The organism is Kitasatospora sp. NPDC058162, assembly GCF_042884005.1.
Classification (GTDB): Bacteria; Actinomycetota; Actinomycetes; order Streptomycetales; family Streptomycetaceae; genus Kitasatospora.
Window position 1 is genome coordinate 20,258 of sequence record NZ_JBHVUS010000039.1, and the last position, 41,754, is coordinate 62,011.

Here is a 41,754-nt window from a genome sequence, read left to right on the forward strand (position 1 = left end):
TGCCGCTGCAGCGGGGCCTGGGTTTGGGGCCCGGTTTACGTCGGGGGTGGTGGCGAGGGTTGGGGGCCAAAACAATAATTGTCATCACGAGTCGGCCCCGGCGCGGCGCTATCGCGGCGCCGGGGCCCCGGAACAGCACCATCACGAGGATTGTCAGCTGAGGTGCGCGAACCATGTACGAACTCGGAGACTGTTCAACACGCTTGGAAAGCGTGTTGGGGGCAACCCCTCACGAGCTCGAATCTCGTATCCTTCGCCGGCCGAAGGCCCGGACTGCTGAGAAGCAGTCCGGGCCTTTGTCGTTTCCAGTGTCCGGTTCAACCGCTCACGGCAGCGGAGAGGACCGCGAGGCAGAGCAGCATGCAGCTGGCGAAGGCCGCGCCAGCCGTGATGACGGCGCTTTGCCGGTCCGTACCGGCGCTCCGCTTCAGCATGAAGGCCAGCAAGGCGACGATCACGGAGGTGAGCGCGGAGACGAGCAACCACGGAACTCGCGTGACGACGGGCAGGTTACTCATTTGCGGCTTCCTCTGCTGTCTTGTGGTTGATGCGAGGGGCGAGTCCGACGGGCTGGTGAGCGGTCGGCAGTGCCACGGTGCCCATCAAGAGCGTTGATAGGTCGCCTCTGGCGGCATCGGCTGCGGCAGCCGCCTGCTGGTGGGCTGCGATCTGATCGTCGAGCACACGCAGAAGCCCTCCAACCCGCTGTTGCTCCTCATACGGCGGCAGCCATACCGGAAGCTGCCTCATCGCGCTGGTCTTGATCGAGTCCACGGTCGACATCGCCGCTCGGTCCTTGATCCACGCCTGGGCCCCTGGAAGCGAGAGGTACGCCAGGACGAAACGCGGGTCGACGCCGGGTTCGAAGTCGTACAGCCGGAGGAGGTTCCCGCTGTAGAGGCTGCCGGCCTCCTCCGCTCCCACCAGCGCCATGGGTCCGACCGTCCCGGTACGTGTACAGAGGATGTCGTCCTCGCGCAACAGGAACCGTTCGAGCTGCTGTGCCTCGCGTGCCAGGATTCTGGTGTCCTCGCTGCCGTGGATCCGCCGGCTTCGCAGGTGCTTGGGCAGAACCACTCGAACAGTGCCGTCCTCGGAGTACATTCCAGGCTTCAGCAGAGAGGGCGACGGGCCGGGCTGCACCTTGCACAGATCCTGTAGGAGCACGTTTCGTCGGCCGCCAGCATCGGGTTCCGGGCTGCGGCCGGGCACTGCCCGCTCCCAGAGCCACCGCGCCTCCTCGTCCAGGGATCCCGTCAGATCCAAGGCAGCGTCGAGCTTCTGACGGGCGGATTCCACCTGCGCGGGTGTCGCCACCCTGTACGCGCCGAGGCTGACGTAGTCGACGGGGCTGAGCGAGTAGCTACGCTGCTCGATCTCCTCCACAGAGACGGATCGACCGAGCGCGCGCGCTTCGTCGGGCATCGGGGTCCCGTCGCGCAGCGATCGGTGGAGCTGCCCCAGGAGCCGCACATCGTCGGGGCGCAATTCTCGACGGGTCCGAGTGACCAGCTCACCCAACTCACGGGCATTGATGAAGTGCACCTCAGTACGCTGCGACGGCGCCGTCAGGAACCAGATGCAGGCCGACACCGCGGTACCGGTGAAGAGGTGCGGGGGAAGGGCGAGGATGCCGTCGACGACCCCGTCCTCGACCAGGGCTTGCCGGATCGCACGCTCCCTCGGCTGGTCGGATACGGCAGCGTTGTCCGCCATGATCACCGCAGCTCGTCCGCCGGGTCTGAGGGTGGAGAGGATGTGCTGGATCCAGGCGAAGTTGGCGTTGGACGGAGGCGGGGACCCATACCGCCAGCCTTCGGCCACCACCCGGCCCGATTCGGCGTTGAACGGTGGATTCGCCATCACCAGGTCCGCCCACCCCTGCCGTCGCTCCCCCGGCTCGGGCCACGGTGTGACGCCACGGGTGTCCGCCCGTGGCGTCACACCGTGAAGCATCAAGTTCATCGCGGTTCGGCGTAGCGTCGCCTCGTCCGGCTTTCCGGTCGTCACCGTCAACATCGAACCGTCGCCACTGGCCGCCACCATGGCCGACAGCAGTTCACCACCACGGGGATAGGGATCGTGGATCCGGCCCGACACACCCGCCGGGGCAACGAGCTCGCTCAGCAGGGCCACCACCGTTCTGGGCGTGAAAGCGCTACGGCTGTCCATGCGCACGACGTCGGCGTACGCGTCGAGTAGATCCCGGAAGGCATCCCGATCGAGTTCAGCCACCGAGGCCATCAACTGCGGAATGTCAGCGGCGGGTAGGGGCTCAAGACGCTGCAGCGCCAGCCTCATGCCCGGCATGACCCCACAGTTCTTCAGCAACTGATCGCTTCGCTCCCCCACCTCACTCAGGAAGCCCTTGGATGTCACCGCCAGGTGCGCGTCGACCCGGTCCTCCAGGGCCGCCCAGTCCTTGTGTGCTCCCCACCTCAGAAAGATCAGGCACATCGGCAAGGGAAGATAAGCCGTCAGCGACGACGCGCCCCACGCTTCCACCATCTGAGGCTTCAGCAACTCCGCCAGAACCCGCCGGGACCGCGACCGCTGCTGCTCGGCACTCGGTGAAGACAGGGCGATCCCAGCGGCCCGGCCAGCCACGGGCACACCCTCGTACAGCCCGGACGAGGCTCGGACTCTGTCGCCAAAGGTGACTCCTGCGGACTCCTCCTCCCTCCGTGCCGACCTGGGCACCGACCGGGCATCAAGCCATCGCAGGATGTCAGCGAGCCGGAACAGCCGCTTGTGGCCGACCCGCAGCTCCTGCGGAAAGTCCGGATGGCGGTTCTGCCAGTTCGTGACCGCAGGAGCCCCAACGCCGGCCATCTCTGCAATCTCGGCTCGGGAGACGAGCCTCCCGTCACTACTCTTGTCACTCATCGCAGTCACTCTCCCCGTCACCGGTCGGCTGTCCTGTTGGAGTGAAGCTAGATGACAGGCCATCAGGCTCTCAAGTGAGCACTGAAGTGCGCATGCATCTCCACCATGACAGCCTTTGGCGCAGGAGATGGAGCGCCACTCAAGAGGGTGCGCTTGAACTGCACGTTTACTGGCGATCTTTGAGTGCACCGCTGCCGTCAACTGGTGCAAGAGGCGAACTGTGAAGTTCACAGTTGCAGGGAAGGCGCACCACGGCAGACCTACGGGAGTCCCTTGGAAGTCGACACCTCTGAAGGCCCTGAGGAGCGTCGACACGCTCCGTAATGTCAGTCGCGGAGTGGAGGCATCGACCCGGCCGCTCCCGTTCGGCGCAGCCCGGTGACGAGGGGCAACTGCGATTCGCCACCAACGAAGCCGCCGGGAGAATTGGAAAGCGTGTTGGGGGCAATCCCTCACGAGTTCGGAGCTCGTATCCTCCGCCTTTGATTGAAGGCCCGGACCGCTCGATGCGGTCCGGGCCTTCGTCGTGCCTCGGTCTCAGCGGGTCTGCATGGTTTCGGACTCAGCGGACACTGCTGCGAGGCAGTGCGGCCCAGGCTGTCGAGAGTCGGCTGATTAGTTCTGCCGCCGTCTCCGGGGTGAAGGAGTAGGGGAGGCGGATGTAGTTGTCGTGGGTGCCGGTCGGATCCATCGTGGCGCCCGGGATGACCTCTGCGCCGTGGCGCAGGGCCAGTTGCGCGTAGATCCGGGCGTCCGTGCCCGGAGGCAGGCGGATCCACAGCACGGAGCCTCCCTGCGGTTCCTGCCAGTGCCAGTCCGGAAGCTGCCCGGCCAGCAGCCGGGTCGTGGTGGCGAGCCGCTCGCGGAGGATGCGGTCCCGTTCGGGTGCGAGGGCCGGGAGCGCGGGTAGCAGCCGGGCGGCAAGGGCTTGGTCGAGGACCGGACTGCCGAGGTCGTCGAGCGCCTTGAGTCGGGCCAGGCGTGCCACGGTGTCCTGTGGCGCGCGGATCCAGCCGATCCGCAGGCCGCCCCAGACCGCCTTGGCCAGCGAACCCACCGTCAGCACGGTTGCTCCGGCGGGTTCCGCGGCGATCGGCGGTGGAGCCTGTCCGGGCGCGAGGGCCGCCGCGTGGGCGCTGTCCTCGAGGATGGTGACGCCGTGTTCGGCGGCGAGCTCGGCCACTCGGCGGCGGCGTCCGGCGGACATCAGGGTGCCGGTGGGGTTGTGGTAGGTCGGCATGACGTAGAGCAGCGCAGGCCGGTGTCGGGCGAGTGCGTCGGCGAGCCGGTCGATCCGGATGCCGTCCGAGTCCAGTTCGACGCCGACCAGCCGTGAGCCGGCTGCTCGGAGTACGTCCAGGCAGCCGGGCCACCCGGGGGATTCCACGATCGTGGTGGACCCGCGCCCGAGGTACAACTGGGCGCTCAGGGCGACGGCCTGCGTGGCACCGGTGGTCACCACCACCTGGTCGGGTGTGGTCGGCAGGCCGTGCGCGGTGTGGTGGGCGGCGATCGCCGCGCGCAGTGCGGGCAGTCCGGCCGGGTGGTAGCCGGCGTCGAGGAGCAGCCCGGGCAGGTCCTCGCGGACCAGGTCGAGCAGCGCCTCGGCCAGGTCCGGCCCGCCTGCCTCTGCCGCCTGCCCCAGCGAGATGAGGTCCGGCGGCCGCGCCACCAGCCGTTGGATCACCGCGGTGGCCTGGCCGCCGCGCACCCGCCCGTCCACCGGAGCCCGGTGGACGTCGGCTCCGCCCGATACCCGCGTGCCGCTGCCCCGGCGGGTCTCGACCAGGCCGGACCCGCGCAACTCGTCGTAGACGGCGACCACCGTCGCCCGGCTGACCGACAGCGCCTCGGCGAGCCGCCGCTCGGACGGCAGACGGTCACCGATGCGTAGGTCCCCCGCCCGTACGGCCCGGACGAACGCCCCGGTGAGCCGTCGGTACAGCGGCCCCTCGGCCGCACTCCAATCACCCAGCAGGTCGATCAGCCCGGCGGGCTCGGACGTCTCGCGATTCCGTTCCACTTTCCCCTCCATTGGCACGGGAGTACGAGCCGCCGCCGGACGAGGCTAACGGCATGACCTCCACCTCATCCCTTGACCCCCGCCTGGCCGCCATCTGCGGCCTGTCCGTCGTCGCCGCGCGGGACAGCGCGGGACGGCACGAGTACGACGGAGCCGTCCAGGACCTGTCTTCGGGCGGAGTGCGTCGCGGCCTCGCCGCACTCGGCGGCCCGGCAGGGACCGAGCCCTACTCCGACCCGCACGACGAGACGCACGCGGCGGCCGCCGAGGAAGCCCTCCGGGTCCGCTTCGGCGAGCTCGAACTGCACCGGAGCAACCCCCTGTGGCACATCGAGAATCTGGACCTGTCCGGCTACGACCGCCCCTACGCGCCGCGGCCCGAGCGGGACGCCGCCCGGACGGCCCACCTGCGGCACTGGCCCGACGCCGTGGACGCGGCGATCGAGGCCTTGGACCGCGTGCCCGCGCCGCTGGCCGCCGCCACGCTGCCGCTCGCCCGCGGACTGGCCGCTTTCGTCGACCCCCGGGGCGGCCCCGTCCACGGTGCCGCCGGCCGGGCGCACACCCGGTTCCTGACCCACCTGGAGCGGGCGACCATCGAGGGCCCGCCGTCTGCGGCACTCGGCGGGCCCGCGCTCGCCCGCCTCCTCGGCGCGGCCGAGGCCTGCACCGTCGACCTCACCGCGATGTCCGCCAGGGTGGACGCGGAACGGGACCGGCTGCTTGCGCTCCTCGACGACTCGCTGCGTCGCGTCGACCCCGAGGCCGCGCCCGCCGACACCGTACGGGCCCTCCAGGCCGACCACCCCGACGTCGACGGCCTGCTGGACGAGTTCGCCGCGCTCGTCGACGAGACGGTCGCCTGGACCGCCCGGCGGGATCTGGTGCCCGACCATGACGTCGAGGTGGGCGTCCAGCCGATGCCCGACTCCCAACGCCGGGCACTGGCCGGCCTCTTCGCGTCCGCGCCCTACGAGGCCGACGCCCCCGGCAGCTTCCGCGTCACCCTCCCCGACAATGGATGGAACAGGGCGGAACGCGACCAATGGCTGTCGACCGGCTTCAACCGGACCCTGATGCCCAACATGGCGATCCACGAGGTGACCCCCGGGCACGCCAGCCACTTCAGGGCCTTGCGCCGTGCGGCGACCGATGTGCGCCGCACGCTCCACTCCGAGGCCTTCATCGAAGGATGGGCCCACTACTGTGAGGAGTTGGCCCTGGAACAGGGCTTCCGCGACGGCGACCCACGGGTCGCCGTCGCGGTCGCCCAGGACGCGCTTCGCAGGGTCACCCGCTTCGGCTGCGCGATCGGACTGCACACCGGAGCCATGACCCTCGCGGACGCGGCGGCACGGTTCACCGAGGACGTCTCGTTGGCCGGCCCCGCAGCCCTCCACGAGGCCCAGCGTGGGCTGTTCGATCCCACCTACGGCCGGTACACCTGGGGCAAGTTCGCGATCATCGACCTGCGCGAGCAGGCCATGGGGCGTTGGGGCGCCACCTTCTCGCTCCGCCGCTTCCACACCGCGTTGTTCGACCTCGGCGCCCCGCCCCTCGGCCTGCTGCCCACGGCCCTGGACCGCGGATGACCTCGCTCACCGCTTTCGCCCTGGCCTCGCTGCTCCTGGTCGCCGTGCCCGGGCCCAATCTGATCTACATCGTCACGCGCAGCGTGCAGGACGGCCGGCGGGCCGGCGTCGTGTCGGCCCTCGGTGTGGAGACCGGCACGCTCGTCCACGTCATCGCCGCCGTCGGTGGACTTGCGGCACTCATCGCCGACCACCCGCTCGCCTTCGCCCTCCTGCGCTTCGCGGGCGCCGGGTACCTCGCCCACCTGGGCGTACGCGCGCTGCTCCGCCGCCCGTCCGCCGCTGCCGGCGCAGAACGCCCCACCCGACACCGGCTGCTCCGGCTCTATGGCGACGCCGTCCTCGTCAACCTGCTCAACCCCAAGGTCGTCCTCTTCTTCCTGGCCTTCCTCCCACAGTTCCTGCCAACCGGCCTGCCCCCTACGGAAACCCGGACCCGCATGCTCGTCCTCGGTGCGGTCTTCCTGGTCATCGCGCTCGTGCTGGACCTCTGTTATGCCCTCGTCGGCGCCGCACTCACCGGTCGGCTCCGCGGGACACCGCACCGCGCCCGCCGGCTGTCCTGCCTCACCGGCGGCGTCTACCTCGCCCTGGCCGCCCTGGTGTTCATCTGAGGCCCCGCACGGCCGGGGCGGCTTCCAGGGGCCGCGCGCTCATGCCGCGTCTCGGCCGACCGTGGGTGCGGTTCTGGTTGTGCGGTGTTCCGTGACCGCCGTGACCGCCAGGGCGGCGGCGGTCAGCAGGGACAGCAGTGCCCAGGCGGGGGTGAAGCTGCTGGTGCGGTCGATGAGCAGCCCGAGCACGGGCGGCACCGTGACGATCGCGATCTGGTTGACGGACATGGCCAGGCCCAGAGCGAAGCCGGTCCTGCCCGGCGGGGCGGCTTCGGTGACGTAGGCGACCCATGGGCCGTACCAGCCGAAGCCGAAGAAGCCGAGCCAGACGAAGACGCCGGAAGCGACGACCGGTGCCCGCCCGGCGGGCGTCATCAGTACGGAGAGTCCGGCGATCACGGCGACCATGCAGACCAGCACGATGGCATAGCGCCCACGCTTGCTCCGGTCGCTCCAGAACGCCAGACAGATGCGGCCCGCGACGCCCGCACCCTGGGCGGCCACCAGGACCAGGGCCGCTTGCCCGGCACCGAACGACGAGGCCTGGTGGAGGTAGAGCACCGTCAGGATGCTCACGCCGGACTGCACCGAGATCAGGCTGGTCCCGGACAGCATGATCTTCACCATGGACGGTTCACGGAACATGTGCAGCCTGGCGCGGAGTTGTGCCGTGAACGCGTCCGACGGCGCCTTGTCCGCCGGGGCGGGCAGTGCGGGCGGCGGACGGTGGCAGCCCATGAAGAGGGCGGCTCCGATCAGCGCCACGAAGCCGCCGGTCAGCAGCGTCGCCCGCCAGTCGAACTCCGCGGCGACGAGCGGGAGTACGGCCGAGGCGAGCGCCGCCCCCAGCGGCAGCCCGGCCTGCCGGACGCCCATGGCGAAACCCCGCTGGGACGCGTCGAACCAGGACGCCACCGACTTGCTCCCACCTGGCTGGACACTGCTGTATCCCGCGCCCACCACCAACAGCGCGACCAGCAGGGCCGGGTAGCCCGGTGCCTGGCTCCCCACGCCCAGGGCCACCGCGACCACGCCGGCCCCGACTCCGACCACCCAACGCTCGCTGTAGCGGTCCAACAGTTCGCCGGCCACCAACAGCCCGGCCAGCGGGGCGAGTTGGGCTGCCGAGACCAGGAGGCCCAGCTGAACCGTGCTCAGGTTCAGGGCGCGCTGCAGGTCGACGCCGAGCGCTCCGATGCCGCCCACGAAGAAGCCGGACGCGGCCTGGGTGAAGGTGGCGATGCCCAGCACGATCCAGCGGTAGCGCCAGGGGTCGCGGGCCTGGGATCCGGCCCGTCCGGCGGTTTGTTGTGTCATGCCGACCACACTGTTGTAATACCCTTATGCACCTCAACCCTTACGGTGAGGACGCGGTGAACCTGGCCGCGGACCTGGCCAACAACCGGCCCGGGAGCGCGGAGGAGCTGGCAGGCCGCTGCCGCACCGCCGGGCTCACGCTGGAGCGCCCGGTGACGACGGACGACCTCGACCGCGCCCAGGCCGCACTGAACGCCTGGGAGAAGATCGTCGATGCCGCCGGAGAGCAGGAGCGCGCCGATCTGCTGAACCGGATGCTGGCCGAGGCCGCCGCTTACCCCCGGCTGACCTCCCACCCGGGTGCCGGCTGGCACCTGCACTACCGGGACGCGGAACAGCCGCTCGGCTCCGTACTGTTCACGCTGTTCGCGGTCGGCACCGCACTGCATCTGGCGGGCCGTGGCATGCACCGGCTCCGGCGCTGCGAGGTGATCGAGTGCGACACGGCCTTCGCCGACACCTCGCGCACCGGACGGCAGCGCTACTGCTCCCAGCGCTGCGCCAACCGCGATGCCGTTCGCAGGCACCGGGCGCGCTCCGCGGGCGCCTGACCGGTTGACGGGTCCGGGGCTCAGGGGCGGAGGAAGAAGAGGGGCGGGGAAACAACTCCCTCCACTCTTAACCTATAGCGCATGGGGGGTCTTGCGGCAAGGCCCCTGTGGTGGCGGACAATCGCAGGCCTCAGATCGGAGCTGATGCCATGAACCCCCTGACCACCAGCGCTTTCGACCTCCCCGAGCGGCTGTCCGCCAAGGCCGACCCCGCGTTGGTCGCGGCCGACGAGCGGCACTTCGCGGCCATCGCGGAGAGCCTGGAGCGGGCGATCGCCGAACTCTCCGACCAGCTCGACACCGTGCGTCGCGCTCCGGGCGGCGCCGGGCAGGCGGCGATGGACCGCGACATCGAGGTCCACCGGCTGAGCGGCCGGCTGCGCGCCCTGCGCCGCTACGGCCTGGACCTGTGCCTCGGGCGCACCGTGACCGCGGAGGGCGCCGAGCCGCTGTACATCGGCCGGCTCGGGCTCACCGACAGCGAGGGCCGGCGGCTGCTGATCGACTGGCGCTCGCCCGCGGCCGAGCCGTTCTTCGCGGCGACCCACGGCGACCCGATGGGCCTGGTGAGCCGCCGCCGCTACCGCTGGACCCGCGGCCGGATCTCCGACTACTGGGACGAGGTGTTCACCGCCGAGGGCCTGGCGGGGCACGCCGCGCTGGACGACCAGTCCGCGTTCATCGCCAGCCTGGGCGGCAACCGATCGGCCCGGATGCGGGACGTGCTGGCCACCATCCAGGCCGACCAGGACGCGATCATCCGGGCCGGCTCGCGCGGCGCCCTGGTGGTCGACGGCGGCCCCGGCACCGGCAAGACCGTGGTCGCCCTGCACCGCTCCGCCTACCTGCTGTACGCCGACCCCCGCCTCGGCCACCGGCGCGGTGGCGTGCTGTTCGTCGGCCCGCACCAGCCGTACCTGAACTACGTCGCCGACGTCCTGCCCAGCCTGGGCGAGGAGGGTGTGCGCACCTGCACCCTGCGGGACCTGGTGCCCGAGGGGGCGGGCGCGTCGGAGGAGACGGACCCGGAGGTCGCGCGGCTGAAGTCCTCGGCGGAGCTGGTGCGGGCGATCGAGAAGGCCGTCCGGTTCTACGAGGAGCCGCCGACCGAGGGGCTGCTGGTCAGCACCCACTGGGCCGACCTCCGGCTGAGCGCCGGGGACTGGGCCGAGGCCTTCGACGCCCCGGACCCGGGCACCCCGCACAACGAGGCGCGCGAGCAGATCTGGGACGAGCTGGCGGCGATCCTGCTGGACAAGCTGGAGCAGGGCGAGGAGGAGGTGTCGCCCGAGCAGTTCCGCCGCTCGCTGCGGCAGGACCGGGAGCTGGTGGAGACGCTCAACCGGGCCTGGCCGCTGCTCGACGCGACCGACCTGGTCGGCGACCTCTGGTCGGTGCCCGCCTACCTGCGGATGTGCGCGCCGCACCTCGCCCCGGAGGAGGTCCGCGCGCTCCAGCGCAAGCACGCCCCGCAGGCGTGGACGGTCTCCGACCTGCCGCTGCTGGACGCGGCCCGGCAGCGACTCGGGGACCGCGAGGCGTCCCTGCGCCGACAGCGCCAGCGGGCCTCGGCGGCCGCCGAGCGGGAGCGGATGGCGGACGTGATCGGCGACCTGATCCAGGCCGACGACGACGGCGAGGGCGTGGTGACGATGCTGCGCGGCCGGGACCTCCAGGACACCCTGGTCGACGAGGACGCGCTGCCCGCCGCTGACGCCGAGCCGCTGGCGGGCCCGTTCGCCCACATCGTGGTGGACGAGGCGCAGGAACTGACCGACGCCCAGTGGCAGATGCTGCTGCTGCGCTGCCCGTCCCGGAGCTTCACCATCGTCGGGGACCGGGCCCAGGCCCGGCACGGCTTCGCCGAGTCGTGGCAGGAGCGGCTCGACCGGGTCGGCCTCGACCGCACCACCATGGCCTCGCTGAGCATCAACTACCGCACGCCGGCCGAGGTGATGGCGGAGGCCGAGCCGGCCGTCCGGGCGGCGCTGCCGGACGCCAACGTGCCGACCTCGGTGCGCAGCAGCGGCATCCCGGTGCGGCACGGGTCGGTGGCGGAGCTGCCGGCGGTGGTGGACTCCTGGCTCGCCGAGCATGACGAGGGCGTCGCCTGCGTCATCGGCGCTCCGGGCTTCCGGGAGCGGTCGCGGGTCCGTTCGCTCACCCCGGAGCTGGCCAAGGGGCTGGAGTTCGACCTGGTGGTCCTGGTCGACCCGGAGGCGTTCGGCGACGGCGTCGAGGGCGCGGTGGACCGCTACGTCGCGATGACCAGGGCGACCAGCCGGCTCGTCATCCTGCGCAGCAGCTGAGGAACGACCGCCGGTACGCGGAAGGGGCCCGGCGCATCCCGGCGCCGGGCCCCTCGGGAGACCATCGAAGCCCCAGGCCCGTCAAGGCCCCAGGCCCGTCAAGGCCCGTTGCCTGCAAGGCAGTTGTGCGCCCGCAAGGCAGTTGGGCGCCCGCAGGTCAGTTGTGGGCGTGCAGGTCCGCGTTCAGGCCGCCCCAGGAGCCGGAGCGGGCGATGACCTCGACCGTGCCGGTCTGCGAGTTACGGCGGAACAGCAGGTTGTCCTGGCCGGACAGTTCGACGGCCTTGGCCACCGTGCCGTCCGGGGTGGTGACCCGGGTGCCGGCGGTGACGTACAGGCCGGCCTCGACGACGCAGTCGCTGCCGAGCGAGATGCCGATGCCCGCGTTGGCGCCGAGCAGGCAGCGCTCGCCGACGGAGACGACCTGCTTGCCGCCACCGGACAGGGTGCCCATGATCGAGGCGCCACCGCCGATGTCGCTGTGGTCGCCGACCACGACGCCCGCGCTGATCCGGCCCTCGACCATCGAGGTGCCGAGGGTGCCGGCGTTGAAGTTGACGAAGCCCTCGTGCATCACGGTGGTGCCGGGCGCGAGGTGCGCGCCGAGCCGGACGCGGTCGGCGTGGGCGATGCGCACGCCGGTGGGGGCGACGTAGTCGGTCATCCGCGGGAACTTGTCGATCCCGTAGACGGCCAGCTGGCCGCCCTGGGCGCGGACGGCGAGGCGGGCCTGCTCGACCAGGTCGACCGGGACGGGGCCGATGCTGGTCCAGGCGACGTTGGCGAGCAGGCCGAAGATGCCGTCCAGGTTCTGGCCGTGCGGCCGGACCAGGCGGTGGCTGAGCAGGTGCAGGCGCAGGTACACGTCGTGGGTGTCGAGCGGCTTCTCGTCCAGCGAGGCGATGGTGGTGCGCACGGCGACCACCTCGACGCCGCGGCGGGCGTCGCTGCGCAGGGCCGCGCCGGCGCCGGCGCCGAGCTCGGCCTCGGCCTGCTCGGCGGTCAGCCGCACGGTGCCGGCCGGGCCGGGCTCGGCGGCCAGCGCGGGGGCGGGGTACCAGGTGTCGAGGACGGTGCCGTCGGCGGCGATGGTGGCCAGGCCGGTGGCCACGGCGCCGGTCGCCGGGGAGGTGGATTCGAGCGAGGTGGATTCAGCAGTCACACCGTGCACGTTAACCAATGGCGGGCTCCGCTGCCGAACACGCCCATCGTCCGGACGCGCCGGGCGGATCCGCAGGCCGGCGGTGTGCGGGGCGGGAAAACCCGGTGCTCGGACGCCTGGTGCTGGGCAATACTCGGCCGGGTGTTCATGTCGATTTCCACCACAGGCAGCGCCGAGCGCCCGGCGACGGATCTCGGGTTCCTGCTGCACAAGCATCCCGGCAAGGTCCAGCGGTTCACGACGTCGCACGGTGAGGCCCACGTCTTCTACCCCCGGGCGGAGGACGAGGTCTGCACGGCGGCGGTGCTGCTGGACATCGACCCGATCGCGCTGGTCCGCAAGGGCCGGGGCAACGGCAAGGGGCGCGGCGGCTCGCCCGACTTCGCGCTCTCCCAGTACGTCAACGACCGCCCGTACGCCGCGTCCTCGCTGCTCGCGGTGGCGCTGCGGACGGTGTTCCGCTCCGCGATGAAGGGCGACTGCCGGGTGCGCCCGGAGCTGCCGGGGCAGCTCCGCCCGCTGCGGATCGAGCTGCCCGCGGTGCCCGCGAACGGCGCGGGCGAGGCCGGCGGCCCGGCGATGGTGGCCCGGCTGTTCGAGCCGCTGGGCTGGCGGGTGGAGGCGTCGGCGGTCCCGCTGGACGAGGCGTTCCCGGAGTGGGGCGAGTCCCGCTACGTGCGGATCGTGCTCGCCTCGGAGTCGGTGCGGCTGGCCGACGCGCTCCAGCAGCTGTACGTGCTGCTGCCGGTGCTGGACGGTGCGAAGCACTACTGGGTCGCCCCGGACGAGGTGGACAAGCTGCTCGCCGCCGGTGAGGGCTGGCTGGCGGCGCACCCGGAGCGGGCGCTGATCGCCCGGCGCTACCTGTCCCGGCGCTGGTCGCTGACCCGGGCCGCGATGGAGCGCCTGGAGCTGGCCCGGCTGGCCGAGGCGGACGACCGCGAGGTCGAGGAGATCGACAACGCGGTCGACGACCGGCCGGAGGAGGAGAGCCCCGAGCACACCACGGACGGTCCGACCGGTCCGACCGGACAGGCCGGGCAGGCCGGGCAGGACGAGCCGACCGGGCAGGACGGCCAGGACGGCCAGGACGCGCCCAAGCAGCCGTCCCTCGCCGAGCAGCGCCGCACCGCGATCCTCGCCGCCCTGCGCGACACCGGCGCGGCCCGGGTCGCCGATCTCGGCTGCGGCCAGGGCGAGTTGATCGGCGCGCTGCTGAAGGACGCCCGGTTCACCGACATCCTCGGCGTGGACGTGTCGGCGCGGGCCCTGCACGCGGCGAACCGCAAGCTGCGCCTGGACCGCCTGCCCGAGCGGCTGGCGGCGCGGGTGACGCTGGCGCAGGGCGCGCTGACGTACACCGACGCGCGGTTGAAGGGCTACGACGCGGCGGTGCTGTGCGAGGTGATCGAGCACCTGGACCTGCCGCGGCTGCCCGCCCTGGAGTACGCGGTGTTCGGCTCGGCCCGCCCGAAGACGGTGGTCGTCACCACGCCCAACGTCGAGTACAACGTCCGCTGGGAGAGCCTGCCGGCGGGCCGGGTCCGGCACGCGGACCACCGCTTCGAGTGGTCGCGCGCCGAGTTCGCCGCCTGGGCGGGGAAGGTCGCGGCGGCGTACGGCTACACGGTGGAGCTGCGCCCGGTCGGCCCGGAGGACCCGGAGGTCGGCCCGCCGACCCAGCTCGCCCTGTTCCGCGCAGCAACCGAAGCCGCAACCGACACCACCACGCCCGACACCACCACGACGCCCGAAGGAGGCGAGACCCGATGACCGAGGACGCGACCAGCACCGAAGCACCCGCGACCGAGCCGGAGGCCACTGAGGCCACCGAGGCCACCGGGGCCGTCTCCGCCCCCGCCCCCGCCCCCCGCCGCCTCCCCGTCACCGACGTCTCCCTCGTCGTCCTGATCGGCACCAGCGGCGCGGGCAAGTCCAGCTTCGCCCGCCGCCACTTCCTGCCGACCCAGGTGATCTCCTCCGACTTCTGCCGCGGCCTGGTGGCCGACGACGAGAACGACCAGTCGGCGTCCGCCGAGGCCTTCGACGTCCTGCACTACATCGTCGGCAAGCGCCTCGCGGCCGGCCGCCTCACCGTGGTGGACGCCACCAACGTCCAGCAGGAGGCCCGCCGTCAGCTGGTCGCGATCGCCCGGGCGCACGACGTGCTGCCGATCGCGATCGTGCTGGACGTCCCGCCGGGCGTGTGCGCCGAGCGCAACCGTTCCCGTCCGGACCGCCAGCTGCCCGCCCACGTCGTCCCGCGCCAGAACCGCGAGCTGCGCCGCTCGCTGCGCGGCCTGGAGCGCGAGGGCTTCCGCAAGGTGCACATCCTGCGCGGCGAGGCCGAGGTGGAGGCCGCCGAGATCGAGCTGGAGAAGCGCTTCAACGACCTGCGCCACCTCACCGGCCCGTTCGACATCGTCGGCGACATCCACGGCTGCCGCTCCGAGCTGGAGACCCTGCTGACCCGCCTCGGCTACACGGTCGCCCGGGACGCCGAGGGCCGTCCGGTGGACGCCGTCCACCCGCAGGGCCGCACCGCCGTGTTCGTCGGCGACCTGGTCGACCGCGGCCCGGACACCCCGGGCGTGCTGCGCCTGGTGATGGGCATGGTGGCGGCCGGCCACGCGATCTGCGTGCCGGGCAACCACGAGAACAAGCTGGGCCGGGCGATGGACGGCAAGAAGGTCACCGTCTCGCACGGCCTCCAGGAGTCGCTGGACCAGCTGGCCGGGGAGAGCGAGGAGTTCAAGGCCGAGGTGCGGGCCTTCATGCGCGGCCTGGTCAGCCACTACCTGCTGGACGGCGGCGCCCTGGTGGTCTGCCACGCCGGCCTGCCGGAGCGCTACCACGGCCGCGCCTCCGGCCGGGTCCGCTCGCACGCGCTGTACGGAGAGACCACCGGCGAGACCGACGAGTACGGGCTGCCGGTGCGCTACCCGTGGGCGGAGGAGTACCGGGGCCGGGCGCTGGTGGTCTACGGCCACACCCCGGTGCCGAACGCGAGCTTCGTCAACAACACCATCTGCCTGGACACCGGCTGCGTCTTCGGCGGCAGCCTGACCGCGCTGCGCTACCCGGAGCGCGAGCTGGTGAGCGTCGAGGCGGAGCAGGAGTGGTACGCCCCGGTGCGCCCGCTGATCACCGACGCGCCGGGTGCCCGGGAGGGCCGTCCGCTGGACCTCGCCGACGTGGCGGGGCGCCGGACGGTGGAGACCGCTCTGCACGGCCGGGTCGCGGTCCGCGAGGAGAACGCGGCGGCCGCGCTGGAGGTGATGAGCCGCTTCGCGCTGGACCCGCGGCTGCTCGCCTACCTGCCGCCGACCATGGCGCCGAGCCCGACCTCCCGCCGCAAGGGCTACCTGGAGCACCCGGAGGAGGCGTTCTTCGCCTACCGCGCGGACGGGGTCCGGCACCTGGTGTGCGAGGAGAAGCACATGGGCTCGCGCGCGGTGCTGCTGGTCGCCCGGGACGCCGCGGCGCTGGAGCGGCGCTTCGGCGTGGCCGGGCCGGGGGCGATCTGGACCAGGACCGGCCGGGCCTTCCTCGACGACGAGGAGCTGACCGGCGCGGTGCTCGGCAGGGTCCGGGCGGCGGCCGAACGGTCCGGCCTGTTCGAGGAGTCGGGCTCCGACTGGCTGCTGCTGGACGCCGAGCTGATGCCCTGGTCGCTGAAGGCGGTGGAGCTGCTGCGCCGCCAGTACGCGGCGGTCGGCGCGGCGGCCGGTGCCGCCCTGCCGGAGGTGCTGTCGGCCCTGGAGCAGGCGGCCGGGCGCGGGCTGGAGCTCGGTGAGCTGACCGCCCGCCAGCGTCGCCGCGCCGCCGACGCGCAGGCCTTCACCGAGGCGTACCGGCGGTACTGCTGGCCGACCGAGGGTCTGTCGGGCATCCGGCTGGCGCCGTTCCAGCTGCTGGCCGCGGAGGGGGCGAACCTGGCGGTGCGCCCGCACGACCAGCACCTGGCCTGGATCGACCGCCTGGTGGCGGCCGACGACGAGTCGGCGCCGGTGCTGCACCGCACCGGCCGGGTCCTGGTGGACACCGAGGACGAGGCCTCGGTGGCGGCCGCCACCGCCTGGTGGGAGGAGCTGACGGCGGCGGGCGGCGAGGGCATGGTGGTCAAGCCGCTGGCCTCGATGGTGCGGACGGTGCGCGGCGAGGGCCGCTCGGGCGGTCTGGTGCAGCCGGGCATGAAGGTCCGCGGCCGGGAGTACCTGCGGATCATCTACGGCCCGGACTACACCGAGCACCTGGAGCGGCTGCGGGTGCGCTCGCTGGGCCACAAGCGCTCGCTGGCGCTGCGCGAGTACGCGCTGGGCCTGGAGGCGCTGGACCGGCTGGCGGCGGGGGAGCCATTGTGGCGGGTGCACGAGGCGGTGTTCGCGGTGCTCGCCCTGGAGTCCGAGCCGGTCGACCCGCGCCTGTAGGACTGCCGCGCTCGTAGGAACAGGGCAGCGTAGGAACGGGGCAGCGTAGGACGCACAGGAGGGGAAGTCCCACCGGGGCTTCCCCTCCTTCACCGCCAGTCTGTATAGAAATTCCGAGCGTCGTATACACTTGCCACTTTCCCCCAGTCCCGTCACCCCAGGAGCCCGGTATGGCCTTCAACCTCCGGAACAGGCACTTCCTCAAGGAGCTCGATTTCACGCCCCAGGAGTTCCGCTTCCTGGTGGACCTCGCGGCCGGGCTCAAGGCGGCCAAGTATGCGGGCACCGAGCAGCCCCGGCTGCGCGGCAAGAACATCGCGCTGATCTTCGAGAAGACCTCGACCCGCACCCGCTGCGCCTTCGAGGTCGCCGCGCACGACCAGGGCGCCACCACCACCTACCTGGACCCGTCGGGTTCGCAGATGGGCCACAAGGAGTCCGTCAAGGACACCGCCCGGGTGCTCGGCCGGATGTTCGACGGCATCGAGTACCGCGGGCACGGCCAGGAGATCGTCGAGGAGCTGGCCGAGTACGCCGGCGTCCCGGTCTGGAACGGCCTGACCGACGAGTGGCACCCCACCCAGATGCTGGCCGACGTGCTCACCGTCACCGAGCACACCGCCAAGCCGCTCGCCGAGGTCGCCCTGGCCTACCTCGGCGACGCCCGCTCCAACATGGGCAACTCGCTGCTGGTCACCGGCGCCCTGCTCGGCATGGACATCCGGATCGTCGCCCCGCGCGCCCTCTGGCCGGCCGAGGAGGTGCGGAAGGCGGCGCAGGAGTTGGCCGTCGGGACCGGCGCAAGGATCACGCTGACCGAGGACGTGGCCGAGGGCGTGGCCGGCGCCGACTTCCTCTACACCGACGTCTGGGTCTCGATGGGCGAGCCCAAGGAGGTGTGGGCCGAGCGGATCGAGCTGCTCAAGCCGTACCAGGTGTCCATGGACACCGTCCGGGCCACCGGCAACCCGAACGTGAAGTTCCTGCACTGCCTGCCGGCCTTCCACGACCTCGGCACCGTGGTCGGGCGGCAGATGTACGAGGCGACCGGGATGACCGAGCTGGAGTGCACCGACGAGCTCTTCGAGTCGGCGCACTCCATCGTGTTCGACCAGGCCGAGAACCGCCTGCACACCATCAAGGCGGTCCTGGTCGCGACCCTCGGCTCCTGAAGGCGTGACCGCGTGACCGCGTGACCGCGTGAAGGCCTGAAGGCGTGAACGCCTGAAGCGCTGAGGGGCGGAGGGGCTACCGGTCCAGCTTGACGCAGCCCACCCGGTCGCCCGCCGCGTGCGGGCCGGCCGGGGTGCCCGCGTGCAGCACCAGCGACCGCGCCCCGCCGGCCCGCGGCTGCCAGGCCACCTCGGCCGTGGCGGTGCCGTCGCCCCGCTCGTCGGTGCGCACCACCAGCCGCAGCTCGTTGCGGTCGTTGGCGTAGGCCGGGTCGGCGGACGGCTGCACCGGGTCGACCACGTCCTGGTAGTGCGGCCCGGAGGCGGCCGGGTCGGCCCCGCAGGTGCCGGTGTGCAGGTGCACCGGGAACTCGTGCCCGGCCGCGACTCCGGTGAGCGTCACGGTGAGCACCGTCCGCCCGGGCGCCGAGCGGTCGGTGACGACGGTGGCGTGCGAGCCGTACGGGACCAGGTCCTGGGCGTAGCTGATCGCGGCCGGCGGGACGAAGGCCGTCGCCGGGTCGAAGTCCGCCTCCATGACGGAGACCGGCGCGACGGCGGGGGCGAGCAGCGCGAGCGGCAGCAGGGCGGCGGCGAACGGGAGGGGCATCGGCGGGCCTTCCACGGGCAGGGCGACGGTCACCCTGCTAACGCCGCCGGGCGGCCCGGGACACTCTCAGCCGGCCGCGCTCGGGATGCCCCGGATCTCGCAGCGCGGGCCGCTGGCCCGCATCAGCCGCAGGTCGGCGGTGACCAGCGGCGCGCCGTACCGCTCGGCGACGGCGACGTACGCGGCGTCGTCCGGGGTGAGGTTGTCCTTGAGCTCCCAGATCCGGCCGAGCAGCGGCGCCACCTCGACCTTGCGGATCGCCACCGCGGCCAGCTCGCCGGTGAGTTCGGCGACCCGCCCGGCGGTCAGCTCCTTGGCCAGGTGGAGGCCGCGCAAGGACTGCATCACCTCGATGATGACGTGCTCGGGCGCCAACCACTCGCGGTCGGCGGCGAGTTCGGCCCGGGCGCGCTGCCCGCGCGGCCCCTGGTCGGCGAGCGCCAGCACCAGCGCGGACGCGTCCACCACGATCATCCTCGGCCCCTTCCACCCCGTCTTCCACCCCGTCACGACAGCGGCCACCGTACCGGGCCGGGCCTCACCCGGTGGAGTCGGGTTTCGGGGTCGCCGGGGTGCCGGTCGGCTGGTTGAGCTCCGGGCTGCCGTCGTGGAAGGGCCGGATCGTCTGCTCGGCCCGTTGCGCCTCCTCCGGAGTGGTCCACTCCCGCAGGTCGGCGCCCGTCGCGGCGGCCTGCAGCTGGTCGAGGCTGAGCGGCAGCCCGTCCCGGACCGTCTGGACCTTGGCCTGCCCGGCGACCTCCGCCTTGTTGGTGGCGTCGAGCGTCACCCGGGCCCGGTCGGGCCGCAGCACGTCGACCTCGCGCTGGAGGGCGTCGCCGGTGGCCCGTTCGGTGCGCAGCACCCGGGTGCCGTCCGGGAGCACGCTGTCGGAGCAGTAGCGGAGCCGGCCGTCGGCGTTCACCCTGGCGCAGCTGAACAGTTCGTCGAGGCTGGGGTGGGAGTCGGGCGCGCGGTGGTCGCCGAAGCCGCCCTCGAACCAGAGCCGGACGTTGGCCGGGCCGGAGCCGTCGTCGTAGAGCAGGTCGGCGACGGTCGTCACGTGCTCGGGGTCCGTGGTGCGGGTCCTGCTCACCTGCGAGTACCCGGAGTAGTCGGAGGTCCGTTCGGCCGTGGGCAGTGCCTTGGTGAGGGCGGCCAGCGCGGTGCGGCCGGTCATGGCGACCTTGCCGGTGTTGGGGCCGGTGCCCCGTTGGGGCTGTTCCGGGCTGTCGTCGGTGTGCTCCACCGGTTGCGGGTAGCGCCGGCCGGGGGTCGGTGCGGTCGAGGCGGTGGCGGTGGCCGCGGCCGCGACGGTGCCGCCGTCCCGGGGTCCGCCGCCGGTCCGCAGCGCGACGGTGCCGCCGACGGCCAGGGCGGCGACCGCCGTCACGGCGGCGGCGACGGTCAGCCGGCGGCGGCGCCGGATCGAGCGGCCCTGCCGGGTGCTCGCGGCGACCAGCGTGCCGAGATCGGGGCCGACGCCGGCCATGGTGCGCGCGAAGGTGGCGGACAGCTCCCGGCCGTCCGCGTCGGGCTCGTTCACGGTCATGGGGATTCCTTCCGACAGCAGCTGGGGGGAGGGGGCTCAGGAGCGGGTGAGGTGTTCGGCCGCCTCCGGGCCGAGGACGGCGCGCAGCCGCTTGAGGGCGCGCAGCGACTGGGCGCGCACCGCGCCCGCGCTGAGGCCCAGTTCGCCGGCGGTCTCCTCGACGCTGCGGTCCTCCCAGTACCGCAGGACGAGCACCGCCCGGTCCCGGGGCGGGAGTTCGGCGAGGGCGGTGAGCAGGGTGACCCGCAGCGCCGGGTCGTCGCCGGGGGCGGCGCCCTCGGGGAGTTCGCCGATCGCGGGCCGCTCCCCGCTGCGGCGCAGCCGCCGGTGGGAGAGGTAGCTGCGCACCAGGGTGCTGCGGGCGTAGGCGTCCTGGTTGTCGGCCCGGCGGACCTTCGGCCAGGCGGCGTAGAGCTTGGCGAGGGTGACCTGGGCGAGGTCCTCGGCCAGGTGCCAGTCGCCGCACAGCAGCAGCGCGGTGCGGAAGAGTCGCTGCCCCCGGCTGTGCGCGAAGCTCTCGAACTCCGCGCTCTCCTCGGCCCGTCGCTTCTTCCCGATCACCGCTGTCTCCCCGTGCCCCGCGTGCCGGGCGTCTCCGCCCCTGTGCCCGACTGGACGCCCGAGCCCCAGGCCCGCGTTACGGCCCCAGGACCCGGTGGGCTCAGCCGCCGAGCAGCAGTCCGGCCAGCAGGGAGGCGGCGTTGGCGGTGCCGGAGGCGATCCAGGGCAGCGGGTCGCGCGGGCGCAGCCCGGCGAGGGGGCACAGCAGCAGGGCCTCGACCACGCAGACCGCGGCCTCGCTGAGCGCGAAGCTGGTCCAGTACGCTGCGGCGGGCCCGTCGGTCCAGTGCCGGAGGGTCCACCAGAGCAGCGGGTGGGTCACCAGGTTGACGAGCACGCCGGCGGCCGCCGCCCTCCAGGGGCGGACGTGTCCGATCCGGGCGAGGGCGGCGGTGTAGACGGGTGTCTCGGTCAGCAGGGTGAGGGCGAGGGCCACCGGGTAGCGCACGGCGGGGATCGTGCCACGAGGAGGGGGAGCATGGCGAGCACGGGGATCCGGGCAGCCGCCGGGGCGGGGCCGTGGCCCGCTCCCGGTCCGGCGGTCCGGCTGGGCGGGGCGCCGTTCGCGGGGTTCGCGCTGGCCGCGGTGGCGGCTCTGGTGCTGGCGCTGCGGGCGCCGACCGGTCTGGCGGTGCTGGGTCTGGCGGTGTTCGGTCTGCTGCACAACGTGCTGGAGCTGCGGTACGTGGCCGGGCGGTTCGCGGCGGTGCTGGCCGGTCCGCTGCTGCGGCTGCTGCTGGCGCTGGTGACCGGGATCGTGGTGTGCCGGCTGCTGCCGGCGTCGCGGCTGTCCCAGTCGGCGGAGATCCTGTTGGCCTACGGTCTGCTGGCGGCGGCCTGTCGGTACGGGCTGCGCGGCCGGCCGGGGGCGCTGGCGGCGGCGGGGGTGGGGCTGGCGGCCGCGGCTTCGGCTTCGCTGGCCTTCCCGGCGTACCACTTCGTGGTGCTGGCGCACCTGCACAACGTGGTGCCGCTGCTGTTCCTGGCGGAGTGGTCGCGCCGGCTGGCGCGGGGGCGCGCGGCGTTCCTGGTGCTGCAGTCCGGCTGGGTGCTGCTGGTGCCGGCCCTGTTGCTGAGCGGGTGGCTGGACGGCTGGCTGTCCCAGCGCCCGGGCGGTTGGACGGACCGGCTGGCGGCGGTGTACACCCCGCCGGGCTGGCTGACCCCGCAGGTGGGGCTGCGGTTCCTGGCGGTGTTCGCCTTCCTGCAGACGATGCACTACGTGGTCTGGGTGTGGTTCCTGCCGCGGTACGCGCCGGAGGCGGCGGAGCGCTTCGACGCCCGGGTGCCGGGCCTGCGGGGCGGCCGGGCGTGGGCGCTGGGGGTGGGGGCGGGCGGGCTGCTGGCCCTGTTGTTCGCCGTGGATTACGCCCAGGGCCGCTCGGTGTACGCGGCGCTGGCCAGTTACCACGCGTATCTGGAGTTCCCGGTGCTGCTGGCGCTGGTGCTCGGACTCCGCGACGACCGGGACGCCGACGCCGACGCCGACGCTGACGCTGACGCGGACCCGGACCGGGTGCGGACGGACGGAAAGGAGGTGAAGGTATGAGGACGACGACCCTGTTGGCCGACGTCGCTCCCGAGCCGACCGGCGGCTCGGGTGGTGAGCTCGTGGTGGTGCTGTTGCTGGCCGCCGCGATCGTGGCGGGGGCGGTCTGGCTGATCCGGCTGGAGCGCAAGCGCCGTGGCCCGGACGGCCGCTGACCTGCGGCGAAACGCCCCGGGGCATGCCTGCGGTGGTGATGGCGGCGGCATGCACTATGGTTTATCTCGACATCGAGATAACTGCCCCTTACGATATATCTCGACATCAAGATACTTGCCGAGGGGCGCGCCCGGCGATGCGGCGAGGCCAGCCTAAGTAAGGCTGACCTTACCAGCGTGGCGGCCGGATATCGCACGAAGCACCCAGAAGGAGTCAGTCGTGTCCGCGAACAGCTTCGAAGCCCGCAGCTCGCTGCAGGTGGGCGACGAGTCGTACGAGATCTTCAAGCTCTCCGCCGTCGAGGGTTCCGAGCGGCTGCCCTACAGCCTCAAGGTGCTGCTGGAGAACCTGCTCCGCACGGAGGACGGCGCGAACATCACCGCCGACCACATCCGCGCGCTCGGCAACTGGGACGAGAACGCCCAGCCGAGCCAGGAGATCCAGTTCACGCCCGCGCGCGTGATCATGCAGGACTTCACCGGCGTCCCGTGCGTGGTCGACCTGGCCACCATGCGCGAGGCCGTCAAGGAGCTGGGCGGCGACCCGGCCAAGATCAACCCGCTGGCCCCGGCCGAGCTGGTCATCGACCACTCGGTCATCGCCGACAAGTTCGGCACCAAGGACGCGTTCACCCAGAACGTCGAGATCGAGTACGGCCGCAACAAGGAGCGCTACCAGTTCCTGCGCTGGGGCCAGACCGCCTTCGACGAGTTCAAGGTCGTCCCGCCGGGCACCGGCATCGTCCACCAGGTGAACATCGAGCACCTGGCCCGCACCGTCATGGTCCGCGGCGGCCAGGCCTACCCGGACACCTGCGTCGGCACCGACTCGCACACCACCATGGTCAACGGCCTGGGCGTGCTGGGCTGGGGCGTCGGCGGCATCGAGGCCGAGGCCGCGATGCTCGGCCAGCCGGTCTCCATGCTGATCCCGCGCGTCGTCGGCTTCAAGCTGACCGGCGAGCTGCCGGCCGGCACCACCGCCACCGACCTGGTCCTGACCATCACCGAGATGCTGCGCAAGCACGGTGTGGTCGGCAAGTTCGTCGAGTTCTACGGCGACGGCATCGGCGCCATCCCGCTGGCCAACCGCGCCACCATCGGCAACATGTCGCCGGAGTTCGGCTCGACCTGCGCGATCTTCCCGATCGACGCCGAGACCATCAACTACCTGAAGCTCACCGGCCGCGACGCGCAGCAGCTCGCCCTGGTCGAGGCGTACGCCAAGGAGCAGGGCCTCTGGCACAACCCGGCGCACGAGCCGGTCTACTCGGAGTACCTGGAGCTGGACGTCTCCACCGTCGTCCCGTCGATCTCCGGCCCGAAGCGCCCGCAGGACCGCGTGATCCTGGCCGAGGCCGCCGAGAAGTTCGCCGAGGCGCTGCCGACCTACTCCGCCGAGGCCTCGAAGCCGACCGCCGTCACCGCCCCCGACGGCTCGACCTACGAGATCGACAACGGCGCGGTCGTGATCGCCTCGATCACCTCCTGCACCAACACCTCCAACCCCTCCGTCATGCTGGGCGCCGCCCTGCTGGCGAAGAAGGCCGTGGAGAAGGGCCTGCACGTCAAGCCCTGGGTCAAGACCACCCTGGCGCCCGGCTCCAAGGTCGTCATGGACTACTACGAGAAGGCCGGCCTGCTCCCGTACATGGAGAAGCTGGGCTTCAACCTGGTCGGCTACGGCTGCGTCACCTGCATCGGCAACTCGGGCCCGCTGCCCGAGGAGGTCTCGGCCGCCGTCAACGAGGCCGACCTGGCCGTCGTCTCGGTGCTCTCCGGCAACCGCAACTTCGAGGGCCGGATCAACCCCGACGTCAAGATGAACTACCTGGCCTCCCCGCCGCTGGTGGTCGCCTACGCCCTCGCCGGCAACATGAACGTCGACATCACCAAGGACGCCCTGGGTCAGGACGCCGACGGCAACGACGTCTTCCTCGCCGACATCTGGCCGTCGGAGCAGGAGGTCGCCGAGACCGTCGCCGGCTCCATCGACGAGGCCATGTTCGACAAGGGCTACCAGGACGTCTTCGCCGGCGACTACCGCTGGCAGTCGCTCCCGGTCCCGACCGGCAACACCTTCGAGTGGGACGCCGAGTCCACCTACGTCCGCAAGCCCCCGTACTTCGAGGGCATGGCCAAGACCCCGAGCCCGGTGAGCGACATCGCCGGCGCCCGCGTCCTGGCCAAGCTGGGCGACTCGGTCACCACCGACCACATCTCCCCGGCCGGCAACATCAAGCCGGGCACCCCGGCGGCGCAGTACCTGACCGCCAACGGCGTCGAGAAGCGTGACTTCAACTCCTACGGCTCGCGCCGTGGCAACCACGAGGTCATGATCCGCGGCACCTTCGCCAACATCCGCCTGCGCAACCAGATCGCGCCGGGCACCGAGGGCGGCTACACCCGCGACTTCACCCAGGCCGACGCGCCGGTGTCGTTCATCTACGACGCCTCGCAGAACTACCAGGCCGCCGGCGTCCCGCTGGTCGTCCTGGCGGGCAAGGAGTACGGCTCCGGCTCGTCCCGCGACTGGGCCGCCAAGGGCACCGCGCTGCTCGGCGTCAAGGCCGTCATCGCCGAGTCCTACGAGCGCATCCACCGCTCGAACCTGATCGGCATGGGCGTCCTCCCGCTGCAGTTCCCGGAGGGCGAGAACGCCGAGTCCCTCGGCCTGACCGGCGAGGAGACCTTCTCCTTCACCGGCGTGACCGAGCTCAACGAGGGCCGCACCCCGAAGACCGTCAAGGTCAAGGCGGTCGGCGCGGACGGGACCAGCAAGGAGTTCGACGCGGTCGTCCGCATCGACACCCCCGGTGAGGCGGACTACTACCGCAACGGCGGCATCCTGCAGTACGTGCTGCGCTCGCTCATCGGCTGAGCTCCGCGCTAGCGCCTGAAGGGGCCGGACCGCACACCGCGGTCCGGCCCCCTTCTGCATGCTGCGCCGTTTCCCGACGCCCCCTTGTGCGGCCGGCCGTCGATGGACTAAACCTCTGTGCCATCTGGTCCAGACCATTTGACGCCGCCTCAGAGAACGGGTCCGGTATGCCCACTCGCGCCTCAGCGCTGCTCGCCGCCACCACCGTCGCCGCCCTGCTCGTCGCCCCCACCGCCGCGAACGCCGCGGAGAGCGGCCACCACGGGCCCGGGCTGAAGGGCCAGCGGGTCGGCTACTTCACCCAGTGGGGCGCCGACAGCTCCGCCAAGCGGGTCCAGGACTCCGGCCAGGCCGCCAAGCTCACCGTCGTCAACTACGCCTTCGGCAACGTCTCCGCGGACGGCACCTGCTTCGAGAGCAACGACTCCGGCCAGGGCGACGCCCACGACGACTACCAACGCCCCTTCTCCGCCGCCGACTCGGTGGACGGCGTCGCCGACGCCCCGGGCCAGCCGCTCAAGGGCCACTTCAACCAGCTGCGCAAGCTCAAGGCGAAGAACCCGCAGCTGCGCACGGTCATCTCGCTGGGCGGCTGGAGCTGGTCCAAGTACTTCTCGGACGCGGCCGCCACCGACGCCGCCCGCGAGAAGTTCGTCTCCTCCTGCATCGACCTCTACCTCAAGGGCGACCTCCCGGTCCTGGCCGGCTCCCCGGAGGGCGGCGCGGGCGCGGCCGCCGGGGTCTTCGACGGCATCGACATCGACTGGGAGTACCCGGGCGGCGGCGGGGACGCCGGCAACGTCGTCCGCCCCGAGGACGGCCGCAACTACACCCTGCTGATGGCCGAGTTCCGCCGCCAACTCGACGCGCTGAGCGGCCGGAAGGGCAAGCACTACCTGCTCACCGCCGCCGTCGCCGCCAACGAGACGGTCGCCGACCGGCTCGAACTGCCCGAGCTGAGCCGGCCGGTGGACTGGCTCAACCTGATGACCTACGACCTGCACGGCCCCTGGGAGGGCAAGGGCCCGGCGAACCACCAGGCCAACCTCTACTCCGACCCGGCCGACCCGGACGCCCGGCAGCGCTCCGCGGACAGCGCCGTCACCCACTACCAGGACCGCGGCCTGCCCTCCGAGCAGCTCGTCCTCGGCGCCCCGCTCTACGGCCACGGCTGGACCGGCGTCGCCCCCGGCAAGCGCGGCGGCCTCTACCAGAGCGCCGGCGCCGCCGCCCCCGACCACACCTACGCCGAGCTCAACGCGCTGCCCGGCCGGGTGTACGTGGACCGCGACCACGGCGCGTCCTGGAAGTACGACGGCACCACCTTCTACAGCTACGACACCGCCGAGGTGCTCACCGAGAAGGCCCGCTACGCGCGCTGGAACGACCTGGCCGGGGTGATGGTCTGGTCGCTGGACGGCGACGACGCCAGGGGCAGCGCGATCGCCGCCCTGGACCGCGGCCTGCGCCGGGACTGACCCCTGCACCGGGCCGCCGGGCCGCGCCTCCGCTCGGAGGTGCGGCCCGGCGGCCGCCGTAGTACCACGGAACCATGGCGACGACAGCGGGCACCTGGGGGACGATCCACCGCGAGCGGCGCGCCCTGCTCGCCGACGTGGAGGGCCTCACCCCGGGGCAGTGGGAGACCCCCTCGCTGTGCGCCGGGCGCAGCGTGCGGGACACCCTGGCGCACATGACGGCGACGGCCCGGATGACCCCGCCGGGCTTCTTCCGCAAGCTGGCGGGCTCCGGCTTCCGCTTCGAGACGATGACCGCCCGCGAGATCGCCGAGCTGACCGCCGGGACGCCCGCCGACACCCTCACGGCCTTCCGGGCGCAGCTGGAATCGGTCAGCCACCCGCCGGGCCCGCTGGACAGCTGGCTGGGGGAGACGGTGGTGCACGCCGAGGACATCCGGCGTCCGCTCGGCATCGTCCGCGCGTACCCGCCGGAGGCGCTGACCCGGCTCGCCGACTTCTACCGGCGCTCCAACCTGATCGTGGGCGGCAAGCGGCGGGTGGCCGGGTTGAGGCTGCGGGCCACCGACGTGGACTGGTCGGCGGGCACCGGCCCCGAGGTGAGCGGTCCGGTGCTGGCGCTGCTGCTGGCGGTCACCGGCCGTCGCAGCTCCCATGTCGAACTCGGCGGGGAGGGCCTGCCGACGCTGGCGGCGCGCGACTGAAGGCCGCCGCCGTGGACGACGCCGGGGCCCGCCGGAACGGATCCGGCGGGCCCCAGTGCGGTCGCGTCAGGCCTGGTCGCAGGCCTGTGCCCGCAGGGCGCGGGCCAGGTCGTCCCGGCGCTCCAGCACCAGGCGGCGCAGCGCCGGCGCGGCCTGCGGGTGGCCGTCCAGCCAGGCGTCGGCCTCGGCCAGGGTCTGCGCGTCGGTCTGGGCGATCGGGAAGAAGCCGCCGACGATCCGCATCGCGATCTCGATGGTCCGCTCGGCCCAGACCCGCTCCAGCAGCTTGAAGTACGGCGCCGCGTAGAGGGCGGTGAGGTCGCGCTGGGCGGGGATGGCGAAGCCCGCGCTGTTGGCCTCGACCAGGGCGCTGGGCAGCTCGTCCGAGTCGATCACGGCCGACCAGGCGGCGGCCTTGGCCTCCGGGGTGGGCCGGGCGGCCAGGCACTGGGTGTACTGGCGCTTGCCGCCGGCGGTGTTGTCGGCGGCCAGTTCGCCGGCGAGCTCCTCGTCGCCGGCCTGCCCGGCGGCGGCCAGGGCCAGCCACAGCGACCAGCGCAGCTCCTGGTCGACCTCCAGGCCGTCGATCCGGGCGCTGCCGGCGAGCAGGCCGCGGACCAGGCCGAGGTGCTCGGCGCCGCCCGCGGTCTGGGCCAGGAAGCGGGCCCAGGCGAGCTGGTGGTCGCTGCCGGGGACGGCCTCGCGCAGCTCGCGCAGGGCGCCGTCGGCGAGTCGGCGGGCGCCCTCGGCGCGCCACTCGGGGGCGGCGTACAGGTCGACGGCGGTCTTGGACTGGGCGTGCAGCGACTGCAGCACGCCGATGTTGCCCTCCTGGCCGGCGAAGCGCAGCACCAGGGCGACGTAGTCGCGGGCCGGCATCAGGCCGTCCCGGGTGAGGTTCCAGACCGCGGACCAGGCGAGCGCCCGGGCCAGCTCGTCGCGGATGTCGCCGAGGCCGGTGCGCAGGGTCTCCAGCGAGTCGGCGTCGAAGCGGATCTTGCAGTAGGTCAGGTCCTCGTCGTTGAGCAGGACCAGGTCCGGGCGCCGACGGCCGACGGCCTCGGCGACGACGGTGCGGGCGCCGGTGACGTCCAGCTCGATCCGCTCGGTGCGCAGCAGGGCGCCGTCGGAGTCCCGGTCGTACAGGCCGATCGCGATCCGGTGCGGGCGGAGTACGTCGCCGTCCTGGAGGACGGCGAGTTCGGTGATCCGGCCCTCGGCGTCGGTGGTGACCTGCGGGGTGAGCGCGTTGACGCCGGCGGTCTGCAGCCAGGCGGCGGCCCAGCTCTTCAGGTCGCGCCCGCTGGTCTCCTCCAGCACGCCCAGCAGGTCGCCCAGTTCGGTGTTGCCGAAGGCGTGCCGCTTGAAGTAGCGGCGGGCGCCCTCGAAGAAGGCCTCCGAACCGACGTAGGCGACCAGCTGCTTGAGGACGGAGGCGCCCTTGGCGTAGGTGATGCCGTCGAAGTTGAGCTTGGCGTCCTCGAGGTCGCGGATGTCGGCGGTGATCGGGTGGGTGGTGGGGAACTGGTCCTGCCGGTAGGCCCAGGCCTTGCGCTGGTTGGCGAAGGTGACCCAGGCGGAGGAGTACCGGGTGCGGGCGCCGATCAGGGCGTAGGAGCCCATGAAGTCGGCGAAGGACTCCTTCAGCCACAGGTCGTCCCACCAGCGCGGGGTGACCAGGTCGCCGAACCACATGTGGGCCATCTCGTGCAGCACGACGTTGGCGCGGGACTCGTAGGCGGCGTCGGTGACCTTCGAGCGGAAGACGAACTCCTCCTTGAAGGTCACGCAGCCCGGGTTCTCCATCGCGCCGATGTTGTACTCGGGGACGAAGGCCTGGTCGTACTTGCCGAAGGGGTACGGGAAGTCGAACTCCTCGTGGAAGAAGTCGAGTCCGAGCTTGGTGACGCCGAGGATCTCCTCCGCGTCGAAGTGCGGGGCGAGCGAGCGGCGGCAGAGCGCGGAGAGCGGGATCTCCAGGGTGGTGCCGTCGGCGAGTTCGCGGCTGTAGTGGTCGGTGGCGACGTGGTACGGGCCGGCCACGACGGCGGTGAGGTAGGTGGAGATCGGCTTGGTGGGCGCGAACTCCCAGGTGCGGGCGTCGCCTTCGGCGGTCACGTTCTCGTGCACGGCGTTGGAGCGCACGTCCCAGGCGGCCGGGGCGGTCACCGTGAAGGTGAACGGGGCCTTGAGGTCGGGCTGTTCGAAGGTCGCGAACACCCGGCGGGCGTCGGCCGGCTCGTAGTGGGTGTAGAGGTAGGTCTCGCCGTCCGCCGGGTCGACGAAGCGGTGCAGGCCCTCGCCGGTGCGGCTGTAGGCGCAGTCCGCCTCGACGGTGAGGACGTTCTCGGCGGCCAGCCCGTCGACGTGCACCCGGGCGCCGTCGTAGGCGGTGGCCGGGTCCAGGGCGCGGCCGTTGAGGGTGACCGCGTGGACGGCGGTGGCCAGCAGGTCGAGGAAGGTGGCGGCGCCGGGCTGGGTGCAGCGGAAGGCGAGGGTGGTGGTGGAGCGGAAGGTCGCGGCGGCCGGGTCGGGGGCCGAGGTCACGTCCAGCCGGACGTCGTAGCCGTCGACGGCCAGGATGCCGGCTCGCTGCTGTGCTTCCTCGCGGCTCAGGTTCTTGCCCGGCACGGCGGTACTCCTTTGTCCGGCCCGCACGGTGGTGCGTGGGTGGATGCTGTGGCTCCGTGCGCGGACTGTGGGCCGTGCACGCAGGGGCATCCTTTCACGCCCGCCCCGGCCGGTACCATTGCACAGGCCGCCGCGCCGGGGCCGGAATCAGCGGCGGCGGGCGGGTGTTGGGGTTCGGGTGGGGCGATGCCCCGCCGCCTCGGAAACACCTCACGAAGGACGAGACCCAGTGACGACTGCCGCTGAGCGCAAGACCGCCGACTTCTGGTTCGATCCGGCCTGCCCGTGGGCGTGGATGACGTCCCGCTGGCTGATCGAGGTCCAGCAGCTGCGCCCGGTCGACGTGAACTGGCACGTGATGAGCCTGTCGGTGCTGAACGAGCACCGCGACCTGCCGCAGAACTACCGCGAGCTGCTGGACAACGCCTGGGGCGCGGTGCGGGTGTGCATCGCGGCCGCCCAGCAGCACGGCGAGGAGGTGCTGGGCCGGCTCTACACCGAGCTGGGCCTGCGCTTCCACAACCAGGGCCTGCCGCAGAACCGGGAGACGATCCAGGCCGCCCTGGTGGCCGCCGGCCTGCCGGCCGACCTGGCGGACGCGGCGGACACCGACGCGTACGACGAGGCCCTGCGCGCCTCCCACAAGGAGGGCATCACCCTGGTCGGCGAGGACGTCGGCACCCCGGTGATCGCGGTCGAGGGCGCGGACGGCGACCGGGTCGCCTTCTTCGGCCCGGTGGTCACCCCGGCCCCCAAGGGCGAGGCCGCGGCCCGGCTGTGGGACGGCACCCTGCTGGTGGCCTCCACCCCGGGCTTCTACGAGATCAAGCGCACCCGGACGGCGGGCCCGTCCTTCGAGTAGGCCCCGGCACGCCGTAGCCCCCGGCACACGGAAGGCCCGGCACGCGGAAGGGCCCGGTACCGACCATCGGTACCGGGCCCTTCCGCGTCGTGCCTAGGGCGTGTCTGACAATTCCCGCCGGGCGCGCGACGCCGGGGCACGCACCTCGCCGCGTTGTCGTCGGTCGCCGATGCTCCGCATGGACTCCCTCCTCCGCCTTGCGATGCACGCACCCCAACGCCGCGCGCTGATCCGACGCGAATTGTCAGACACGCCCTAACGGGCGGCGGCCGCGTCCCGCCGCTGCTTGAGCAGCCCGGCCGCGATGAGCAGCGCGACCAGCACCCCGGCCGCGTACAGCTGCTGGCGGTTGCCCTCGGTGGTGGTCATCAGCGCGAGGATGCCGGCCACGGCGGCCAGCGCGACCCAGGTCAGGTACGGGTAGCCCCACATCTTGACGGTGAGCAGCTCGGGCGTCTCGCGCTCCAGCCGGCGGCGCATCCGCAGCTGGACGATGCAGATGAACAGCCAGACCACCAGGATCGCGACGCCGGTGGTGTTCATCAGCCAGGTGAACACGGTGTCCGGCCAGAACTTGGCGGCGAGCACGGCGCCGAAGCCGAACAGGCAGGAGACCAGCACGGCCCGGCGGGGCACCCCGCCGGAGACCTTGGCCAGCGCCTTGGGGCCCTGGCCGCGGCCGACCAGCGAGTACGCCATCCGGGAGGCGCCGTAGATGTTGGCGTTCATCGCGGACAGCAGCGCGATCAGCACCACCGCCTCCATGATCGTCCCGGCCCCGGGCACCCCGAGGTGGCGCAGCACGGTGACGTACGGGCCGTCGGCGACGACCGCCGGGTCCTTCCAGGAGACCAGGGTGACCACCAGGGCCATCGAGCCGATGTAGAAGATCGCGATCCGCCACACGGCGGTGCGCACCGCGTTGGCGACGTTCCGCTTGGGGTCGTCGGACTCGGCCGCGGCGATGGTGACCGTCTCCAGGCCGCCGTACGCGAAGACCGAGGCGAGCAGGCCGACGATCAGCCCGCTGACGCCGGTGGGCAGGAAGCCGCCCTGGCCGGTGAGGTTGGTGGCACCGGGGGCGCCGGGGCCGATCACGCCGGCGACGCCGAGTCCGCCGATGACCAGGAAGGCGATGATCGCGGCGACCTTGACGGTGGCGAACCAGAACTCGAACTCGCCGAAGTTCTTCACCGCGGTGAGGTTGCTGGCGCAGAAGAAGACCATGAACAGCGCGACCCAGACCCAGGAGGAGACCCCGGGTATCCAGCCGTTGACGATCTTCCCGGCGGCGGTGGCCTCGGCGGCGACGCCGCAGCAGAGCATCACCCAGTACATCCAGCCGGCCGTGATCCCGGCCCAGGGGCCGATCTCCTTCTCGGCGTGCACCGAGAAGGAGCCGGAGGCCGGGCGGGCGGCGGACATCTCGCCGAGCATCCGCATGATCAGCATGACCAGCAGGCCGGAGAGGGTGAAGGCGAGGATGATCGCCGGCCCGGCGGCCGCGATGCCGGCGCCGGAGCCCACGAACAGGCCCGCGCCGATGACGCCGCCGAGGGCGATCATCGACAGGTGGCGCTGCTTGAGCCCGTGGCTGAGCTGCTGGCCACCGGACGGCGGGGGAGCCTCGGTGGTCCCGGGCGCCGTGGGCGCGGAGGTGGGGGCCATAGGGGTGGATCCAGACTGTGCGGAATGCGGCATGAGCTGTCCAATATCCGAGGCGCCCGCTGCTCATGCCAACGATCTCCGCCGTGGGCCCACCATGCGGACCGGGTGGTGACCGTACGTGGCGGTGGGTTGACGGGCCGTCGCCGGGAGCCGGTTCCGACAAGCTTCACGGGCGGGGCTTTGTCCGAAACCGTGGCATCGGCGCAGTGGATCACCACGTAGGTTCACAGGTGTTCACTCACCTGGACCCCACGGAGGAGCCACCGATGGCCACTGCCACCACCCCGATAGCGCGCCGCGCCGTCCTCGCCGACCTGCTGCCCACCGCCTCGACCCGCCTCGGCGCCCAGGTCCGCGACCTGGCCCTGGTGGTCGGCGGCGCCGCGCTGACCGGCGTGGCCGCCCAGCTGTCGGTCAACGTCCCCGGCTCGCCCGTGCCGGTCACCGGCCAGACCTTCGCCGCCCTGCTGGTCGGCACCGCGCTCGGCGCCCGCCGCGGCGTCGCCTCGCTCGCGCTCTACCTGCTGGCCGGCATGGCCGGCCTGCCCTGGTTCGCCGAGGGCACCTCCGGCTGGGCGATGCCCTCCCTCGGCTACGTGCTGGGCTTCGTCCTCGCCGCCGCCCTGACCGGCGCGCTGGCCCGCCGCGGGGCCGACCGCTCCCCGGTGAACACCGCCGTCACCATGGTCCTCGGCAGCCTCGCCATCTACGCCGTCGGCGTCCCGTACCTGGCGTTCAGCCTGCACGTCCCGCTCGCCCGCGCCGCCGAGCTGGGCCTCTACCCGTACCTGGTCGGCGACGCGCTCAAGGCCGCCTTCGCCGCCGGCGCGCTGCCGCTCGCCTGGAAGCTGCTCGGCCGCCGCTGAGACCCCGGCCCCCCGTTGTCGGGCCCGGGCGCACCCGCATGCCACACTCATGGCATGCGCGTGTACCTGGGCTCCGACCATGCCGGATACGAACTGAAGAACCACCTTGTGGAGTGGCTCAAGGGGGCCGGCCACGAGCCGGTCGACTGCGGGCCGCACATCTACGACGCCGAGGACGACTACCCGCCGTTCTGCCTGCGCGCCGCCGAGCGCACCGCGGCCGACGCGGACGCCCTCGGCATCGTGATCGGCGGCTCGGGCAACGGCGAGGCGATCGCCGCCAACAAGGTCAAGGGCGTCCGTGCGGCGCTGGCCTGGAGCGTGCAGACCGCCGAGCTCGGCCGTCAGCACAACAACGCCAACGTGATCTCCATCGGCGGGCGGATGCACACCGAGGACGAGGCCACCAAGTTCGTCGAGGTCTTCCTCAACACCCCGTACAGCGGCGAGGCCCGGCACACCCGACGGATCGAGATGCTGAGCGAGTACGAGACCACCGGCGAGCTCCCGCCGATCCCGGCCCACCACCCCCAGGGCTGATCCACCCACCCACCCGTTCCTCCGTGCCGACGGCCGGCCGCACCCTCCCGTGCGGTCGGCCGTCGTCGCTCGCGCCGCCCCCGGCACCGGCGGCACCTGTGGCATCGGCCACAGCACCCCGCGCACCCCGTACCCCCGCACGCGGGGCGCACGCGCCACCTGCGGGCTCCGTATGTTCAACCGGCGCACGCCTCCTGACGGCGCGCCCGCCACCGGCCCGATCGGCCGAAACCCGCTGAGCGGTCCGCGCGCCGGGGCCGCCGCCCGCCCCCGGACCGTCGACGCCGGGCCGCACCCGTGGATAGGGTCGGGCCCCATGGCTGGCAGACCGCCGGGCGAACCGCCCCAGACGACTGCGACGAGGCCCGGCGCCGCCCCGGCGTCCGACCCCGTGACGGCCCGGCTGCGCAAGAGGCTCCGCCGGGCCCGCCGAAAGCTGCGCACGGCCGGTGTCGACTACTTCCGCGGCGGCGCCGCCGACTGGCCGGTGCTCTGCGCGCTGGCCCTGCTCGTCCCGCTGATGATCCTGCTCAACATCTGGATCCCGGACTGGGCCCCGCCCACCGCCCTGGTCCTGCCGATCCTGGCCGGCGCCCTGCTGCTGCGCCCCGGCAGCCTGGTGGTGCTCTACGCGCTGGCCGCCCTCGGCCTGTCCGCCGAGTCCGTGATCCACACCGGCCAGCGGGTCGCCAGCGACAACCCGGAGGCCTACGTCTACGGCGTGACCCCCGGCGCGGCCCTGGTGGTCGGCGCCGCCGGGGTGGGCGGCCTGCTGCTGGCCCAGTTCCGGGCCCGGGTCGGCGTCCCCTGGTGGGGCGGCTCCACCATGCTGTTCGACCTGCGCGAGCGGCTGCGGGTGCAGAGCCGGGTGCCCGAGCTGCCGACCGGCTGGCACGCGGACATGGCGCTGCGCCCGGCCGGCGGCCAGTCCTTCTCCGGCGACTTCGTGGTGGCCGCCCGCACCGGCCCCGGCCAGCGGCTGCTGGAGGTCGTCCTCGCGGACGTCTCCGGCAAGGGCATGGACGCGGGCTCGCGGGCGCTGCTGCTGTCCGGCGCCTTCGGCGGCCTGGTCGGCTCGCTGCCCGCGCACGACTTCCTGCCCGCCGCCAACGGCTACCTGCTCCGCCAGTCCTGGGAGGAGGGCTTCGCCACCGCCGTCCACCTGGTGCTGGACCTGGACACCGGCGAGTACGAACTGCTCTCGGCCGGGCACCTGCCCGGCATGCAGCGGCTGGCCGGCGAGGGGCGCTGGGAGGTCAAGGAGGCCGAGGGCCCGCTGCTCGGGATCTACGACGGCGCCAAGTTCGACGGCGTGCGCGGCCGGCTGAACCGGGGCGACGTGCTGATGCTGTGCACCGACGGCATGGTCGAGGCACCCGGCCGGGACCTCGCCGAGGGCATGGACCGGCTGATGGGGGAGGCCGACCGGCTGGTCCCCGGCGGCGCCCGGGGCGGCGGCGCGGGCGCGGCGGCCGCGCTGATCGAGACGGTCGCCCGGGACATCAACGACGACCGCGCCGTCCTGCTCCTCTGGCGCGACTGAGAAGGTCGGCGTCACGTGCCACGGGCGCATGTGCCACCGGCAGTGCCCTCGTGTCAAGCCTGGCAGCTGATCTTCAGCCATATCGGACGCCCCGTCGGCTGAGCGGATCTGCGGCTTCCGTTCCCCGCCCCCGGGCGTTTCCCGGCCGCTCAGCACCGCCCCGCCGACGATTCGTCAGAACGGCTCCGCTATCGTCCCGGTCGGCGGAAACTCGTCTCGCATCGCAGGATGTCGGCGTTGGGCTGACTGTCAGACCTTTACGCAATCGGCACGGTCGACCACACTGAGTCCGGGCGGGACTGTTCAGGATTCGGGGGATTGGGGGCGACACGTGCGGCACACCAGACAGCGGGCCGACGCGTACTCCCTCGCCGGCGCTTCGCCGGACGGTCCGCGATTCCGCCTCGGGACCGTCGGACAAGCCGGGGTCCGGCTTCGCAGGTGCCGCCGGGCGGCGGCACCACGCTATGAAACGAGGAAGTGAGTCCGGGTGGCACTCTCCGTCTCCGCGCTGGTCCTGTTCGCGATCCTGTGCATCATCTTCATCCGGAACAAGCAGCTGAAGATCCCGCACGCGATCGTCGCCGCCCTGTTCGGCTTCATGCTGCACGAGACCACGATGGCAACCTCGATCAACTCCCTGCTGGCCAACCTGGCGCACAGCATCTCGAGCATCACCGGGGGCTGACCCGGCCGGGCCGACGGACGGCTCCCGCCCACCCCTCCGGTTCGGGGCGAGCGGGCGAGTGGCAGCTACCGGCCGGCCCGCCGGGCCTCCCGCCAGCGGGCGAACAGACCCCGGGGGCGCGCCGCCGCCGGGGCCGCGGCACGCACCGGCGCGGGCGCCGGGGCGCCCGTCGGCGCGGCCGTGACCGGTGCGGCCCGCTCCGCCGTCAGCAGTACGAACAGCCGCGCCCAGCACAGCCGTTCGCCGCGCGGCCAGTCCAGCGCGCGCAGCGCCGCGGAGGCCGCCTCCGACACCTCGCCGCCCACCCGGACCTCGGCGACGTCGTCCCCCGCCTTCCCGCCCAGGAAGAGCTTCACCCCGACCGGCCCCGGCCCGGCCAGCTCCCGGCCGAGCGCAGGCGCCAGCGCGGGCAGCACCCGGTGCTCGGCGAGCCAGGCCGCCAGGTGCTCGTTGCCGAAGCCGAACACCGCCGCCGGCCCCTGCACCGCCCGCCAGCCCGGGAGTTCGGGCAGGTCGGGGCGGTCGGCGTGCACCCCGCGCCCGTCCGCCAGTTCGACCAGCACCGAGGCGGTGGTGGTCGCCCACATCTTCACCGCGTTCGCGAGCTTCTCCTCCTCGGTCTTGCCGAGGCCGGGCGCGCAGTCCCACACCACCGGGGCGTCCGCCCGGCCGAGCTGCAGCACGAAGCCGAGGTCCACGTGCCCGGCGCCGCCGTCCTCCCCGGGGTGCTCGCGCACCGCCACCGCGGTGGTCCCGGGGCCGCGCACCACCTCGCCGTCCGGGTGGAAGTCCTGGCCCAGCCGCGCCATCTCCCGGACCACACAGCGCTGTATGACCGCCAGTCGCTCCTGCGGACCCACCGGGACTCCTCCACCTCGGGAGCGCGGCGCCAGGGGTGGCGCTCGAACTGCGCTCGAACGCCGCCGAGGCTATCGGCCAGACCGCCGTGCGGGAAACCGTGCGGACGGCTTCTCCCTGCGGTCGCGGAAATGTCCGTGATGCCCCAGTTTGGTGAGCGGAACCCGCCCGCCGCCCGCCTGGAGAGCCCGCATGGCCCGCACCGCCCCGACGCCCCCCGCGCCGCACCCGACCGTACTCGCGGACCTGCTGGCGGGCCCGGACGGCTCCGGCCTGGTCGCCGAGGTCGAGGCCTACCTCGCCTCGCTGCCCGCCCCCGCTCGCACCCCGGGGCCGTACGTCTGCCGCTACGGGAGCACCCTGCGCCCCTGGCAGGCCGGCCACCCGGAGCCCCGGGCCACCCTGCTCGACCGGGCGCTGCGCCGTCCCGCCCGGCCCGTCCCGGTCACCGCCGCCGACCACCTGCGGCTGGCCTCCCGCTACATCGGCGTGCACGGCTGGCTGCAGGGCGCGATGTGGGACGGCGCCGGGCGGGTCTGCCTGCTCGGCGCCCAGGCCGCCGTCCTGGCGTACGGCTACGGCACCCCGGCGACCGTGCGGGCGGGCCGGGTCCAGCTGATGGAGGTGCTGCACGCCACCGGCCGCCCGGCGCGCTCCCCGGACGAGTACAACGACCGCCCCACCACCCGGGAGGGCGACGTCCACCAGCTGCTCGACCGGGCCGCCGCCCGGGCCGCCCGGCTGGGGCTCTGAGCGGCACGGCCCCGGGAACGCCGACGGCCCCGGTGCGCTGTTGCGCACCGGGGCCGGACCGGAAGAGCGGGCGACGAGAATCGAACTCGCGTGACTAGTTTGGAAGACTAGGGCTCTACCATTGAGCTACGCCCGCGCGACCCCCCAGCCGTTCCCGGCCGGAAGTTCGGGAGACAGCGTACCTGGTCCGGTCGCTCCTGTGCACACCGCATTCCGCGCGCACCCTCTTCCGGGGTACTCCCGTCGCGCCCCGAATAAGTCGACGAGCCGTACAGGCCCGGCGTGTACGCTTCCTCTCGGCACCACGGGGTGTGGCGCAGTTTGGTAGCGCGTCCGCTTTGGGAGCGGAAGGCCGTCGGTTCGAATCCGGTCACCCCGACAGTGCGGCAGGGTCTCGCCCACCGGGGCGGGGCCCTGTTCTGTTCGGGGGTACGGTGGCGTCTGGCGTCCGCCTTTCGTGGTACCGGTAGGATGGGGCGCTGGCGGTAGTCCCTGTGGCGTCAACCCAGGTCAACCGCACGAGGGCGAGGAGTCAAGCTCACCGTCCACCCACACGGGAGATGCAGCTCCAACCGCGCCCATCGCCCGTCTCGTCCGACCCACCCGTACCGGCTCCGGCCGGGCGTGCGGGACGGGCGGAGACAACCTGACCGCAAGCCATAGGAGACCAAACCGTGAAGAGCGCCGTCGAGACTCTGAACCCGACCCGGGTTCGACTCACCGTCGAGGTGCCCTTCGAGGAGCTCAAGCCCAGCCTCGACGCGGCGTACAAGAAGATCAACCAGCAGGTCACGGTTCCGGGCTTCCGCAAGGGCAAGATCCCGGCTCGCGTCATCGACCAGCGCTTCGGCCGTGGTGCCGTGCTGGAGGAGGCCGTCAACGACGCCCTGCCGCGCTTCTACACGCAGGCCGTCGACGAGGGCAAGATCGAGGTCCTCGGCCAGCCCGACATCACCAACATCGAGGGTGTCGAGAAGATCGCCGACGGCGGTGACCTGAAGTTCACCGCCGAGGTGGACATCCGTCCGGAGATCACCCTGCCGGAGTTCTCCTCCATCGAGGTGACCGTCGACCCGATCGCCGTCTCCGACGAGGACATCGACAAGTCCCTGGAGCAGCTGCGCGAGCGCTTCTCCTCGGTCAAGGACGTCGAGCGCGCCGCCGCCGAGGGCGACATCGTGGTCGTCGACCTGATCGCCAAGGTCGACGGTGAGGTGCCGGAGGACGGCACCGCCACCGGCGTCAGCTACGAGATCGGCTCGGGCCGCCTCATCGACGGCATCGACGAGGCCGTGCTCGGCCTGTCGGCCGGCGCGGAGAAGACCTTCGAGACCGAGCTCAAGGGTGGCACCCAGGCGGGCAAGACCTCCGAGGTCACCGTCACCGTCACCGCCGTCCAGGAGAAGGAGCTGCCGGAGCTGGACGACGAGTTCGCCCAGCTGGCCAGCGAGTTCGACACCCTGGAGGAGCTGCGCGCCGACTCCCGCAAGCGCCTGGAGCGCATGAAGGAGTACGACCAGGCCACCCAGGCCCAGGAGAAGGTCCTCGACGCCCTGCTCGCGCTGGTTGAGATCGAGTACCCCGAGAAGCTCCTGAAGGACGAGATCGAGACCCGCAAGCACAACGTCGAGCACCACCAGCTCGAGCCGATGGGCCTCGACATCGCCACCTACCTGGAGACCCAGGGCAAGACCCGCGAGGAGTGGGACGCGGAGATCGAGGAGCAGGCGAAGAAGGGCATCAAGACCCAGTTCGTCCTGGACCAGATCGTCGCGAACGAAGAGCTGGGTGTTAACCAGGAGGAGCTCACCGAGCACCTCATCCGCCGTGCGGCCGGCTCCGGCCTCACCCCGGACCAGTTCGCCCAGCAGGTCGTCCAGGGCGGCCAGGTTCCGCTGCTGGTCGGCGAGGTCGCCCGCGGCAAGGCGCTGGCCACCGTGGTCGAGGCCGCCAAGGTCGTCGACACCGAGGGCAACGAGATCAACTTCGACGACGAGGACGAGACGGCCGAGACCGTCGAGGCCCCCGCCGAGGCTGCCGCCGAGGAGACCACCGAGGCCTGAGTGCCCCGGTAGCCCCCTGAAGCGCTGCAACGGGCCCGGACGCCGTACGGTGTCCGGGCCCGTTGTCGTCCCCGCCGCGCGTTCCGGCCTCCCCCGCGACCCTGCGCTCACAGCGAACAGTTCTGCGTGAGGGATTCTGCGGCCGGGCCTGCGCGTTAGGGTCCTTGGACAGCAACAATCACGACGTGATACCCGGAAGCTGTGCGACACCGTGACGGCCGCCCGGCGACCGTCCAAATCGACTGAGCAGGTGGCTAAGTGACGTTTCCGCAGATGCAGATGGGCCCGATGGCGCCGCACGCCGCCTCTGGTGACGTGCTCGGCGGCCTGGGCGACCAGGTCTACAACCGGCTGCTGAACGAGCGGATCATCTTCCTCGGCCAGCAGGTCGACGACGACATCGCCAACAAGATCACCGCCCAGCTGCTGCTGCTGGCCGCCGATCCCGAGAAGGACATCTTCCTCTACATCAACTCCCCGGGCGGCTCGATCTCGGCGGGCATGGCGATCTACGACACCATGCAGTACATCAAGAACGACGTCGTCACCATCGCGATGGGCATGGCGGCCTCGATGGGTCAGTTCCTGCTGACCGCCGGCGCCAAGGGCAAGCGCTTCTCGCTGCCGAACGCCAACATCCTGATGCACCAGCCCTCCGCGGGCCTCGGCGGTTCCGCCACGGACATCCGCATCCAGGCCGAGCAGCTGCTCCGCACCAAGAAGCGGATGTCCGAGCTGATCGCCTTCCACAGCGGCCAGTCCTTCGAGCAGATCACCCGGGACTCCGACCGCGACCGCTGGTTCACCCCGGAGGAGGCCCTGGAGTACGGCCTCATCGACGCGATCATGCACAGCGCCGCGGACGTCCCCGGCGGCGGCGGCACGGGCGCCTGAGCCTCGGCCCGGCCCACGAGACCACAGCCACAACGCCCCGGAGGACAAGAACCCCCATGAACATCCCCAGCCTGTCGGCCGCCCAGGCCCGCGTCGAGGACATGCGCGCCGAGGGTCGCTACATCGTCCCGCGCTTCGTCGAGCGCACCACGCAGGGCATCCGCGAGTACGACCCGTACGCCAAGCTGTTCGAGGAGCGCATCATCTTCCTCGGCTCGCAGGTCGACGACGTCTCGGCGAACGACATCATGGCGCAGCTGCTGTGCCTGGAGTCGATGGACCCGGACCGCGAGATCCAGATGTACATCAACTCGCCCGGCGGCTCGTTCACGGCCCTGACGGCCATCTACGACACCATGCAGTACGTCAAGCCGGACATCACCACGGTCTGCATGGGCCAGGCGGCCTCCGCCGCGGCCGTGCTGCTCGCCGCCGGCACCCCCGGCAAGCGGATGGCGCTGCCGAACGCCCGCATCCTGATCCACCAGCCGTACACCGAGACCGGCCGCGGCCAGGTGTCCGACCTGGAGATCCAGGCCAAGGAGATCTTCCGGATGCGCGAGCAGCTGGAGCAGATGCTCTCCAAGCACTCCAACAAGCCGGTGGAGCAGGTGCGCGAGGACATCGAGCGCGACAAGATCCTCACCGCCGAGGAGGCCCTGGAGTACGGTCTGGTCGACCAGATCATCTCCACCCGCAAGACCTCGCTGACCTCCTGAGGCCGGCACCGTCGGGGGGGGGGGCGCGCCCCGGCGCGCGCCCCCCCCCCGCGCGGCGGCGGGGGCGGCCCCCGCCGCGGGGGGGGGGCAAATAGCCCCCGGGGGGGGGGCGGCCCCGCGGCGCGG

The 41,754-nt window shown here is 72.4% G+C and carries 34 protein-coding genes and 2 tRNA genes; 22 read left to right on the top strand and 14 right to left on the bottom strand.

Translation table 11 applies throughout. From position 1 onward, the window contains the following. Positions 1-317 precede the first annotated feature (317 nt). The 3 genes from ACFVXG_RS39040 to ACFVXG_RS39050 all read right to left on the bottom strand — a co-directional run bounded on the left by ACFVXG_RS39040 (position 318) and on the right by ACFVXG_RS39050 (position 4,909). A complete protein-coding gene (locus ACFVXG_RS39040) occupies positions 318-518 on the bottom strand; it encodes a hypothetical protein (RefSeq protein WP_387934831.1) in 201 nt (66 codons plus the stop codon). Beyond that, positions 511-2,886 (bottom strand): N-6 DNA methylase, encoded by a 2,376-nt coding sequence (locus ACFVXG_RS39045; protein ID WP_387934833.1) that lies wholly within the window; start codon positions 2,884-2,886, stop codon positions 511-513. The genes ACFVXG_RS39040 and ACFVXG_RS39045 overlap by 8 nt, the downstream gene beginning before the upstream one ends. A gap of 562 nt (positions 2,887-3,448) precedes the next feature. Beyond that, on the bottom strand, positions 3,449-4,909 hold the full coding sequence (locus ACFVXG_RS39050; protein ID WP_387934834.1) for a PLP-dependent aminotransferase family protein: 1,461 nt from the start codon (positions 4,907-4,909) through the stop codon (positions 3,449-3,451). A 53-nt stretch (positions 4,910-4,962) separates the two neighbouring features. Between ACFVXG_RS39050 and ACFVXG_RS39055 the strand changes: the two genes are divergently transcribed. Then, positions 4,963-6,501, top strand: coding sequence for a DUF885 family protein (locus tag ACFVXG_RS39055; protein WP_387934836.1), 1,539 nt, complete (start codon positions 4,963-4,965; stop codon positions 6,499-6,501). After that, positions 6,498-7,115 (top strand): LysE family translocator, encoded by a 618-nt coding sequence (locus ACFVXG_RS39060; RefSeq protein ID WP_387934838.1) that lies wholly within the window; start codon positions 6,498-6,500, stop codon positions 7,113-7,115. The genes ACFVXG_RS39055 and ACFVXG_RS39060 overlap by 4 nt, the downstream gene beginning before the upstream one ends. A gap of 39 nt (positions 7,116-7,154) precedes the next feature. On the opposite strand, the gene ACFVXG_RS39065 is transcribed toward ACFVXG_RS39060, so the two are convergent. Next, on the bottom strand, positions 7,155-8,432 hold the full coding sequence (locus tag ACFVXG_RS39065) for an MFS transporter (protein ID WP_387934839.1): 1,278 nt from the start codon (positions 8,430-8,432) through the stop codon (positions 7,155-7,157). 26 nt (positions 8,433-8,458) lie between these two features. On the opposite strand from ACFVXG_RS39065, the gene ACFVXG_RS39070 reads away from it, so the two are divergent. Further along, positions 8,459-8,983 (top strand): CGNR zinc finger domain-containing protein, encoded by a 525-nt coding sequence (locus ACFVXG_RS39070; RefSeq protein ID WP_387934842.1) that lies wholly within the window; start codon positions 8,459-8,461, stop codon positions 8,981-8,983. A gap of 149 nt (positions 8,984-9,132) precedes the next feature. Beyond that, positions 9,133-11,292 (top strand): RNA polymerase recycling motor ATPase HelR, encoded by a 2,160-nt coding sequence (helR, locus tag ACFVXG_RS39075; protein WP_387934844.1) that lies wholly within the window; start codon positions 9,133-9,135, stop codon positions 11,290-11,292. A 157-nt stretch (positions 11,293-11,449) separates the two neighbouring features. Here helR and dapD read toward each other — a convergent pair whose 3' ends face one another. Continuing rightward, positions 11,450-12,454, bottom strand: coding sequence for a 2,3,4,5-tetrahydropyridine-2,6-dicarboxylate N-succinyltransferase (gene dapD, locus ACFVXG_RS39080; RefSeq protein WP_387934846.1), 1,005 nt, complete (start codon positions 12,452-12,454; stop codon positions 11,450-11,452). 141 nt (positions 12,455-12,595) lie between these two features. Here dapD and ACFVXG_RS39085 point away from each other — a divergent pair, with 141 nt between their 5' ends. The 3 genes from ACFVXG_RS39085 (at position 12,596) to argF (ending at position 18,056) form a co-directional block, all read left to right on the top strand. Continuing rightward, complete coding sequence (locus ACFVXG_RS39085; RefSeq protein ID WP_387934848.1) at positions 12,596-14,227, top strand: 3' terminal RNA ribose 2'-O-methyltransferase Hen1; 1,632 nt, start codon at positions 12,596-12,598, stop codon at positions 14,225-14,227. Beyond that, the gene (locus ACFVXG_RS39090) at positions 14,224-16,884 is read left to right on the top strand and encodes a polynucleotide kinase-phosphatase (protein ID WP_387934850.1); all 2,661 of its coding nucleotides are present in this window, start codon (positions 14,224-14,226) and stop codon (positions 16,882-16,884) included. The genes ACFVXG_RS39085 and ACFVXG_RS39090 overlap by 4 nt, the downstream gene beginning before the upstream one ends. Positions 16,885-17,054: 170 nt before the next feature. After that, on the top strand, positions 17,055-18,056 hold the full coding sequence (argF, locus tag ACFVXG_RS39095) for an ornithine carbamoyltransferase (RefSeq protein ID WP_387934852.1): 1,002 nt from the start codon (positions 17,055-17,057) through the stop codon (positions 18,054-18,056). A gap of 76 nt (positions 18,057-18,132) precedes the next feature. On the opposite strand, the gene ACFVXG_RS39100 is transcribed toward argF, so the two are convergent. The 5 genes from ACFVXG_RS39100 to ACFVXG_RS39120 all read right to left on the bottom strand — a co-directional run bounded on the left by ACFVXG_RS39100 (position 18,133) and on the right by ACFVXG_RS39120 (position 21,224). Further along, on the bottom strand, positions 18,133-18,666 hold the full coding sequence (locus ACFVXG_RS39100) for a superoxide dismutase family protein (RefSeq protein ID WP_387934854.1): 534 nt from the start codon (positions 18,664-18,666) through the stop codon (positions 18,133-18,135). 66 nt (positions 18,667-18,732) lie between these two features. Beyond that, a complete protein-coding gene (locus tag ACFVXG_RS39105; RefSeq protein WP_387934856.1) occupies positions 18,733-19,140 on the bottom strand; it encodes a type II toxin-antitoxin system VapC family toxin in 408 nt (135 codons plus the stop codon). A 64-nt stretch (positions 19,141-19,204) separates the two neighbouring features. Beyond that, entirely contained in the window at positions 19,205-20,215 is a 1,011-nt protein-coding gene (locus ACFVXG_RS39110) for a hypothetical protein (protein WP_387934857.1), read from the bottom strand. Positions 20,216-20,251: 36 nt separating this feature from the next. Beyond that, positions 20,252-20,776: a SigE family RNA polymerase sigma factor gene (locus tag ACFVXG_RS39115; RefSeq protein ID WP_387934859.1), complete on the bottom strand. Its 525-nt coding sequence runs from the start codon at positions 20,774-20,776 to the stop codon at positions 20,252-20,254. A gap of 100 nt (positions 20,777-20,876) precedes the next feature. Beyond that, positions 20,877-21,224, bottom strand: a complete 348-nt coding sequence (locus tag ACFVXG_RS39120) for a hypothetical protein (RefSeq protein ID WP_387934860.1) — start codon at positions 21,222-21,224, stop codon at positions 20,877-20,879. Between the two features lie 30 nt (positions 21,225-21,254). Here ACFVXG_RS39120 and ACFVXG_RS39125 point away from each other — a divergent pair, with 30 nt between their 5' ends. From ACFVXG_RS39125 to ACFVXG_RS39145, 5 genes are all read left to right on the top strand, one after another. Beyond that, on the top strand, positions 21,255-22,325 hold the full coding sequence (locus ACFVXG_RS39125; RefSeq protein ID WP_387934861.1) for a hypothetical protein: 1,071 nt from the start codon (positions 21,255-21,257) through the stop codon (positions 22,323-22,325). After that, positions 22,322-22,480: a hypothetical protein gene (locus ACFVXG_RS39130; protein ID WP_387934863.1), complete on the top strand. Its 159-nt coding sequence runs from the start codon at positions 22,322-22,324 to the stop codon at positions 22,478-22,480. Before ACFVXG_RS39125 ends, ACFVXG_RS39130 begins: the two co-directional genes overlap by 4 nt. 220 nt (positions 22,481-22,700) lie before the next feature. Beyond that, a complete protein-coding gene (gene acnA / locus ACFVXG_RS39135) occupies positions 22,701-25,361 on the top strand; it encodes an aconitate hydratase AcnA (protein WP_387934865.1) in 2,661 nt (886 codons plus the stop codon). 167 nt (positions 25,362-25,528) lie between these two features. Next, positions 25,529-26,839, top strand: a complete 1,311-nt coding sequence (locus tag ACFVXG_RS39140; RefSeq protein WP_387934867.1) for a glycoside hydrolase family 18 protein — start codon at positions 25,529-25,531, stop codon at positions 26,837-26,839. A gap of 74 nt (positions 26,840-26,913) precedes the next feature. Continuing rightward, on the top strand, positions 26,914-27,543 hold the full coding sequence (locus ACFVXG_RS39145) for a maleylpyruvate isomerase family mycothiol-dependent enzyme (protein ID WP_387934868.1): 630 nt from the start codon (positions 26,914-26,916) through the stop codon (positions 27,541-27,543). A gap of 66 nt (positions 27,544-27,609) precedes the next feature. Here the strand turns inward: ACFVXG_RS39145 and pepN are convergent, their stop codons facing one another. Further along, positions 27,610-30,174 carry an aminopeptidase N gene (pepN, locus tag ACFVXG_RS39150; protein WP_387934870.1) on the bottom strand — a complete coding sequence of 855 codons (2,565 nt, stop codon included), beginning with the start codon at positions 30,172-30,174 and terminating at the stop codon, positions 27,610-27,612. Between the two features lie 229 nt (positions 30,175-30,403). Between pepN and ACFVXG_RS39155 the strand changes: the two genes are divergently transcribed. Further along, positions 30,404-31,036, top strand: a complete 633-nt coding sequence (locus tag ACFVXG_RS39155) for a DsbA family protein (RefSeq protein WP_387934872.1) — start codon at positions 30,404-30,406, stop codon at positions 31,034-31,036. Between the two features lie 255 nt (positions 31,037-31,291). Here the strand turns inward: ACFVXG_RS39155 and ACFVXG_RS39160 are convergent, their stop codons facing one another. Next, positions 31,292-32,704 (bottom strand): amino acid permease, encoded by a 1,413-nt coding sequence (locus tag ACFVXG_RS39160; RefSeq protein ID WP_387934873.1) that lies wholly within the window; start codon positions 32,702-32,704, stop codon positions 31,292-31,294. 266 nt (positions 32,705-32,970) lie between these two features. Here ACFVXG_RS39160 and ACFVXG_RS39165 point away from each other — a divergent pair, with 266 nt between their 5' ends. From ACFVXG_RS39165 to ACFVXG_RS39180, 4 genes are all read left to right on the top strand, one after another. Next, the gene (locus tag ACFVXG_RS39165; protein WP_387934875.1) at positions 32,971-33,570 is read left to right on the top strand and encodes a biotin transporter BioY; all 600 of its coding nucleotides are present in this window, start codon (positions 32,971-32,973) and stop codon (positions 33,568-33,570) included. Between the two features lie 54 nt (positions 33,571-33,624). Further along, positions 33,625-34,110 (top strand): ribose-5-phosphate isomerase, encoded by a 486-nt coding sequence (locus ACFVXG_RS39170; protein ID WP_350505461.1) that lies wholly within the window; start codon positions 33,625-33,627, stop codon positions 34,108-34,110. A gap of 316 nt (positions 34,111-34,426) precedes the next feature. Next, positions 34,427-35,653: a PP2C family protein-serine/threonine phosphatase gene (locus tag ACFVXG_RS39175; RefSeq protein WP_387934877.1), complete on the top strand. Its 1,227-nt coding sequence runs from the start codon at positions 34,427-34,429 to the stop codon at positions 35,651-35,653. 490 nt (positions 35,654-36,143) lie between these two features. Then, complete coding sequence (locus ACFVXG_RS39180; RefSeq protein WP_188304780.1) at positions 36,144-36,341, top strand: hypothetical protein; 198 nt, start codon at positions 36,144-36,146, stop codon at positions 36,339-36,341. 65 nt (positions 36,342-36,406) lie between these two features. On the opposite strand, the gene ACFVXG_RS39185 is transcribed toward ACFVXG_RS39180, so the two are convergent. Next, positions 36,407-37,201: a DUF6348 family protein gene (locus tag ACFVXG_RS39185; RefSeq protein ID WP_387934879.1), complete on the bottom strand. Its 795-nt coding sequence runs from the start codon at positions 37,199-37,201 to the stop codon at positions 36,407-36,409. Positions 37,202-37,391: 190 nt separating this feature from the next. Between ACFVXG_RS39185 and ACFVXG_RS39190 the strand changes: the two genes are divergently transcribed. Beyond that, the gene (locus tag ACFVXG_RS39190; protein WP_387934881.1) at positions 37,392-37,952 is read left to right on the top strand and encodes a hypothetical protein; all 561 of its coding nucleotides are present in this window, start codon (positions 37,392-37,394) and stop codon (positions 37,950-37,952) included. A gap of 65 nt (positions 37,953-38,017) precedes the next feature. Here the strand turns inward: ACFVXG_RS39190 and ACFVXG_RS39195 are convergent. After that, a tRNA-Gly gene (locus ACFVXG_RS39195) sits at positions 38,018-38,088 on the bottom strand. A 169-nt stretch (positions 38,089-38,257) separates the two neighbouring features. Here ACFVXG_RS39195 and ACFVXG_RS39200 point away from each other — a divergent pair. From ACFVXG_RS39200 to ACFVXG_RS39215, 4 genes are all read left to right on the top strand, one after another. Further along, positions 38,258-38,331 (top strand) — tRNA-Pro (locus ACFVXG_RS39200). Positions 38,332-38,626: 295 nt separating this feature from the next. Continuing rightward, positions 38,627-40,015: a trigger factor gene (gene tig / locus ACFVXG_RS39205; RefSeq protein ID WP_387934883.1), complete on the top strand. Its 1,389-nt coding sequence runs from the start codon at positions 38,627-38,629 to the stop codon at positions 40,013-40,015. Positions 40,016-40,294: 279 nt separating this feature from the next. Continuing rightward, positions 40,295-40,909 carry an ATP-dependent Clp protease proteolytic subunit gene (locus ACFVXG_RS39210; protein ID WP_329931219.1) on the top strand — a complete coding sequence of 205 codons (615 nt, stop codon included), beginning with the start codon at positions 40,295-40,297 and terminating at the stop codon, positions 40,907-40,909. 56 nt (positions 40,910-40,965) lie between these two features. Then, a complete protein-coding gene (locus tag ACFVXG_RS39215; protein ID WP_350886164.1) occupies positions 40,966-41,628 on the top strand; it encodes an ATP-dependent Clp protease proteolytic subunit in 663 nt (220 codons plus the stop codon). Positions 41,629-41,754: the final 126 nt, after the last annotated feature.

Excerpts from the sequence above, each read along its gene's own strand:
- ACFVXG_RS39040 (WP_387934831.1), bottom strand. The coding sequence starts at position 518 with ATGAGTAACCTGCCCGTCGTCACGCGAGTTCCGTGGTTGCTCGTCTCC.
- ACFVXG_RS39045 (WP_387934833.1), bottom strand. The coding sequence starts at position 2,886 with ATGAGTGACAAGAGTAGTGACGGGAGGCTCGTCTCCCGAGCCGAGATT.
- ACFVXG_RS39055 (WP_387934836.1), top strand. The coding sequence starts at position 4,963 with ATGACCTCCACCTCATCCCTTGACCCCCGCCTGGCCGCCATCTGCGGC.
- ACFVXG_RS39060 (WP_387934838.1), top strand. The coding sequence starts at position 6,498 with ATGACCTCGCTCACCGCTTTCGCCCTGGCCTCGCTGCTCCTGGTCGCC.
- ACFVXG_RS39065 (WP_387934839.1), bottom strand. The coding sequence starts at position 8,432 with ATGACACAACAAACCGCCGGACGGGCCGGATCCCAGGCCCGCGACCCC.
- ACFVXG_RS39070 (WP_387934842.1), top strand. The coding sequence starts at position 8,459 with ATGCACCTCAACCCTTACGGTGAGGACGCGGTGAACCTGGCCGCGGAC.
- helR (WP_387934844.1), top strand. The coding sequence starts at position 9,133 with ATGAACCCCCTGACCACCAGCGCTTTCGACCTCCCCGAGCGGCTGTCC.
- ACFVXG_RS39090 (WP_387934850.1), top strand. The coding sequence starts at position 14,224 with ATGACCGAGGACGCGACCAGCACCGAAGCACCCGCGACCGAGCCGGAG.
- argF (WP_387934852.1), top strand. The coding sequence starts at position 17,055 with ATGGCCTTCAACCTCCGGAACAGGCACTTCCTCAAGGAGCTCGATTTC.
- ACFVXG_RS39100 (WP_387934854.1), bottom strand. The coding sequence starts at position 18,666 with ATGCCCCTCCCGTTCGCCGCCGCCCTGCTGCCGCTCGCGCTGCTCGCC.
- ACFVXG_RS39105 (WP_387934856.1), bottom strand. The coding sequence starts at position 19,140 with ATGATCGTGGTGGACGCGTCCGCGCTGGTGCTGGCGCTCGCCGACCAG.
- ACFVXG_RS39110 (WP_387934857.1), bottom strand. The coding sequence starts at position 20,215 with ATGACCGTGAACGAGCCCGACGCGGACGGCCGGGAGCTGTCCGCCACC.
- ACFVXG_RS39125 (WP_387934861.1), top strand. The coding sequence starts at position 21,255 with ATGGCGAGCACGGGGATCCGGGCAGCCGCCGGGGCGGGGCCGTGGCCC.
- ACFVXG_RS39130 (WP_387934863.1), top strand. The coding sequence starts at position 22,322 with ATGAGGACGACGACCCTGTTGGCCGACGTCGCTCCCGAGCCGACCGGC.
- ACFVXG_RS39140 (WP_387934867.1), top strand. The coding sequence starts at position 25,529 with ATGCCCACTCGCGCCTCAGCGCTGCTCGCCGCCACCACCGTCGCCGCC.
- ACFVXG_RS39145 (WP_387934868.1), top strand. The coding sequence starts at position 26,914 with ATGGCGACGACAGCGGGCACCTGGGGGACGATCCACCGCGAGCGGCGC.
- ACFVXG_RS39160 (WP_387934873.1), bottom strand. The coding sequence starts at position 32,704 with ATGGCCCCCACCTCCGCGCCCACGGCGCCCGGGACCACCGAGGCTCCC.
- ACFVXG_RS39165 (WP_387934875.1), top strand. The coding sequence starts at position 32,971 with ATGGCCACTGCCACCACCCCGATAGCGCGCCGCGCCGTCCTCGCCGAC.
- ACFVXG_RS39170 (WP_350505461.1), top strand. The coding sequence starts at position 33,625 with ATGCGCGTGTACCTGGGCTCCGACCATGCCGGATACGAACTGAAGAAC.
- ACFVXG_RS39175 (WP_387934877.1), top strand. The coding sequence starts at position 34,427 with ATGGCTGGCAGACCGCCGGGCGAACCGCCCCAGACGACTGCGACGAGG.
- ACFVXG_RS39190 (WP_387934881.1), top strand. The coding sequence starts at position 37,392 with ATGGCCCGCACCGCCCCGACGCCCCCCGCGCCGCACCCGACCGTACTC.
- ACFVXG_RS39210 (WP_329931219.1), top strand. The coding sequence starts at position 40,295 with ATGGGCCCGATGGCGCCGCACGCCGCCTCTGGTGACGTGCTCGGCGGC.
- ACFVXG_RS39215 (WP_350886164.1), top strand. The coding sequence starts at position 40,966 with ATGAACATCCCCAGCCTGTCGGCCGCCCAGGCCCGCGTCGAGGACATG.